Source organism: Streptococcus sp. DAT741 (assembly GCF_009866825.1).
Classification (GTDB): domain Bacteria; phylum Bacillota; class Bacilli; order Lactobacillales; family Streptococcaceae; genus Streptococcus; species Streptococcus ruminantium.
Genome location: NZ_CP019557.1, coordinates 691,036 through 748,706 on the forward strand (window position 1 = coordinate 691,036; position 57,671 = coordinate 748,706).

Sequence of the window (57,671 nt, forward strand, 5' to 3'; positions counted from 1 at the left end):
TGGTTTCTTGTCATTTTTTTGGAGAGAGGATTATGAAACAATTCCAGGTGAAACAACGATTTACCTTTGGAGGTGAAAAGTTTGAGATTCGCGATAATCATGAACGACTTGCTTATCAGGTTGAGGGGAGTTTTCTTGAAATTCCCAAGCGTTTTTTTATAACCGATGCGCAAGGAGATAAAGTTTGCCAGATTACAAAGGCATTTTTGACCTTTTTACCCCGATTTACGATCGAAATGACCAACGGACATTCTTTCCATGTGCGTAAGGAATTGACTTTTTTCAAAGACCGTTATACAGTTGAGAATTTAGGTCTGCTACTAGAGGGGAATATTTGGGATTTACATTTTCGATTGAGAAGTCCGGAAGGTCAGCTGGTAGCTGAAATATCCAAGGAACTTTTCCATCTGACTTCGCACTATAAAGTGATAGTCATGGATGATAATTACGCAGATTTGGTTATTTCCCTGGTCGTGGCCCTAGACTATGTCGAAATGATGGAAAGTACTTCCAGTTAGTGTCCCTTCACTCGTTTAATAAGGTTCTGCCAAAATTATGGTACGCCTAACAACTGTGTAAAAAAGATAAAGTGTTCTAAAGAATACACTTTTTCTTCTCTCCCTTACTACTTTTACCAAATTATGAAAAATTACGAAAGGAAAAGTTCAGCTTCTTTTTGAACTGAACATGAGCTAAATGCTGTGTAGAAAAGATGAGTTACTTAGTGTTCAAAGAACACGTTGTTAGCTCCTTATTTTTACTTTGCATTTAAGGCTTTTAGTATCTGAATTATGAAACAATTATCTTCTGCTCAAATTCGTCAAATGTGGTTGGATTTCTGGAAATCGAAAGGACACTCTGTTGAGCCATCTGCCAACCTTGTGCCTGTCAATGATCCAACTCTTCTTTGGATTAACTCAGGTGTAGCAACCTTGAAAAAATACTTTGATGGTTCTGTCATTCCTGAAAATCCACGGATTACCAATGCACAAAAATCTATCCGTACCAATGATATTGAAAACGTTGGTAAAACAGCACGTCATCACACCATGTTTGAAATGCTAGGAAATTTTTCAATTGGTGACTATTTCCGTAATGAAGCAATTGAGTGGGGATTTGAGCTTCTGACAAGTCCGGAGTGGTTTGCCTTTCCTAAGGATAAACTGTACATGACCTATTATCCAGATGATAAGGATTCATACAACCGTTGGATTGCTCTTGGAGTAGACCCAAGTCATTTGATCCCGCTAGAAGATAACTTCTGGGAAATCGGTGCCGGTCCTTCTGGTCCGGATACAGAAATCTTCTTTGACCGTGGAACAGACTTTGACCCTGAAAATATCGGTATTCGTCTTTTAGAAGAAGACATTGAAAATGACCGCTATATAGAGATTTGGAATATCGTTCTCTCACAATTTAACGCAGATCCAGCTCTTCCGCGTTCAGAGTATCAGGAATTACCAAATAAAAACATTGATACGGGAGCCGGTTTGGAACGCTTAGCGGCTATTTTCCAAGGAGCTAAGACGAATTTTGAGACAGATCTGTTTTTGCCAATCATTCGTGAAGTAGAGAAAATATCTGGTAAGACTTATGATCCAGATGGTGATAACATGAGCTTTAAGGTCATCGCAGACCACATCCGTGCCTTGTCGTTTGCTATTGGGGATGGTGCTCTTCCGGGAAATGAAGGTCGTGGCTATGTTCTTCGTCGTCTGCTTCGCCGCGCTTCAATGCATGGTCAGCGTTTGGGAATCACTGAGCCATTCTTGTACAAGCTGGTCGAAACGGTGGGGCACATCATGGAAAGTTACTATCCAGAAGTGCTTGAAAAACGTGAATTTATTGAAAAAATTGTCAAGAGTGAGGAAGAGTCTTTTGCCCGTACGATTCATACAGGTTCACAATTTGCTGAACAGTTGATGGACAAGTTGGCGACAGAAGGAAAGACAATCATTGATGGTCGTGACATCTTTAAGCTTTATGATACCTATGGATTCCAAGTTGAGTTGACGGAAGAATTGGCTGAGAATCGTGGCATGACCCTTGACATTCCTGGCTTTGAAGCAGCTATGAAGGAGCAACAAGATCGTGCGCGTGCATCAGTTGTCAAGGGCGGCTCAATGGGTATGCAAAATGAAACCCTTGCAGGCATCACAGAAGAGTCTGTCTTTGTTTATGAAGCGGATCAACTAGAGGCTAGTTTATCTGTTCTTGTAGCGGATAATGCTCGCGTGGATAGCTTGTCTAGTGGTGAAGCCTTGTTAGTCTTTGATAAAACTCCTTTCTATGCAGAAATGGGCGGTCAGGTCGCAGACCACGGTGTTATTTTGGATGAAGCTGGTAATATCCTTGCTGAGATTACAGATGTTCAAAAAGCACCGAATGGGCAACCGCTCCATACCGCCCAAATCCTGGCAGAATTAGTTGTAGGAAATCGCTACACAGTGGCTATTGATAAGCAGCGTCGTCACCGTATTATGAAGAACCATACCGCAACCCACTTGCTCCACGCAGCCCTTCATAAGATCATCGGCGAACATGCAACGCAGGCAGGCTCATTGAACGACCAAGAACTCCTACGATTTGACTTTACGCACTTTGAAGCGGTGACACCCGAAGAACTCCGGCGTATTGAAGAAGAAGTTAACGAGCAAATTTGGCAAGCTCTCCCAGTAATCACAGTTGAAACAGATCTTGCAACAGCTAAAGAAATGGGAGCAATGGCACTCTTTGGTGAGAAATACGGTAAGAAGGTTCGCGTTGTTACCATTGGCGATTATTCTGTTGAACTTTGTGGTGGTACTCATGTTGGCAATACCGCTGAAATCGGAATTTTCAAGATTTTGAAAGAAGAAGGAATTGGTTCAGGGACTCGTCGTATCGTAGCTGTAACGAGTCGAGAAGCCTTCTTGACATATCGTGACCAAGAAGATGCCTTAAAAGAAGTAGCAGCAACCATCAAATCTCCTCAAATCAAGGAGGTGCCAAATAAGGTAGCTAGTCTTCAAGAACAATTACGTGAATTGCAAAAGGAAAATGCTAGCCTAAAAGAAAAAGCAGCAGCAGCGGCAGCAGGTGATGTCTTCAAAGCTGTCCAAGAAGTAAATGGTATTCGCTACATTGCTAGCCAAGTCCAAGTTTCTGATGCAGGTGCTCTTCGTACTTTTGCAGACAACTGGAAACAAAGAGATTATTCCGATGTGCTTGTTCTTGTTGCGGCTATTAACGACAAGGTCAATGTTCTTGTGGCAAGTAAAGCGGCATCCATCCATGCAGGGAACCTCATCAAAGTTCTTGCTCCAATCGTAGCAGGTCGTGGTGGTGGTAAGCCAGACATGGCTATGGCAGGCGGTAGCGACACGTCTGCTATCCAAACTCTCTTGAATAGTGTCGCTGAAAATCTATAACATATATAAGCTCTTTCATCTGTTGGATGAAGGAGCTTTTGCTATCATAGGCATTTTTTCGATAATCCGATTCAGAGGACTCCTGCATAGGAATAGAATTGTTCATCTTTGAGAAAATATAATAATTTTTGACTAGAATACCATGCATAATGACTACTATTATTTTCTTTTTGACAAATATACTTGTCAAAAAGAAAAAGAAGTGTTACAATAATACCGTATAAGCAAGTGGAAGACGCTAAGGAGACTCCATTTGAATCAAGGATACAGAAAATAGCTTGATTGTTTGTCGGGCTTAGAAAGGAAGTATCATGGATTATATTTTGAAAAACCGGCTCAAGGAACTGCGGGCTCGTGATGGGCTCAACCAAACAGAATTGGCCAAATCAGCAGAAGTTTCTCGACAGACTATTAGCCTGATTGAGCGGGGAGAATACACACCATCAGTAGTCATTGCGATACGGATTGCACAGATTTTTAACGAACAATTGGAAAATGTTTTTCAATTAGTGGAGGTAGATGGATGAAACAGGGTAAACAGATTTCAACAATGCAAAGGGGACTTCGTATCATTACTTATATGCTGATGGGAGCAGTTGTTGGTGGATTTGTAGGCTACTTTGCCATGCTGTACCATCTCAATGGACTTCCATCTTTTATGAGTTTAAATCATTTGGTACTCTTCACTCGTATGTTTAATTTTATTGCTTTTACTATTGCTATTTATTTGGGAATAAAGGCCAACCAATTGCATACAAGCTATAAACATCTAACGGATGAAGAGGATGATTTAGTTGATGGTCTGTATAGGAAAATGCACCGAAATTTAGAGTATACAACCATCTTATTTAATGTTGCAGCTTCGCTGACTTTGTTAAACTTGGGCTTAGGGACTAGAATAGATTTTTCTAGTTCAGCTCTATTCATGACCTGGTCGCTTATTGATCTGCTACTATTGGTTCTTCTTTTTATTTCTCAGTCATTCCTTTTAAAATTGATTCAGAAAATTCGCCAATACAAGCTATCAGCTCTTGCAACCGTTAAAGAAATGAAGGATTTTGTAAATGCTATAGATGAAGGTGAAAAGCAGGCAAACTATGAAACAAGTTTCCAAGTTGTTTTCTCTCTCAATCAGATTATTTTGCCAAGTCTGTATATTTTCTTATTTGTCCTAAGTTTTATTCTGCACAGACCTCAAATTGTCGGTTATATTATCGTAGCCTTTCTCCATATTTATATCAATGTGATGCAAGTTCAAATGGTTCGGAGATATTTTAAATAATCAAAGTCGGAGTGAAAAGTCTTCAGATGAAGTCAGATAGAAGGTTTTGAAAAAGTTATTGTGTGCATGTCTTTGAAGAATAATTAGCTACAGAGCGGCTTGACTTGCCTATTTCTGTTCATCTTAGTTCAAATTGGCTAAGAGCGCTGCTATTTTCTAAAAAAAAGATAAACTAAAAGAAATATTTTAAAAATATGTGAAGGAGATAATTAGATTATCATGAAAAAAATAACAACTATTATGGAATGGAATGTCGTTAAAAACTGGAAGTATCTTCTGACTGCTGTAGCAGTTCTAGCATTAAATATTCTGACACAACGATTAGTGTTTAGCCTGCCAAATTTTAATGGTCCAAATCTATTCATTGCAGCGGCATTGCTACTTTTTGCAGTAGCTATAGGTCTGTGGAGTGCTAAAATTTTAGGTTTATGGCAGAGTGAGAAGAAGTGGAGTTTGCTTGAAGCGTTTGGCTTTCTCAGTATCGGTTTCGTCGTTTTGTTTGGTGTAAAAATGATTGGTGGTCAGTTGATTGTGATAGAAGAGGGGTATGGAAAGACTCCAGCCAATCAGGAGCTCATTCAAAATAGTGGTTTACCGGTTTTGCTACTCTTTATTTTTACAGTCTTTTTTGCTCCTGTTCTGGAAGAATTACTTTTCCGTGGGATTATCATGGGGAAAGTTTTTGGGAAAGATTCGATTTTAGGTTTACTTTTATCTAGTTATCTATTTGGTCTTATCCATGGTCCTACCAATATTGGTTCCTGGGTTCTCTATGCAGGAATAGGTCTGGTCTTGGGGGTTATTTACCGTCTATCAGGAAAGTATTCTTACGCTCTTATTCTACACTTTGTGAATAATCTTATCGGTATTGGCTTACTCCTTCTCTTGCAAAGTTTGGGAGCCATCTAGGAAGTAGGAGAATGTTACAGTAGATCATCTTATGAAAGAGAGCAATGGGAGGTTGTTATAATTGAATTATGTTAAACATAGTGTTTTAGTATTTCTCTATTTTCTTGCTTATCAATTTGCGGCAAGTTTTCTGATGGTGGGGATTGCATTGAAGAAAGTTCCCAATTTTCCACCTCAGTTGATAGAGAGTATCGTTTTTGGGGGAGCAATCATCGGTGTAATCCTCTCCACTGCCTTTACTATCGTTTTATGGAAGTTCATTTATTTACGTAAAACGATTGATTACAGGGTGGAATCGTCGTGGTTTCATAAACTCTATTGGCCAATCTTGCTTTACATTGCTTTTGTTATGTTCCAGTTCTTAGTGCCTGTTTCGGAAAGCCCGAATCAAAAGTTGGTTGTGGAATTCGTAAGATTCTATCCAGTTATCGCCTTTTTTTCTGTGGTTATATTTGCTCCAATTTTGGAAGAATTGATTTTTCGTGGTGTTTTAGGGACTTATTTCTTCCCTAAAATGTCAAACATGAAATCTGTGGGACTTTATCTGGTGGTGACAGGAGTTATTTTTAGTATAATACATGCTCCAGCGACAATTCCGCAGTTCCTTATTTACTTGACTATGGGGATCAATTTAGGTTGGATCTATCTTATCAAACGTGATATTCGCGACCCGATAGTCCTTCATTTTATAAACAATTTCCTATCATTCCTCCTCATTTTTATGGGAAGATAATAGAATGGAAGGATGAGAGATGCCATCCAAGATGGCCAATCTGATAAATTAGAAAGATTAAATAGCTAAAAAACGAGTGAATAATAGTTAGTTCGTATTTTCTAACTGACGATTATCATTCGTTTTTTGTTGTGTTGCTAATCTTTGATATTCATGTTTAGGCTTGTATTTAATCAGTTATTATTGGCTTTATTTGTCAATATGATAAGCCAGGTATAAGCTGCTTAGATAATGCAGTTAAACTGTTTACTAATCAGCTACAAGGTAAGTTTTTGTGCGAATGCTAGTTTTTTTAAACAGTATTTCTTGTCAGTTCATACTTTACAAAGAACTATAGTAGTGTTTTTTTGTATAGTTCAAATAATATGATAAAAACTATTGACAAAACCGGTTTACTAGATTAAAATGATTTTGTAAACGTTTTACAAGTTTAATGACAAAGGAGTTGAAGGGTATGAATCAAACATTTTCAATGGATCAGTTTTCGCTCAAAGGGAAGATTGCCCTGATAACAGGAGGATCTTATGGTATTGGTTTTGCTATTGCTTTGGCCTATGCTAAGGCAGGAGCGACCATTGTTTTTAATGATATTACTCAGGAGCTGGTAGACAAAGGTTTGTCAGCCTATCGTTCTGAGGGGATTGAAGCACATGGTTATGTTTGCGATGTAACGGATGAAGAAGGCATCCAAGCTATGGTGGCTCAAATCGAAGAAGAAGTTGGAGTCGTTGATATTTTAGTCAATAATGCAGGAATTATTCGCCGTGTGCCGATGATTGAGATGACGGCAGCTCAGTTCCGTCAGGTCATTGATATTGATTTGAATGCTCCTTTCATTGTTTCCAAGGCTGTTATTCCCTCAATGATTAAAAAGGGACATGGTAAGATTATCAATATCTGTTCTATGATGAGCGAGTTAGGACGTGAAACAGTTTCTGCCTATGCAGCAGCCAAGGGCGGTTTGAAGATGCTGACGAAAAATATCGCATCAGAATACGGAGAAGCTAATATTCAGTGTAATGGAATTGGCCCTGGCTATATTGCGACTCCTCAGACAGCTCCTTTACGGGAATTACAAGCAGATGGAACGCGCCATCCGTTTGATCAATTTATCATTGCCAAAACACCTGCAGCTCGTTGGGGAGAACCAGAGGATTTGATGGGACCGGCAGTGTTTTTGGCTAGTGATGCTAGTAATTTTGTCAATGGTCACATTCTTTATGTGGATGGAGGAATCTTGGCCTACATCGGAAAGCAACCGGTGGAATAAATAACAAGTAGTACGAAAAACGAAAGGATTATATATGAAAATTGCACTTATCAATGAAAATAGTCAGGCAGCTAAAAACAGTCTTATCTTTGAAACCTTGAAGGAAGTCACAGACGCAAAAGGTTATCAAGTTTTTAACTATGGTATGTATGGAAAAGAGGGAGAAAGCCAGTTAACCTATGTTCAAAATGGTTTATTAGCTTCTATCCTGCTTGTCAGCAAGGCAGCGGATTTTGTCATTACAGGATGTGGGACAGGTGTTGGTGCCATGCTTGCAGCCAACAGTTTTCCGGGTGTGACATGTGGTTTTGCGGTAGATCCGACAGATGCTTATCTGTTTTCACAAATCAATGGGGGGAATGCCCTATCGTTACCGTTTGCAAAAGGATTTGGCTGGGGAGCTGAGTTAAACCTTAAACTCTTGTTTGAACGGCTTTTTGCTGAGGAAATGGGAGGAGGATATCCGAGAGAACGAGTTGTCCCAGAGCAACGCAATGCCCGCATTTTAAATGAGATGAAGGCAGTTACTTATAAGGATTTGCTGACAGTTCTCAAGGAAATAGACCAAGAATTTCTCAAAGAAACGATTTCTGGAGAGAAGTTTCAAGAGTACTTCTTTGCAAATTGTCAAGATGAAGCGATTGCGGCTTATTTGAAAACAGTACTTGAATAATAAAGGGAAGGTATGGCTATGAAGAAGGTGCTGCTGATTGGTGAACCCTTAATTCGCATAATGCCAACAAACTATCAGGAAATAGCAGATGGTGTGGAGAGCCGAATGTTTTTCGGTGGCTCGGAAATGAATATTGCTTGCAATCTTCAGGGGGTTGGTTATCCGACCAAAGTTTTGACAGCACTGCCGGAGGGACCGTTGGGTGATCGCTTTATGGCTTTCTTGGTTGGGCACGGAATTGATGTGAGTGCGATTCAACGAGTCGGTGAGCGGATTGGGCTTTATTATATGGAGTCTGGTTTTGGTTGTCGACCAAGTCAAGTCTACTATGATCGCAGTCACTCTAGCCTAGCAGCCATGCGTATAGAACAGTTGGATATGGAGCAACTATTTGAGGATGTTGCTCTGATCCACTTTAGTGGTATTACTCTGGCTATAGATCCGACTGTTACCCTTTGGATGAAAACGATACTGGAGGAAGCTAAAAAAAGGAATCTTCCAATTTCCATTGATCTTAACTGGCGATCCAAGATGATTGGAAAAAGGGAAGCAAAAAAACTCTTCTCAGAATTTGCAGTTTATGCGGATTATTGTTTCGGTATTGAGCCCATTATGAAGGATGCAGGTGATTGGGATTTGTTTGATAGGGATCAGGCTGGTCTCTATGACATTGAAGAACGAATGTTGGCACTAAAGGAAGCTTATGATTTTCAAACCATTTTTCATACAGTGCGTCAGATGGATGATATGGGGAGGAATCACTATAGAGCTTACGGTCTGGCAGAGGAGTTTATCTGTTCTGTAGAGCTGAAAACTCAGGTTTTACAACGGGTTGGAAGTGGAGATGCTTTTGTTGCAGGGGCTATTTATCAGCTATTGAAAAAGGCTTCACTCGAAGAGACCGTTAATTTTGCTGTTGCTAGTGGGACCTATAAATGTAGTCTGGAAGGGGATCAAATGGTGCAGTCTGTTGATCGCATCAAGTCCCTACTAGACGGGAAAAATGAAATAATAAGGTAAAGGAGTTAAGATGAGTCGAACACAAACTCTTTCTCAGTTGAGAAAGCAAGGCCTAGTTGTTGTTATTCGAGGTGATGCACGCAAAGAGGGCCTTCAGGCTTCAAAAGCTTGTATTTCAGGTGGAATTTCGGCAGTTGAGGTAGCCTACACTAATCCAGATGCAGGTTTGATTATTTCTGATTTATGCACTGAATACAAGGAAAATCCCGAGGTATTGATTGGTGCTGGGACGGTACTGGATTCTGTAACTGCTCGTCAGGCGATTATGGCTGGGGCGACCTACATTGTATCGCCATCCTTTAACGACGAAGTGGCAAAAATTTGTAACCTCTATGCAGTACCTTATATTCCAGGTTGTATGACTTTGACAGAGATTACCAGAGCCTTAGAAGCAGGCTGTGAGATGATAAAGCTCTTTCCTGGTAGTGTATTTGGACCAAAATATATATCAGCTATTAAAGCTCCCTTGCCTCAAGTTTCTATTATGGTGACTGGTGGAGTGAATGAGAAGACTATTTCTGATTGGTTGGTAGCAGGCGCTGATGCAGTTGGTATAGGTGGTGAGTTTAATCAACTTGCTGCTCAGGGGCATTTTGATCGTATTCAGGATATGGCTAAAATTTATGTGTCCTTAGCTGGCTCTTGTAAAAAATAAGTTTAATCACAGGATGTAAAAAAACGCTTACATTTTTTTTAAAAAACTATTGACAAGTTCAAATCAATAGTATAAAATACAAGGTGTAGGTAAACCGGTAAAGTTAAAAAGGAGGGGTTTTGTGATTCAATTAGTCGTCGTGGCTCATGGAAAGTTTGCGAGTGGTATTCTCACTTCTCTGGAATTGATTGCAGGGCAAGTAGAAAAAATTCAGGCGGTTGACTTCACTGATGGCATGTCTGCTCAGGAAGTGAAAGAGCGTATAAAATCTGTTATATCAAGCGAAGAGAAGGTGTTGGTTCTAACGGATTTACTAGGTGGAACTCCTTTTAAAGTCAGTGTAGAGTTGGTAACAGAACATTTAGAAAAAAGTATTGCGGTCTTGTCAGGCCTAAACTTGGCTATGTTGCTAGAAGCTAATTTTTCTCGTTTGACAGACGATCTTGAGCCATTAGTAAGTAAACTGGTTAATGTTGCCAGAGAGGGAGTGGCAGATTCTATTACCCTTCTGAAACAGGATAATGGGACAGAAGAGGAGTTATTTGAGGATGGTATCTAAAGAAAATAAGATGATAAAAGAAGTATTGATTGAGCCGATTCGGTTGGGAGAGGAGTTCAGAACAACTCCACTGTTAACCAAAGAGGAAGTAGAAGCGGCACTTAATCTCGCCCTTCAGCAGTTAGAGTTGAATCTGGATTACTTTGGGGAAGATTTTCCAACTCCAGCAACTTTCGATAATATTTATCCAAAGATGGATAATACGGAATGGACCAATGGCTTTTGGACGGGTGTTCTCTGGTTAGGATATGAGTATTCTGCGAGCGCAAAAATGAAAGCGCTAGCAACTTCTAATACCGCTTCTTTTTTGAAGCGTGTTACTGAGCGAGTTGAGCTAGATCATCACGACTTAGGTTTTCTCTATTCTCCTTCCTGCGTAGCAGATTATAAGCTGACAGGAAACCCTATGGCACTTGAAGCTTCTATAAAGGCTGCTGATAAATTGATTGAACGTTATCAAGAAAAAGGAGGATTTATTCAAGCTTGGGGGGAACTTGGGAAGGCAGAGGATTATCGGTTAATCATTGATTGCTTGTTGAATTTGCAGTTGCTTTTCTTTGCTTATGAACAAACAGGCAATCGGAAATATTATGATATAGCCGTCAACCATTTCTACGCTTCCGTCAATACGGTCATTCGTGATGATGCTTCGACTTTCCATACTTTCTACTTTGATCCTGCGACTGGAGAGCCAGTCAAAGGGGTAACGCGGCAGGGCTACAATGATGCTTCTTCGTGGGCAAGGGGGCAGGCATGGGGTGTATATGGTATTCCATTGACCTACCGTATGATAAAAGATTCAGCTTGTTTGGATTTATTTAAAGGTGTGACGAATCACTTCCTTAATCGTTTGCCGGAGGATAAGGTTTCCTACTGGGATTTGATTTTTAACGATGGCAGTGGTCAGTCCCGAGATTCTTCTGCGACAGCGGTAGCGGTTTGTGGTATCCATGAAATGTTGAAATACTTGCCGGAAGTAGATTCGGATAAGGAAACTTACAAATATGCAATGCATGCCATGTTGCGCTCATTGATGGACAATTATGCAAATCGAACCTTACAGCCAGGTCGTCCTCTGCTTCTACACGGTGTCTATTCTTGGCATTCTGGTAAAGGAGTGGATGAAGGAAATATTTGGGGAGATTATTATTACTTAGAAGCTTTGCTTCGTTTCTATAAAGATTGGGAATTATATTGGTAGGAGGAACTGATGGCTACACCAAATATTGTAATGGCTCGCGTCGATGAACGATTGGTTCATGGGCAAGGGCAACTATGGATTAAATCTTTGGGTTGCAATACAGTTATTGTTGCAAATGATAAGGTTAGTGAGGATAAGATTCAGCAAACCTTGATGAAAACGGTTGTTCCAGATTCCGTTGCCATGCGCTTCTTTTCCTTGCAAAAGGTTATTGATGTGATTCATAAGGCAAATCCAGCTCAGACGATTTTTTTAATCGTTAAGGATTTACCTGATGCTTTGACCCTGGTGAAAGGTGGTGTTCCGATTACAGAGCTAAACATCGGAAATATCCACAATGCCCCCGGTAAAATGCAGGTCACTCGCTCGATTTTCTTCGGTTCTGAGGACAAAGCTGCGGTGAAAGAATTGAGCGATGTTTACAAGGTTCGTTTCAATACTAAGACTACACCTTCTGGCAATGATGGTGCGACTGAAGTGAATGTATTGGATTATATTTAGGCTAAATTTTGGATTAAATTTTTAAAAAATAAAAAAGGAGAATTATCATGACGATCAGTCTCATTCAAGCTGTTCTCATTGGTTTATGGACAGCATTCTGTTTTAGTGGACTTTTGTTAGGTCTCTATACAAATAGATGTATAGTTCTATCATTTGGTGTCGGAATTATCTTAGGAGATCTTCCAACTGCTCTAGCTATGGGGGCCATCAGTGAATTGGCCTATATGGGCTTTGGTGTTGGTGCTGGCGGTACGGTACCACCTAATCCAATTGGTCCCGGTATCTTTGGAACATTGATGGCGATTACAAGTGCTGGTAAAGTTACACCAGAAGCTGCACTTGCCCTATCAACTCCGATTGCAGTAGGGATCCAGTTCCTACAAACATCTGCTTACACTTTGCATGCAGGAGCACCTGCATCTGCGGTTAAACATCTTCGTGCAGGCGATCTTTCTAAATTTAAACGTGCTGCTAATGGTACGATCATTACTTTTGCTATTCTCGGCTTTGCCCTTGGTTTCCTCGGTGCTTATTCAATGGATACCCTGTTGAAATTGGTTGAAATGATTCCACCAGTATTGTTGAATGGTTTGAGTGTTGCAGGTAAAATGCTTCCAGCTATCGGTTTTGCGATGATTTTATCTGTGATGGCTAAGAAAGAACTCATTCCGTTTGTATTACTTGGTTATGTTTGTGCAGCCTATCTTAAACTCCCAATTATCGGTATTGCGATTGTCGGAAGTATCTTTGCGCTGAGAGAATTCTTTAACAAACCAGAACAAGTGGCAGTAAAACAGGAGGAAGCACACGATGACTGGATCTAAATTAACTAAAAAGGACTATATCAATACTTCTTTACGGGCCTTTTTCCTACAGAATGGCTTTAACTATAGTAACTATCAGGGAATTGGTTATGCCAATGTCATGTATCCGGCCTTTAAAAAGCACTTCGGAGATGACAAGGAAGGCTTGACCAAGGCTTTGGAAGAAAACTGTGAATTTTACAATACCAATCCGCATTTCCTGCCTTTTATTACCAGTCTTCATTTGGTAATGCTGGAAAATAATTTGCCTGAGGAAGAGACACGTGGGATTAAGATGGCTCTCATGGGACCATTAGCGGGTATCGGTGACTCGCTTTCACAATTCGTTTTGGCTCCTCTCCTATCTACCATTGCAGCTTCTTTGGCAGGTCAAGGACTTGTTGTAGGACCAATCCTATTCTTCCTTGGTATGAATATTATCTTGACTTCTATCAAACTTTTGACTGGTTTGTATGGTTATAAATTCGGTACCAGTGTGATTGATAAGCTGAGTGAACAGATGGCAACTATCTCTAAAGTGGCAAATATCATTGGAGTAACGGTTATTTCTGGTTTAGCGGTGACCTTCGTGAAAATCTCTGTACCGATTACATTTGCAGCGGGTGAGGTGAAAGAAGGGGCAGATCAAAAGATTGTGACCATTCAAGGAATGTTGGACAAGATTGCGCCAGCCTTGCTTCCAGCTTTGTTCACTATCTTGGTGTACTACCTCATCAAGAATAAGAAATGGACAACCTACAAGTTGGTTATCTTGACAGTTATTATCGGTATCTTGGGTAGCTGGTTGGGAATACTTGCGTAGGTATCTATGGAACAACAAACGCTTTATTATATCATCATTATTTTAGTAGCTCTATCAACCATACTTCCTATAGTGACTTCTTATGTCAGTCGTAAGCGGCAACAAAAAGAGTTTGAAGAACAGATGGATAAGCGCCAACAGTATTTATCAACTCTGAAGGTTGGGGATGAGATTATCCTCTTATCTGGACTGCATGGTAAAATTATCAAACTAACAGGTAGTTTGGTAGAATTGCAGATTGCAGAAAATGTTCACGTTTACGTTGAGAAAGAGTCAATTATGGGAAAATCTAAAGGACTACTTTTTACCAAGTAGTTCTTCTTTCTTGCATCAAACAGAAAACGCTTGCAAGGAAGGTGCTTGTAATGAATATGTGCGTATGGTATATTCGTGTTTAAGTAAAGTATTTATGTGAAATGTTAGGAAGGTATCCTTTGATCCTCCTACAAAAGGGAAAGGAAGGACCAATGAAATTTTTTAAAGGTCAAACCAAACAATATTATAGTATTCGTAAATATAGAGTGGGTGTTTGCTCAGCTCTGATTGCATTATCCATGCTGGGTACACGGGTTGCAGCTAATCAGTTGCCAGAAACAAAACCAGCAAGTTCTCAACCGAATCAAGTAGTAGAAACAAGTCCAAAGGCAACGGAAACAACAGATACAAGTCCTAAAACGACAGAAGCAGGCGATGCAGTCAAAAATACAGCAAGTCCTGAAGGGAATCCGACGGCTGCGACCAAAGATTCTTCCAGCTCGGTTTCAAAAGTTGATGATGGTCCAAAAGCGGTCAAAGAGGCAGTTGAAGAGACTACGACTAATTTGGTAAAAAATGGGGATTTTACAACCACAACAAAGACTTCAGGGGCCTGGTCAGGACAGGCAGCTAAAGACTGGGAAACTTGGGTGCCGGGTAATGTGAAAAAGGAAAATGGAAAGGTAACCGTTGATAACGGGCGACTCCATATCTCTTCAACCGATACATACCGAGTAGCGGTTCACCAAACTGTGGATGTTGATCCTAGTAAAAAATATCTCTTAGGCTATGATGTGGAAACTAAGGATCTGAAAGGTAGCGGAGTGCGCGTTCGGTTACACGGTTTGACAGCAGAAGGGAAGGATTTGGAGCCGAAAGAATTTATCCATACCCCTTTTAAAAATGGCAGCAAGAAAGAGCGTGTAGAGCAAGTCTTAACCGTCTCACCACAAACTCGCAAACTGAAGGTCGAACTATTTTTTGAAAATAGTATCGGTCAGGCTTGGCTTGACAACGTTTCGTTGGTTGAACATATTGAAAAAGTGCCAGAAACACCGGAACAAAAACCAGAACCTGCTCAGCCAGAATCGGGACAGATTACCCTTGCTAGCAATAAGGTTTACCTGCCTACTCGTCCAGATTTGACTTATAAGATTGCAAATTCAGCGATTGCTACATTAGAAAAAGGCATACTCCGTCCTCTTACAGAAGGTAAGACACAGGTAGAAGTTTATGATAAGGATACGAAAGTATCTAGTTTTGAGTTGATTGTTAAAAAACATCAGGCAACTGTTTTTGATCAGTTGCGGGACAACTGGGAAGATATTTCCCTAGCTAATAAGCGTTATCAGTCTAGCGATGCGCAAATGAAAGCCTTTCTGGGACGTCTAGATACAGGTGTCGATTCCTCTCTTAAAAATTGGGTGGAGCCAACTGAGCGGGCAAAGACAATTTTTAAGGATATTGACTTTAGTAAGTCCAGCCATCTCACAACAGTTTACCGCCGTTTAGAACAGATGGCTCAGGTGATTGAAAACCCTGATTCTAAATACTATCATAACCGTTCTCTCATTGATGTAGTTAAAGCGGGGATGAAGTGGCTATATAGCAATGTATATAATGAACAAAAAGAAATCACCGATAACTGGTGGGACTATGAAATCGGTACTCCTCGTGCCATTGTCAATACCTTGATTTACATGTTCCCTTACTTTAGTCAAGAAGAGATTTTGACCTATACCAAGCCGATTTCAAAATTTGTTCCAGATCCGACCATTATTCGTAAGACAATCAATAAAGCGACCCCAGCAGTCGGTGGTAACCAGACTGACCTTAGTAAGGTAGCTATTTTGGAAGGAGCGCTACGCGAAGATGCTGATCGTGTAAGGGCAGGTGCGCAAGGTTTGACAACTATTATGAAATTTGTGGATAAAGGTGAAGGTTTTTATAAGGATGGCTCCTTTATCGACCATACGAATGTTGCCTATACAGGTGCTTATGGTAATGTTTTGATTGAAGGTTTCTCACAATTGCTACCAGTTATCCAGTCAACAGACTTTGCCCTCAAAGACGAACAAACGAACATTCTTTACGAATGGATTGAAAAAGCCTTTATGCCTATTTTAGTTCGTGGTGAATTGATGGATATGACTCGTGGTCGCTCCATCAGTCGTGCAACTGGTGAATCACATGTTCAGGCTATGGAGATTTTGCGGTCTCTTGTGCGTATTGCAGAGTCTGCTCAGCCGGAACAAAAGGCTAAGTTATTATCTTTTGTCAAAGCGCAGCTAACATCTGATACTTTCTATGATAACTATAAAGGACTTAAATCCTATAAGGATATTGATCTGGTGAATAAACTTTTGGCAGATAATCAGATTGCTGCTGAAGTGGATAAGGACTATATCGCAGCTTTCAATAATATGGACAAATTTGTCTATCGAAATGCTCAAGAAGGCTTCACCTTTGCCTTATCCATGCATTCTTCTAGGACACAGAACTATGAAGATATGAACAATGAAAACCGTAAGGGTTGGTACACCGCAGATGGGATGTCCTATCTTTACAACGGTGATTTGAGTCACTATAGTAATAACTATTGGCCAACTGTTGATCCTTACCGTTTATCAGGTACAACAACGACCAAGGACAAACGAGAAGATGGTAGTGGCGAGGTCACTTTGGCAAGTGATTTTGTTGGGGCAAGCCAGTTGGGCAATCGTTTAGCAACCATTGCTATGGATTTCAACAACTGGAATAAAAGCCTAACAGCTCGTAAAGCTTGGATTGTCTTGGGCAATAAGATTGTTTTTCTGGGGACAGATATTAAACACCAATCAGCTCAAGGGGCAGTGACAACGATTGAAAATCGTAAGTTATTGACTGGGGAAAATTATAAATATTATATAAACGGTCAGCAGGTTGATCTATCTAAGGAAGTAGCAACAAATCAGACTAAATCCTTCTATATGACGAATGGGAAGGATAATCAGTCTATTGGTTATGTCTTCTTGAACCAATTATCAACTCGTGCCAAACTAGATCATCGCACTGGTAAATGGAGTGATATCAATTATAATCAGTCCAAGGAAACGGTGAAAAATTCCTTTGTTACCCTATGGCATGAGCAGCCTCAGACAACCAGCAATTATGCCTATGTACTTGTTCCAAACCAATCTATGGAAAAAGTAAACCAAGCTGCGGCTAGTGTAAAATTACTACACCAAGATAGAGACCTCCAAGTGGTCTATGATCAAGAGCAAGAGGTATGGGGTGTTGTAAAATATACAGATACTGCTTATAAATTGACGGACGGTATCACTTTGACAGACGCTGGTTTGTATACAATCCAGAAAGTGGATGGCAGCTACCGCATTGCTTTCTATAATCCATCTACCCGTACAGTAAAGAATGGCATCCAGTTGACAGGAGAAGGTGCTCGTATAACTGTGGAATCAGAAGCAACTCCAGCTAATCCCTCTATTGTTTGGAAAGTTTCGCCTTCAGAAACTTCTGGAAAAGGGGAGGCGAGAAGAGTAGTCCCAGATAAAGCAGAAAATCATCTACCTAAGACCAATCAAATGAGCCAAAACACCCAGCCACTAAGTGTACGAACAACCATGAAACCACAAGTGGTCGCTAAGGAAAAGCAGGAAAAAACACAGCTGCCTGATACAGGAGACACAACAAGTCTTAACTTTGGTATTTTTGGTTTGGCAACTTTAGGAGTAGCAGCAACTTTCAAACGTTCTAAATCACATTCCTGATTGATGGTAAGTATCGTAGGGGTGGAGAAAGAACTCGACAAATAGAAAAAGTTTCGTCAACAAGTCTATATTTTAGTGGTTGAGCTAAAACAGTCTCTTCCCAGACCATAACTTATGTAAACTGACTCCTGTCAGTCCTAATCTCCTGTTTAAAAAGGTCTAGAAGGCTTTTTAACCTCTCCACCACTTTGAGATGGAGATGGGCCAACAAAGTCCGCAACATTCGTAGGGGTCAGATTTGAAGTAGAAGGCACAAAGTGCTAGTATTTACTTCGCACAATCTTTTCATAGTCCTCTGGACTGTAAAAAATGATTAACCACTGGACTTAGATGTTGAAACGAACTCTGAAAGTGAGGTTGGACTTTTTTCCAACCTCATTTTTTAGAGAGTAAACAAAGAAAGGAGCAACCATGCAAATGGAATCTGAAAAATCAACAGATGACAAATCCGTAGAAGTACTGAGAAACTATGTCTTTCATCAGCGGGCTCAAGCCTATAAACAATTACATCGTTCTTGTCAGAATTTACTAGACGATATTTTTCTCTTTGAGGATAATTGGGATATGGAGCCCTGTCCTATTGGCTACCATCTTTCTCCCCTGGACTGGACAGCCGATTGCCACGGGGATGAGGAATGGACCTTTATGCTCAATCGTCAGGAATATCTGTGGAAGCTAGTCTTTGCCTATCTGGTTGAAAAAGACCCTCGTTACATGAAGCAGGTCAAACGCTTGGTATTCAGTTGGATAGAACAGGTAACAGACTGGCATCCGAAAAGAACCAGTAGCCGAACTCTGGATACTGCTATTCGCTGCCTTAGTTGGTTGAGAATCCTTCCATTTTTAACAAGCTGGCTAGCAGAAGAAGAATACAAACGACTATTGGAGTCCATCCAGCAACAGCTAGCCTATTTGCGTTGCCATTATCGCCCAAAAGATAGACTGAGCAACTGGGGAATTTTTCAAACAGGAGCCATGCTCTTGGCACATGCCTATATTGGAGATAAGGTCAATTTGGAGGAAGAGTACCGCTTCGCCTGTCAGGAAATCGAGATACAGATTCAAACACAGGTATTAGAAGATGGAACTCAATTTGAACAATCCTTTCTGTATCATGTCGAAGTGTATAAACTACTTCTGGAAATCGCCCTTCACCTACCAGCTTATCGTAAAAGTTGGACTCCTGTCTTAAAAAAGATGGCAAACTATGTAGTACAATTAACAGGGCCAGATGGAAAGAGTTTGCCTATAGGAGATAGTGATGTGCACAGGACTACTGACATCTTACAATTGACAGCCATTTTCTTTGGAGACAACTCTTATCTGATAGATGATTCTAAATTAGACCTAAGTATTCTGTTTCTGGTTGGAGAAGCTGGCTTGCGACAGTTTGAAAACTTGACAGTACCATTAAGGACAACAGGAGCTTGCCATTTTCCTGAGTCCGGACACAGTATCATCAAAGAAAAGGATAGTTATCTATTTTTTAAAGCAGGTCCCATGGGAAGTGCTCACAGTCATTCCGATCAAAATAGCTTCTGTTTTTACCACAGGGGACAACCTATTCTGATTGATAGCGGTCGCTTTAGCTACCGAGAATGCGAAGAGCGTTACCTACTCAAAAGTGCTTGGGCTCACAACAGTTGCATTCTTGATGGTAACCCACCAGAGCAGGTGAGTGGCTCTTGGGAATACAAATCCTATCCCCAGTTTATCAGCCATACTAGCAAGAGCGTTGAACACTATCACTGGCTGCAAGGAATATATCAGGCGCAGACTAGAAAAGGAGTTCCTTATTGGCACAAGAGACAACTTCTTATGGTTGGACAAGACTTACTACTGATAGTAGATAGTGTAGATTGCTCAGGACAACACCAATTAACCACCCAGTTTATCTTAGATGAAGCTGTGAAGATTAGCCATCAGCAAGTCAATGACATCCGCTTATACAGTGCAAATGATTTTGAAATACAAGAAACCGTGCGTTCTCACCGCTATAATCAGCTAACAGCTACTAAGAAATTGGTAAAACAAGAATGTTTTAAGAACCGACTAGTTACCTTCACCTTGCTGGCAGAGCAGAATATTCAAATTGAACGAGTGCCGGTTCATCAAACGGATAGTCGCTTGGTAGAAGATGGTCTAGCTTTTACCTGCAAGGGAGAAGCTCTAGACATTCTTATATCGCTTGTAGATCAGGATATTTATAAGGGAGAAAAATTACTCCAAGTTGATGGAATTCCTCTGAGAGGGAAGTGTCTTGTCGTAGATAAGAATACGCAAAAGGTTATTCGACTCAGAAATTAAAAAAGATGTAAAATGCGATTGATTTTAGTCGAAATCCCTGCTAAACTACGGATAGTATGATACAATAAACATAGCATAAGGAGGTATTGGTAAGATGTCAGGGAAGTTTACTATCAAGGATATTGCAGAGCTGGCTCAGACTTCAAAGACAACCATTTCCTTTTATTTGAATGGTAAATATGAGAAAATGTCTAAAGAGACAAGAAAAAAGATAGAAAAAGTGATTCGTGAGACAGACTACCGGCCTAGCATTGTTGCGCGAAGCCTCAATTCAAAAAGTACGAAGTTGATAGGTGTGCTAATCGGTGATATTACGAATACTTTTTCCAATCAAATTGTCAAGGGTATTGAAGAAGAAGCCCACAAGAGCGGTTACCAAGTGATGATTGGAAATAGCAATTATGATCAAGCCAGCGAGGATAAGTACATTGAGAGTATGCTAATGCTTGGTGTAGATGGTTTTATCATCCAACCCACTTCGCATTTTAGAAAGTACTCACGCATTATTGAAGAAAAGAAGAAACAGATGATTTTCTTTGACAGTCAACTCTACGAACACCGCACGAGTTGGATTAAGACTAACAATTACGATGCTGTCTATGATACAATTCAAACATGTGTCGAAAAGGGGTATCAAAAGTTCATCCTTATCACAGCAGATACCAGTCGCCTCAGTACGCGTATTGAGCGTGCGACTGGCTTTATGGATGCCTTATCAGATTGCAAGCAGGATTATGTAACTCTGACAATTGCAGATGAGCATGTTGATGTAGAAGAAATGAAAAACTTTCTTGCCAAAGAGGTTTCCATCCAGGAAAAAACACTGGTATTTGTTCCCAACTGCTGGGCGCTACCTTTGGTGTTCAATATTATGAAAGAACTAAATTTCACCTTCCCACAGATCGGTCTCCTAGGTTTTGATAATACTGAGTGGACAAACTTTTCGTCCCCTACTATCTCTACCATTGTTCAGCCTGCTTTTGAAGAAGGACGCCAAGCGACCAAGATGTTGATTGATCAGATTGAAGGGATCAATCGAGTTGAACGCCAACAGGTCTTGGATTGTACGGTTCATTGGAAAGAATCGACATTTTAGTCGAACAAAAGAGTATCAGCTTGCTCTCTGATAGATTAAAATATTGTTACAAATGAATGTTAGCATCCTTTAGGAGAATTGGAGTAGTCCAATTCTTTTTTTGTTTTGTAAATATTTTTGTTAATCATAATTAACTTTTGTGAAAATCATTGCTAATTTTTATTGAAATTTAGATTAAAAAAGAGTATGATAATGTAGACGGTTGGGAAAGACGAATATTTGCTAGCCATTTATGATAATTCTACTGGAAGGGAGAATAGGAGATGTAAAGAAGAATATCAAGTATTTTATAAATTTTAATTTGGAGGAATAAATGGAACAAGAATTGATAAGACCCAGAAAACAAAAGCTGATTCTAACAACCTCGGCGATGATTTTACTAGCGAGTGTTGCAGCAGCAGAGCAGCAAGTAATGGCTGATACAGTGGGCAATACTACCGATGTGACAGTTGATTATGAAGGTAGTGTGAAAGAAGAAACACCTACTTCAAAAGAGTCAAGGGAAGAATTGGCTCAACCAGTTGAAGAGGAAATAAAAGGAACAGAACAACCTATCAAAGAAGTCCCAGCTACTGCCAATCAAGCTTCTCACACTTCTTCGGGTCAAAAAACAGAAAAAAACAAGTCATCAGACAGTACAGAAAAAGAAAACAAACAAGTACTAGTCACCTTTGAAAAAACACCTGATGAATCAGTCAAAAAAGCTGTCCTTGCCTTAGCAGGAGAACCTTCCAAACACCAATTTGATGAGATTATCAATGGGCTGTCTGTTGGAGTACCTAAGGAAAAATTAGCTGAAATACAAGGCTTGAAAGGTGTTAAACATGTTCAAGAAATAAACGCTCAACATAACATTCATCCGAACCCAAAAGAGCTAAAACACCTCAATGATCAAGCTCGAACCATTCGCGAGCAAAGAAAAGCAGAAAGAGGTACTCATCCCCTAGATGGACGAGGATTGGTTATTGCAACCATTGACTCTGGGATTGATAAAAACCACGAAATCATGCGACTAGATGATGATATAAAAGAGGAAAACCTGAAAATTAAAGAGGTTGCCCCAGGATATAGTCGTAAGATTCCATTCGCCTTTGACTTTATGAGTGGTGACAATGACTTGCTAGATGAGAGATCAGAGCATGGTATGCATATTGCAGGGGTATTGGTCGGAAACAAAGACAACGGTTTTAAAGGGATGGCTCCCAATGCTCAGCTTCTAGCTTATCGTACTTGGAGTTATGCCAATATAGAAGGTTTCCAAGAAGACCATCAATTTTTTGCTTTGGAAGATGCTATCAAAAGAGGTGCAGATGTTGTCAGCTTGAGTATCGGAAGTGATGGTTCTGGACAAAAAGGAGACGCTTGGTACGAAGCCTTTAAGAGAGCTGCCGAAAAAGGAATTATTGTGACAGCAGCGATGGGAAATACAGGATCTGCCAATACGACCAATACCTTTGATAGACGAGTTGACTCGGCTTATCCACAAAAAGATGAATCAGCAACTGTAGCAGTAGCAGCAAACCCTTATGTGCTCGGTGTTGGCTCTTACTATCACACGCACATGCAACTACCTCATCTAAAAGTTGGGGACTTGGATCTTCCTTATGAGGATATTAACTGGCATAACTATACCATATTTGGGAAGAAAGACCATCAAGAATTTAAGGCTCAAGGTGAATTGCATGACCTAGAAGAATCACCAAATGCAGATTTGAAAGATAAAATTGTCCTCGTTCGACGTGACGAGGAAGACTTGTTGAAAAAGCTCACTGGTTTGATGCACAAGAATGCTAAAGGTATTATCCTAATCAATGCACCTAGCCCAACTACTCTAGGAAATTACGAAACCATTCCAGAAATCAGAAGTACCCTTTTGGATGATTATAAGGGACAATTTCAAAAAACTTGGGCAGTCAGTGTGTCTGAAAAAGATGGTGAACGCCTGAAAGAGTACATCAAAAAGCAAGCCAAACAAAAGCAAGAAGATCTTCTCTTCCAAACAAAACCAATCCTGACCAAGGTTTTTGATCATCCAGGTATCTCAGGATTTAGTTCTTGGGGAAGCTCAGGAACCATGGAAATGAAACCAGATGTAGTAGCCCCAGGGGAAAATGTTTACTCAACAGGTAACTGGAATAGTTACTTTAACATGAGTGGTACCTCCATGTCTTCTCCTTACGTAGCTGGAGCTAGTGCCATGTTGCTTCCACATACTAAAGACTTGTTGAAAAACGGTGGAAACTTAACAAAGGGCTTATCCCTACCTGAATTAAATAAAATCTTGCTACAAAACACAGCCGATGTTCTTTTAGATCATACTGTTCCAAAAGGGAAAGACATCTTAGAGTATTCTCCAAGACGTCAAGGAGCAGGAGCTGTCAATGCAGAGAAAGCTCTAAAGACCAAGGTCTTAGTCACCTATGACCATAATAAAGGAGCAGCCTCCCTGAAAGATTTTGAAGACAAGAAAAAAGAATTTTCTCTTGTCATGAAAAACTTGTCTGATGAAGAACAAATCTTTGTTATCACACCAGGACAAGTCCTAGGCAAGACACTCTATTCTCATGAGCGCAAGATGTATGGCAAAACGGAAACAATCCAAACCACCCATACGCGGAAGATTGATGGAGCTAACTTACAAGTTGCCAAAATTATCAGGATTGCGCCAAAAAGCCAAGCAGTTATACCAGTCACTCTAGAAGTCGGTGGCGCACAGAAAAATGAATTTGTCGAAGGCTATATTTACTTCCAATCCTTAAATCCAAATCAGCCAAACCTCAATATCCCTTACACAGGATTCTATGGCAACTGGAATGATGAGAAGATTGTGGACCCACCAGCTTGGGAAAAAGACAGCAAAACAAAAATGACTGGCTTTGTCAAAGGCTATGCGACAGGTCACGAAGTCTTTGACTATGTCCCATGGGGGACAGACTATGAGAAATGGAAAGAAGATCCATCTCAAATCACCTCAGATCCTAACTTGTATGTCTTGCAATCCAAAGGCGGAATCAGCGACAATGCCAAAATGCGCTTGAGATTGATGACCATGCGCCATGCGCAGGAGTTAGTGGTTGAGGTTGTAGATTCTAAGGATGAGTCTGTAGCGAAGACCTTGAAAGTCTTGAAGAGAGGACATTATCCACTCAAATTTTTAAATAGCGCCCATAAGGAAAAACTTCAACACTATATCGAGCCATATAACGATCCTGATATGGATTTGGACTGGGGAGGAACCGTCTTTGATCCGAAGAAAAATGATGAAGTGCCCCTGAAAGAAGGTCAGTACTACATCCGTATCCGGGCTCGTCTGGAAGAACATCGTCCATGGCAGTATACTTACATCCCATTCAAGATTGATAATACCTCACCGACTATCACTGTCAAAGAAAAGACAGATGATAAGGTAGTTCTGGACATTCAAGATCCTAATCTGCACCAAGTTTTACTGAAAAAAGATAGTGAAACCGTCAAAGTTATTGAACGGTCATCAGATGGTTATTACCATGTGGAAAGACGATCTCTTGATGATGAAGTGAAATTGGTAGCTGTCGACTATGGTGACAACAAGACCATCTTTGACTTGGAAAAATTGGAAGTAGTAGAATCCAATGAAAACTTAGGGGGATATTCTTATCGTTCAAGAAGATTCAGCAGACCATTACGCGGCTATGGTTTTGCTACTACGGATGAGGACGATGTCGAGGAGGATGAAGAAGACAATCTTGATGATACAACTTCTGAAGAGGACGACGAATCAGAACAAGATGAAGATTCCAAAGCCGAAGAGACAGACTATGATGATGACGATGATGATGAGGATGATGAACTAGAAGATCTGGATGAAAAAACTTCTTCTGAAGATGAAGAAACTGAGGAAACAGACTATGACGCTGCTGATGATGACGATGATGATTTAGAAGAAAAGGCTAAGAAAGAAGATCCAACCAAGTTTGAAAGCGGAGCCGATTTCCATGATGATGATAATACACTAGGCTACCTAGAAGGAAACCGTGGTGGTAAGATATGGGATGAGGATGAAGAAAAAGGTCAGTATTACCGTACCTACTATCTACACGTTAAAAAAGGTCAGCGTGTTATCATTACCAATACAAACCCGCTTTACAATGTGAAGAAGTATAAGGCAATCACAGCACCGACCTGGTCTGGCACCTATGAGTCTGATCCGAAACAGAGAGAATACTATAAAGAAATTAAAGTACCTGTCTTTGAAGGTTCGAACCAGATTAACGTAACGGTTTACCACGATAATAAGAAAATTTTTGCGCGTGGCTATGCAGTGAAATTAGATAGTCAAATTCCTAAGTTGACTATTGATAATAAAAATATCAAGCTTCCAACTGAAGAGGATGAGACAGGTGTCATTCTTACACCAGATGGCAAGGTTAGACTATCTGGAACGGTGGAAGATGGACAAGAGGGATGGAAACTCTATATCAATGGTGATATGGTAGACAGTACCCTCAAAAAAGGTGAATTTGGTGACTTCTACCATCATAACAAGCGTCAATGGACTTATGAGAGACAGCTCGAAAATGACGATTATGTAACGATTAGAGTAGTTGACTATTTGAAAAATAGTTATACCTATCGCTTTAAGGTAAAGGTTGATGCATCAGCCAAGCATGAAGAGTTGGTACAACCAAATCCAGAAACACCATCCATCAAGAATGTGGACACATTTACGAATGATTTGAATATTGATTCGTTATTTGATGGATTTAAAGGCGAGGGGATTACGACTCCATTGGCTCTTGTGAAGGAACTCAGTCGCTTAGCTCCAGACTATAGTATTCAGTTGTTTAGTTTGGAATTGCTGAAGCCGGATGGTTTCTATGTGGCACGGATACAAGTCCAAAAAGGAAATCAATACCAGCAGCTAGATGTCAAATGGTTCTCAGTCCAACCAGAACAAGATAAACCGAATGACATTATGAAACCTAAGGAAACTCCGGCTCAACCGAAGAAACCGGAGCAGAAGGTAGAAATACCAGAGAAACCACAACTAGATAAGCTGTCAGAAACCGCTCCAAAAGTCTTGAAGCAGGCCCAGCCAGAGCAAGGCGAAAAAGTTTCACTTCGGATGGAGCTCAACCGTGCTCTTCAGATACAAGAAGGAGTTGCTACAAGAGGAGAGGCTTCTTCAAAAGCAAGCACAAAAGCTCTTCCTCAGACTGGTGAGAGCAGCAATCTATTCTTAGTAGGTTTAGGAGTTGTACTTGCAGGCTTTACTGGTCTTTATCGTAAGAAAAAGAAAAAGCAGCTTTAATAGACAGACAAGTCGAAGATAGTTGTGTGCCAATAGCTTAACCCTCCATAAAAGAGTAGATAGACAAGGTCTTAGACCGACGCTCTATCTGCTCTTTTTTTGTACCGTGTTGGAAGACTACAAATCATGGAAGACGGACTATATCTATCACAAATGAAAACCCATACCTCAGCTATTGAGATATGGGTTTCTTAAAGCAAATCTATTGATAGAAGAGATAGCTAGATGGCACATCGCTATCTCTGATTCGTCAGAGGTGCTTTATTTTTTTCTTTTTTTAGTGTGTGCTATTCCCAAGAATCCTAGTAATCCACTTCCCAGTACTGCAAGGATAGATGGTACCTCACCTGTATTTGGCAAGACTTTCTTAGGAGTCCGTGCCTTAGATGGCATAGCTTTCTCTGCTTTCTTAGGAGCAGGAACTGGCTTCTTATCCTTAGGTTGCTCAGGTTTCTTGCCTTCAGGTTGAGTTTGTTTCTCGTCCTTAGGTTTCTCAGCTTTCTTGCCTTCAGGTTGAGTTTGTTTCTCATCCTTAGGTTTCTCAGCTTTCTTGCCCTCAGGTTGAGTTTGTTTCTCATCCTTCTTAGGTTGTTCAGGCTTCTTATCCTCAGGCTGAGTTTGTTTCTCATCCTTCTTAGGTTGTTCAGGTTTCTTGTCCTCAGGCTGAGTTTGTTTCTCATCCTTAGGTGGAGTCGGCTTGTCTTCTTTCTTAGGAGCAGGAGTTTCTTTAGGTGTATCTGACAATTTTGTCAAGACGAGAGTAATTGTCTTAACGGTAGGGTCTAGTTTGTCGTAACCTTCTTTTTTCTCAATCTTGTATGTATCAGATAGATTTTCTGTCAGCTTCTTGATTTCTGCTTCAAGCTCTTGAGGAGTTCCGTAGAACGGACGACTTTGTCGGCTACCGCCATCACCGTTTGTTTCTAATACAATAATGCTCTTATGCTGATTGAAGACCAGTAGGATTCGATTTTCTCTTTCAAATCGGTCAACATAAGGATAACCATTTTGTTTGTATTTCTCTATTGCTTTATCCAAGGTTGCTTTCAGCTCTTCTGGTGTACCTTTGAAGTCCACTTCTTCTGTCTTATCTTTTGTTTGATAGAAGAGTTTGTAGTCTTTCTTCATGCTATCATCTTGCTTAGGTTGAGACGGAGCAGGTTTCTCTGTGTCCTTCTTAGGTTCTGGAGCAGGTGTTTCGTCTTTCTTAGGTACTTCTGGTTCCTTAGGATCTGCAGGTTTCTCTGTATCCTTCTTAGGTTCTGGAGCAGGTTTTTCCTCCTCCTTCTTAGGTTCTGGAGTAGGAGCAGGTGTTTCGTCTTTCTTAGGTACTTCTGGTTCCTTAGGATCTGCAGGTTTCTCTGTATCCTCAGGCTTCTTAGGTGCTTCCTCAGGTTTATCCGTATCCTCTGGTTGTTTTTCTGGTTTCTCAGGAGTCGGCTTGTCTTTATCTTCCGGTTTTTCTGGAGCAGGTTGCTCATCCTTCTTAGGCTCTTCTGGAATAGGAGCAGGAGTAGGTTGCTCTTTTTCTTTCTCTTTTTTAGCTTTTTCTTCAAGTTCTTTAGCTAGTTTTTCGATTTTTTCGAATTTTGGAATTAAATCGTTCTTCACGTACACCCCTAGGTGAGTAGGTCCTTCCAAGGAGGCATAAGAACTATCACCACTAAAACTAAAGGTTTTTTCAATTAATTGTCGCAACTCTGGGTCATCATGTTTTTGGTAGAAAACTTGTGCCTGACGAGCTATTTTTTCAATTGTAGCAAATTGAGTAAAGTCGTATAAGTCACTTAAAAGTTCTTTCTCAGAAGAATACCCTTTGCTTTTAGCTTTTTCTAGTCGAGCTTTTGCAATTCGCTCAAGTCCAGGATCTTTTTCATCTCCATTCCAAAGTCTATATTGTTCCTTAAAAGCAGGAATTTTAGGGTCTAAAGGTTCTAATTTATTAACTTCATCTAAAATCCGTTCTAATTCATCAATCATTTGCTGTCCAGCAGTCTTTGTATCCTCTGCTTGAGGTGCTGCTTTTTCAGGTGCTGCTTCTTTACTTTCTGTTTGAGATTTTGGTGCAGCTTCTGTTGTGGGAGTTGACTCCTTAGGTTTCTCTTCTCCTGTGGTGCTTTCTCCATTCGTATTTGGTGTAGCTTGTGTAGCAGTTTCCCCTCCCGCAGCTGTAGTAGCGGGTGTCTCACTAGCTGTTACACCTGGTGTTGCGGCAGTTCCCCCTGCTGAGTCACTAGTAGTGCCATCTGTTGTGACATTTGCTTGAACGAGTTGTGTCGAAAGTCCAAATAATAATGTGGTTCCAATGAGAATTGACCCGACACCAGCTCGCAATTTACGAATACTGTAATGCCTTTTCTTCTGTGGAGTCATAAAATATCTCTCTTTCTTCATTTTTATATATACTAGTATATCATTCCATAAAAGATGAACCCTTATATTTTATATATTGTTATAAAAATATTATCTTCACGAATTTACTGAAAATTTAATGTCATTTAATTTTGGGAACACTAATTAACTCCAATACCGGGAAAACACGGAGTTTTACTGGATTTTTTCGACGCAATTACCATTAAAAAAAAATACTGATCTGACGCCTTACAAAGTTTTTAATTGCTACACTATCTGATGTATCATGACAGCGAAAATTAGTTTTTGAAACTATCTGAAAATAAAAGAAAGGACTTAGTCCTGTATAAATCAAAACTAAATCCTTGCAACAATTATTTACTCTATTTCTGAGGAGCATAGAGCTACCATTTGTTTTGTGCGCTGAGGTCTCCTACAATCCATACAAATAGGAAAGCTAGCAATGATGAACCAAATGATGCTTGATACCAATAAATATATCCCAAAGAAAAGCGGTAATTTGCGAGCATCTGGGCATGTAGTCGGAAATTCTATAGTTTATAACCCACCTTACGCAAGAGCGCAATATTACGGGCCAAAGCGGAAAGGTTTTGTTTCTGAAAAGCAAAGACGATTTTTCTTTGCTAACAGGGAGAAATTACTAGCAGCTAGAAGAAAGTACACAACGCCGGGAACTGGTACACATTGGTATGAAAAATCCTTTAAAAATGCAAATAATATTAGAAATTGGAAAAGAGTATTTATAAAAGCAATTCATATAGATGCTACTTGATAAATTTTAATACTGTTTGATATAATGATTTAAGCACAAGGAGTAGTATATAGGGATTACGCCTTGATGGAGGAAATTCCGGTGCGAATCCGTGTCATTGTGCTAGCATCTAGGAAACTAGGTGCTTTTTATTATTGTGAGAATTGACAAACACCTTAAAATGTGTTACAATGTAACACAAAGAAACGAGGTAAATATCATGAGTACAGTAACTATCAGATTAAATCAAGAAGAAGAAATATTTTTCAAAAGCTATGCTCAATTAACAGGGCAAAGTCTTTCAAGTCTTTTCAAGAAAGCTCTTGAGCGTGATATTGAAGATGAGTATGATTTGAAAATTTATAAACAAGCCTATGCTGAATACAAAGCAGACCCAGAGACAATTAGCCATGCTGATTTTAAGAAAGAGCTGGGCTTGTAAATGTATCATGTAGAGTATTCAAAAAAGGCTCAAAAGCAGATCAGAAAGCTGGATAAATCTATCCAAAGGCTACTTTTTGCTTGGGTAGATAAGCATTTAGACGGTACAGACACCCCACGAACTAACGGCAAGGGATTGACAGGAAACCACGCCAATGAATGGCGTTATCGTATCGGTGATTATAGACTGATATGCGAAATTCAAGAGGATAAGATGGTTATTCTAGCTCTTGAGTTTGGGCATAGGAAAGATATTTACTGATTACTGGAGAAATATAAGAGCTGAGTTATTCAGCAAAGAAGAAATTTTAGCGAGTGATGCTCGTGTTGCCAAAATGAGCCAGCGTAGTGAAAGCGTGTATAATCTCAAGTTAGATGATGAAGTAATTGATAAAGTGACAGGTCAAAATGCTATCATTGTTTATATTTCTAATGAATTAGCAGATGATTGTTACTTAATCGAGCCGCTAAACCATTCTTACTTACCAGATTGGTGTGAGATAAATCAGTTAATTCGATATAAAAAGAGCTTGGGACAAAAAGATTTTCAATTTTGAAAATCTCAATTATCAAGTCCTTTAGATCTATAATTGAACAAAAAAAGCGAACAAACCAAGATTCTGATTGTCAGAAAACTGGTTTTGTTCGCTTTTTATATATGAAATTGGACTATTGTCCCAACCTCTTCCTTGCCTGCTGAACTCATAAAATTTAATACCTTTTTTACTACCCCTTTAGTATAATGTACTTGTTTGTACTTTACATTTTAGAATGAAAAAGGTAAAAAGTGGGTTAATAACTTAGTGTATTTTATTAAACTGTTTGCTATTATGATAATCCATACAAATAGTCGTCGTCCTGCATAGCTTCAACTTCACCGAGCAAGTATCCATTTCCCACCTGTGAGAAGAAGTCGTGGTTTGATGTACCAGTTGAGATACCGTTCATGATAATCGGGTTGACATCATCTGCTGAGTCTGGAAAAAGCGGATCTTGTCCCAGGTTCATCAGCGCCTTGTTGGCATTGTAGCGGAGGAAGGTCAAGACTTCTTCTGTCCACCCAACAGCATCATAAAGAGAGCGCGTGTAGCCTTCCTCGTTTTCATAGAGCTGGTAGAGGAGGTCATACATCCAGTCGCGGAGTTTCTCTTGCTCCTCCTCTGGCAATTCATTGAAACCGACCTGAAACTTGTAACCGATATAGGTACCGTGGACAGACTCGTCACGGATAATCAGTTTGATAATTTCAGCAACGTTAGCGAGTTTATTATTTCCAAGATAGTAAAGCGGAGTAAAGAAACCAGAGTAGAAGAGGAAGGTTTCCAAAAACACACTGGCGATCTTCTTTTCAAGTGGTGTCCCAGTCTCATAGATTTCGTTGATTATCTTCGCCTTGCGTTGCAGGTATTCATTGCTGTTTGTCCACTCGAAGATGTCCTCAATCTCTGATTTGGTATTCAAGGTTGAAAAGATAGAAGAGTAGGACTTGGCATGGACAGACTCCATGAATTGGATATTGTTGTAAACAGCCTCCTCATGAGGGGTCCGAATGTCATTGCGCAATGCCTGCACCCCTGTTTCAGATTGCAGGGTATCCAAAAGAGTCAAGCCACCGAAGACCTTACCAACCAGGTCTTTTTCTTCGGCAGTCAATTTACGCCAGTCATCCAAGTCGTTTGACAGGGGGATACGGGTATCGAGCCAAAATTGCTCGGTCAACTTTTCCCAAGTAGACTTATCGATAACGTCTTCAATGGCGTTCCAGTTTATGGCTTTGTAGTAGGTTTCCATATTGTTTTCTTTCGTTTTATCACTAATTATTTTTGCGTTTATTTACCAAGCATCAGAACTGTCATGATACAATTCCGAAGCAGCCTATCTGTCGTTCGTTTTCCTTGATGTTAGTTGTTGAATAAAGCTTTCTTTTTTCAATCCAAACGGATAAACATTTTCCAAACGTTACAATGTCGAATAATCTTTATTCAAAACATCAGATAACACACGACTCACATTGGTTTGCGCCGACTTCTTCGCCATCATCCGTGAAAGTACGGATGTAGTAGATTGATTTGATACCTTTGTTAAAGGCATAGTTACGAAGAATAGACAGGTCACGTGTGGTTTGCTTATTCTCTTTTTTCCATTCGTAAAGGGCTTTTGGTAGCTCGCTACGGAGGAAAAGTGTGAGTGATAAGCCCTGATCCACATGCTCGGTTGCAGCAGCATAAACATCAATGACCTTACGCATATCCATGTCATAGGCTGATTTGTAGAATGGAATCGTTGCAGTAGAAAGTCCAGCAGCAGGATAGTAAATCTTACCGATTTTCTTTTCTTGGCGTTCTTCAATACGTTGGGTAATCGGATGGATAGAAGCTGAAACATCATTGATATAGCTGATAGAACCATTCGGCGCAACAGCTAGACGATTCTGGTGATAAAGTCCATCAGCTTTTACCTTCTCACGCAGTTCAGCCCAATCTTGTCCGCTTGGAATAAAGATTCCTTCAAATAACTCTTTCACACGATTTGATTGTGGCTGGTAGTCACCAGTTACATACTTGTCAAAGTAAGTACCATCTGCATAGGCTGATTTTTCAAAATTTTGGAAAGTAGTCCTGCGCTCACGCGCAATATTGTTTGACTCTACCAAGGTCCAGTAGTTGAGGAGCATAAAGTAGATATTGGTAAATTCCACCGCTGTTTGTGATCCATAATCAATCAGATGTTGAGCCAGATAGCTGTGGAGTCCCATAGCACCGAGACCGATAGAGTGGGCCTGACTATTTCCAGCTTCAATGGATGGCACAGCAGAGATATGTGAATGGTCTGTTACATAGGTCAAAGCACGTGTCATGGTGCGGACAGAACGACCAAAGTCAGGTGACTTCATGAGGTTGACGATGTTGGTTGAGCCGAGATTGCATGAAACATCTGTCCCCATAGTCAAGTACTCCTGAGAATCGTTGAGAACACTAGGAGTTTGTACTTGAAGGATCTCTGAACAGAGGTTAGACATGATAATCTTACCATCAACAGGATTGCTACGGTTGGCTGTATCAATGTTAATCACATAAGGATAGCCAGATTCCTGTTGTAGTTTTGAAATCTCTGTCTCCAAGTCGCGCGCCTTGATTTTTGTTTTACGGATACGAGGATTAGCGACCAACTCATCGTATTTTTCTGTTATATCAATGTAATTGTATGGGATACCGTATTCTAGTTCGATAGAATATGGGCTGAAGAGATACATATCTTCGTTCTTACGAGCCAGTTCGTAAAATTTGTCAGGAACAGTAATACCAAGTGAGAGAGTCTTCACACGAACCTTCTCATCAGCATTTTCCTTTTTGGTAGAAAGGAAGGCGATGATGTCTGGATGGAAAACATCTAGGTAGACAACTCCTGCCCCCTGGCGCTGACCGAGTTGGTTAGAATAGGAGAAGCTATCTTCAAAGAGTTTCATAACTGGAACAACACCAGAGGCAGCTCCCTCGTAGCCCTTGATTGGTGCACCGGCTTCACGCAAGTTGCTGAGAGAAATCCCCACACCACCACCGATACGGGATAATTGCAGAGCTGAGTTGATAGAACGACCAATCGAGTTCATATCGTCTGTTACTTGGATGAGGAAGCAAGATACCAACTCACCACGACGGGCACGCCCAGCGTTTAAGAAAGAAGGAGTCGCAGGCTGATAACGCAAGTGAATCATCTCATTTGCCAAATTCAGTGCCAATTCCTCATCGCCTTCTGCAAAATACAAGGCATTGAAAAGCACACGATCTTCCATGCTTTCCAAGTAGTAGGCACCGTCGTTGGTCTTGAGGGCATACTGGTTGTAGAATTTGTATGCCGCCATGAACGATTTGAAGCGGAAGTCTTGATCTTTCAAAAATTGATCAATTTTTATGATAAATTCAGGACTGTACTGCTCCAAAAATTCTTTTTCAAGGTAGTTTTCTTCCAGTAGATAAGCAATTTTATCTAAAATGGAATCAAACTGTTTGGTATTTGGAAGGACATTCTCCTTAAAGAAAGCTTTGACAGCTTCTTGGTCTTTATGGAGGGGAATTTGCCCATTTACAGGGCGGTTAATTTCATTATTTAGACGGAAGTAGGAAACATCGCCTAACTCTTTCAAACTCATAGTTGCAATCTCTTTCTATTTATATAGGAAGGTAAAATAGTATTAAACCAAAGCTTTTAATTTTCCTGGTTGGAAGCCTGAGAAGACACCGTTTTCAGTTTCGATTACTGGTGCCGCTGAGAAACCGAGTTCTTTAACATGCTCGATAAACTCAGGTTGCTCATCTAGATTGATTTCTTTGTATTCTACATTGTGCTGGTCCAAGAATTTCTTAGTCATTTTGCATTGTACACAGTTGTTTTTTGAATAGATTGTTACCACTCAAGTTCTCCTTTGTCCATGAAGGATTATCAAAAATCCTAATTTTGTTACCAGACTAGCATACAAAATTTTGAGATGAAAGTCAAGAAGGAAGTTTAGGCAAAATCACAAAATATAGTATATTTTTATTTTGTAAAATACCATATATAGTGCTTATCCGTTCTTGATAATAGGTCTATCATTCGTGCTGTTGACCAGAAAGCTATCCTTGTCTCGTATTGTATTATGCTGAATAGTTGAAACATAAATACAACAAAGTACGATATGCTTGATAGCGACACAAAAATATTTTTTTCTTACTGAAAAGTAAAATATGACAATACTAGCTATTGTATGAAAAATAAGATGAGAAATAGTTTTAAGTTTTTCATGGTCACCTCTCTCGCAGTATTCGGATACTAAATTAAATAGCAAAGAAACAAGTCTATTTCTATAAAAATATTTATGGTATAATAAAAAGGTTAATACTATCTTTACTTGATCTTCGCTTTCTCTCAATCCTTCTGTCTGGGATTGAGTTTATTTAATAGTAGAAAGAATGAAACAAGGTCGTTTTTTTATACTAGAATATGAAAGAAAAGTAAAAAAATATTGAAAATGATTTCAAGAAGTGGTATAATGTCCTCTGTAAGGGTTATCACGAGTAACTCACAATTTTGTAAAAACAAAGGAGAATCCAAATATGGCTTCAAAAGACTTCCACATTGTGGCAGAAACAGGTATTCATGCACGTCCAGCAACATTGCTTGTGCAAACAGCTAGCAAATTTGCTTCAGACATCACTTTGAACTACAAAGAAAAGTCTGTTAACCTTAAATCTATCATGGGTGTTATGAGTCTTGGTGTTGGTCAAGGCGCTGACGTAACAATCTCTGCTGAAGGTGCCGATGCTGACGATGCAATCGCAGCTATCACTGAAACAATGGAAAAAGAAGGATTGGCATAAAAAGATGACAGAAATGCTTAAAGGAATTGCAGCATCAGATGGTGTTGCCGTTGCTAAGGCATATCTACTCGTTCAGCCAGATTTGTCTTTCGAAACTGTTACAGTTGAAGATACAAATGCAGAGGAAGCTCGTTTGGATGCTGCTCTAGAAGCATCACAGAACGAGCTTTCTGTTATTCGTGAGAACGCAGTAGCTAGCCTAGGTGAAGAGGCCGCAGCCGTATTTGATGCACATTTGATGGTTCTTTCTGACCCAGAAATGATCGGTCAGATAAAAGAGACAATCCGTGCTAAGAAAACCAATGCTGAGACAGGTTTGAAAGAAGTCACAGATATGTTTATCGCTATCTTTGAAGGTATGGAAGACAACCCATACATGCAAGAGCGTGCAGCAGATATTCGTGACGTAGCTAAGCGTGTGTTGGCGCATTTGCTTGGTGTTCGTTTGCCAAACCCAGCAGCTATTGATGAAGAGTCTATCGTCATTGCTCATGACTTGACCCCTTCAGATACAGCACAGTTGAACAAACAGTTTGTAAAAGCCTTTGTGACAAATATCGGCGGACGTACAAGCCATTCAGCTATTATGGCTCGTACACTTGAAATTGCGGCTGTTTTAGGGACAAATAACATTACGGAAATTGTCAAAGATGGCGATGTATTGGCTGTTAACGGTATCACCGGTGATGTTGTTATCAACCCATCTGAAGAAGTGATTGCAGAATTTAAGGCTGCTGGCGAAGCTTATGCAAAACAAAAAGCTGAGTGGGCTCTCCTCAAAGATGCTCAAACAGTTACTGCTGATGGCAAGCACTTTGAATTGGCAGCCAATATCGGTACACCAAAAGACGTTGAGGGTGTTAATGATAACGGTGCAGAAGCTGTCGGTCTTTATCGGACAGAGTTCTTGTACATGGATTCTCAAGACTTCCCGACTGAAGATGAGCAATACGAAGCGTATAAAGCAGTACTTGAAGGTATGAATGGCAAACCAGTTGTGGTTCGTACAATGGATATTGGTGGTGATAAGGAGCTTCCTTACTTTGATCTCCCGCATGAGATGAACCCATTCCTTGGTTTCCGTGCCCTTCGTATCTCTATCTCTGAGACTGGTAACCAAATGTTCCGTACACAGTTGCGCGCTCTTCTTCGTTCATCTGTACACGGAAAATTACGGATCATGTTCCCAATGGTTGCTCTGTTGACAGAGTTCCGTGCGGCGAAAGCTATCCTTGAAGAAGAAAAAGCAAACTTGTTGGCAGCAGGCATTGCAGTTGCAGATGATATTGAAGTGGGTATTATGATTGAAATCCCAGCAGCAGCGATGATTGCGGACCAATTTGCAAAAGAAGTAGACTTCTTCTCTATTGGTACAAACGATCTTATCCAATACACAATGGCGGCAGATCGTATGAACGAGCAGGTTTCATACCTTTACCAACCATACAACCCATCTATCCTACGTTTGATTAACAATGTGATCAAGGCTGCACATGCAGAAGGCAAGTGGGCTGGTATGTGTGGTGAGATGGCAGGCGACCAACAAGCTGTTCCACTTCTTGTTGGTATGGGCTTGGATGAGTTCTCTATGAGTGCGACCTCTGTTCTTCGTACACGTAGCCTCATGAAGAAATTGGACACTGCCAAGATGGAAGAATACGCTCAGCGTGCATTGACAGAGTGTGCAACAGCTGAAGAAGTTCTTGCCCTTCAAAAAGAGTATGTAGACTTTGACTAATTAAATTGTAGCACTTCCGATTTTGGAAGTGCTTTTGCATACTATTTTATTATAGCAATCATAAAAACACCTGTCAGAAAATATTACTCTGACAAGTGTTTTTTATGTTTAGTTTTTCTGATAAAACTTGTTGTGTTGATAAATAGGATCAAAAGTAAGGTTGATACCTAGTTTGCGAAGGACGCTTTTATCTTCGTCGGATAGGATAACTGTCGAATGAGCTTCGCTACCGTTCAAATGTCCCAATTCTTTCATGGCTGTTGCAGCAAGTGAGCTATCTTGGGCGGTAATAGCAAGGGCATTGAGGATTTCGCTGGCATTGAGACGAGTATTGTGTTTATCTAGGTGGTTGGTTTTTAGCTCTTGGATTGGACGGATATAGTTTGGCTCAATCAATAAAACAGCATCATCGATTTGAGCAATCTGCTTGATGGCGTTCAAGAGAACGCTGGCAGTCGGTTTGAGTAGGTCGGATGTTTTACCTGTCACAATCTCTCCACTTGGTAACTCAATAGCAAGAGCAGGGGCATTGGTTTCTTCAGCTTTTTGGCGTGCTGCAAGGGTGACTTTACGGTCTGCTGGGGTTACACCGACCTCGTTCATCAGCAATTCAATCTTTTTGACAGCTTGCTCGCTGACACGTTCCGCCTTAAAATCGACCAAGGTTTGATAGTAGCGACGAATAATCTCTTGTTTAGAGGCTTCAATGGCAGCCTCTTCGTTGATGATTGAATAGCCGACCATATTGACTCCCATATCAGTCGGTGAAGCGTATGGTGATTTCGTTAAGATACGCTCAAAGGTACGGTTGAGTACAGGAAATACTTCAATGTCTCGATTGTAGTTGACTGCTGTTTTTCCATAAGTCTGCAAATGGAATGGGTCAATCATATTCAAATCGTCAAGATCGGCAGTAGCAGCCTCGTAGGCCAGGTTCACTGGATGATGAAGAGGTAAATTCCAGACAGGGAAGGTTTCAAACTTGGCATAACCAGATGTGATGCCATGAAGTTGATCGTGATATAGTTGAGAAATACAGGTTGCCAATTTGCCAGAACCAGGACCTGGAGCTGTCACAACAACGAGATTGCGACTTGTTTCGATATAGTCATTTTTTCCCATACCTTCCGGCGAGATAATGTAGTCAATATCAGAGGGATAACCTTTTATTGGATAATGTAGATAGGATTTGATGCCATACTTTTCAAGCTGCTTGCGGAAAGCATCAGCAGCGGGTTGGTTACGGTATTGGGTAATGACAACAGAACCGACATAGATGTCAATATCGTTGAAGGTGTCAATCAGACGGAAGACTTCTTGGTCATAAGAAATTCCCAAATCACCGCGCGCTTTTGAATGTTCAATATTGCTGGCATTGATTGCGATGACAATTTCTACTTGATCTTTTAATTCCTGAAGGAGTTTGATTTTATTATCAGGTTCATAGCCTGGTAGGACGCGGGCGGCGTGGAAATCCTCTAGCATTTTTCCACCAAATTCCATGTAGAGTTTACCCTCAAATTGGGCGATACGCTCTAAAATATGGTCACGTTGTAAGTTCAAATATTTATTTGAATCAAATGCAATCTGTTTCATTGTGTTGCATCCTCTCTATGTATGTTTAGTTATATGGGTAATATTTTGCTCAGAAAAAACAAAAACGCCCCCTAGCTAATAGGGAGCTATGTCCGACCTCTTAAAAGAGGTGCCCGAACAATACTATATCAGAGTTAGACGAGCTTGTCAAGCGTTCCAATCTTTTTCACAGAATAGGGAATCTATAACTATTTTCAGAAACCCTATTTAAAAATTGATACATTTGTGTGAAAACTAGGCTAGGGTAGGAAGAGGAGAAGGAAATGTGGTATAATATTGAGATGGAATGCAAGTAAGACCTTCCATGGTAAATATGACTTGAACTTGAGAGAAAGGAGCATATTATGAACGATTTACATACAAAATTACTGGAAGATTTTGGAATCAATTTTTCGGATTTGACCTTGTTAGAAACAGCTTTTACCCATACCTCTTATGCCAATGAGCATCGTCTTCTAAAAATTTCACATAATGAGCGCTTGGAATTTTTAGGAGACGCTGTTCTCCAGTTGATGATTTCCAAGTACCTCTATCAGAAATATCCTGATCGTCCTGAAGGTGAGATGTCCAAATTGCGTTCGACATTTGTTAGAGAAGAGTCCTTGGCTGGCTTTGCTCGTGCTTGTGGCTTTGATGCCTTCATTCGTCTGGGAAAAGGTGAGGAAAAGTCTGGTGGTCGCAATCGGGATACGATTCTCGGTGATGCTTTCGAGGCATTTTTGGGAGCTTTGCTATTAGACAAGGGAGAAAAGGCTGTTGAACAGTTTCTTTATCAGGTCATGATTCCTCGTCTGGAAAAGGGGAATTTTGAGCGAGTGACAGACTATAAGACAGCCTTGCAAGAAATTCTTCAGGTCAATGGTGAAATTGCAATATCCTATCAGGTTATATCAGAGTCTGGGCCTGCACACGATAAAATTTTTGAGGTGGAGGTGTCGGCGGATCAGCGTGTGATAGGACGTGGAAGTGGTCGGTCGAAAAAATTAGCGGAACAAGCTGCCGCCCAAAATGCTGTGGAGACTAGAGGATAGATATGTATCTTAAATCGATTGAAATGCAGGGCTTCAAGTCCTTTGCGGATAAGACAAAGGTTGTTTTTGATCGTGGGGTGACTGCTGTGGTCGGTCCCAATGGGTCTGGCAAGTCCAATATTACAGAGAGTCTGCGTTGGGCTTTGGGGGAGTCTTCTGCCAAGAGTTTACGTGGTGGCAAGATGCCAGATGTTATCTTTGCCGGGACAGAGAATCGGAAACCACTCAATTATGCTTCTGTAGTGGTGACTTTGGACAATAGTACAGGGTTTATTGCTCATAAGAACAAAGAAATAAGAGTTGAACGCCACATTTATCGGTCAGGTGATAGTGAGTACCTGATTGATGGTCAGAAGGTGAGACTGCGGGATATTCATGATCTTTTTATGGATACCGGCTTAGGTCGAGACTCCTTTTCTATCATTTCTCAGGGGCGTGTTGAGGCCATCTTCAATTCCAAACCGGAGGAACGCAGGGCTATTTTTGAAGAAGCTGCGGGTGTTTTAAAGTACAAAAACCGTAAGAAAGAGACAGAAAGTAAGCTGGCTCAGGCTCAGGGAAACTTAGATCGTTTGGACGACATCATCTATGAATTGGACAATCAGGTCAAACCCTTGGAAAAGCAAGCCCAAACAGCTAAAAAGTTCTTGGAGTTGGATGGTCAACGCAAGGAACTCTATTTAGATGTCTTGGTCGCTCAGTTAAAATTGGGCAAGGAGACATTAACTGCCAAGGAAGCAGAATTAGAGGCAGTCAAGGTAGATTTGGCTACTTATTATGAACAGCGGGCTGAGTTGGAACAGGACAATCAATCCTTAAAGGACAGGCGCCACCGTCTATCAGAACAGATGGAGCGAGAACAAGCTGTCTTGCTTGATTTGACGAAGTTGATCAGCGATTTGGAACGAAAAATAGATGTCTATAAGCTGGAATCCAGTCAAAACGAGTCTAGTCGTCAAGAGGCTCAGGAACGCTTAGAAATGATGCAGGTTAAACGAGATGACTTGGAAGAGCAAGTTATCCAAAAACAGGAAACACTTGCTCAACTAGAGGCTACTCTGGCTGCCTTGCAGGTGGATATTGCTGCGGTGGATAAAGAGATTTCTTACTTTTCAGAAGATCCAGAACAGGTTCTAGACCATTTGCGAGAGCAGTATGTGACGTTGATGCAGGAAGAGGCTGAAGCGTCGAACCGTTTGACAAAAATTCAGCAAGATATTGCCAATCAAATCAGCTTGTCTGAGAGTAAATCAGAAGAGTTGGCGCGACTACAGACTGAAAAAGAGACTGCCCAGAAAGAATTGACAGAGAGTCAAGCTAGTGTGGAGCAGGCTGAAGCCAGTCTGCGTAGCTTGTTGGATGCTTATCAGGCTGGAAAAGAACAGTTTGAGCAGGCTGAGAAAGCCTATCAACAAGAGCAAGGGCTTATGTTTGATTTGCTAGATCAGCTCAAGGGGAAACAGGCTCGGCAGTCAAGCTTGGAAGCTATTTTAAAAAATCATTCCAATTTTTATGCTGGAGTCAAGGCTGTTTTGCAAGCTGCCCCAAGTTTGGGTGGTATTGTTGGTGCGGTTAGTGAACAACTGACTTTTGATACGCGTTATCGGACTGCTTTGGAAATTGCTTTGGGTGGTGCCAGTCAGCATGTGATTGTTCAGGATGAAGCGACCGCTAAACGGGCTATTGCTTTCTTGAAGGAGAAACGCCAAGGGCGAGCGACCTTCTTACCACTGACGACTATCAAGCCACGACAGTTGGCGGCTCAACAGTTGGCAACACTTGAAAGTTCGGTTGGTTTTATGGGAATAGCCAGTGATTTGGTGACTTACCAAGCTGGCTTAGATAGTATTTTCCAAAACCTGCTAGGGACGATTGCAATTTTTGACACGATTGATCATGCAAATCAGGCTGCGCGTGCAACTAGGTTCCAAGTGCGAATGGTGACGATGGATGGGACTGAAATTCGTCCCGGTGGTTCCTTTGCTGGTGGTAGCAACCGTGGGAATAGCACGACCTTTATCAAGCCAGAATTAGAAGCGCTTTTGGGAGAAATAGCAGAGCTTTCTAGCCAGTTGCAAGAACAAGAGAGTTTGGTAGCGACTAAGAAAGTGACCGTAGAGCAAGCTAGAGAGAGTCTGGATACTATCAAAGAAGAGGGAGAGCAAGCTCGTCTTGCTCAGCAGAGTGCAATCATTCGTCAGGAACAAGTGGAGAATCGTTTAGCTCAGTTAACAGCTCAGTACGATTTACAAATGGGACAAATTAGTCCCACAATCCTCACAGAACTGGAAGGCCAAGCTGCCGAGGAAGCGACCCTTGTTCAATCTTTGCATGACAAAAAGGCTGAGCTAAATCAGCAAATCAGCCAAGTTCGAGATAATCGTGATAGCATCCAAGAGAGTTTACAGAACTTACAAGCTCAAAAAGGACGCTTGACACTTGAACGGACTGAGGTAGCCAGTCAGCTTCGCTTTGAGCAGGCAGATCTCCAACGCTTGAAGGTAGAAAAAGAAGCGGCTAATGAGGAAATATCCATCCTACAAGATAGAATTGACCAGAAATTAGAAGCTCTTGAGGACACCAGCATAGAAGTTCTGGAAGAACAATTACTGGCAGCTACCGACAAGCAAACTCAGACCAACCAAATTCTTATTCGCTTAAAATTTGAACTAGAGGATATTGATGGACAGTTCGAAGATTTGGAGGGGAGATTGCATCAGGCTCGGTCTCAAAATGATGACTTGATTCGCAAGCAGGCCAAGTTGGAATCGGACTGTGAGCAAGCAGGGGATAAATTAAGAAACTTGCTTGCGAATCTAACCGAGCATTTTAAGCTCAGTTTTGAAGCAGCCTGCCAGAAAGCCAAGGAAGTAGAAAATCTTCCTGCGGCCGAGCAAGCACTGAAAGATTTTGAAAGAGCTATTCGTACTCTTGGTCCGATCAATTTGGATGCAATCGAACAGTATGATGAAGTAAGCAACCGCTTGAACTTTCTCAATGAACAGCGAGCAGATATTTTATCAGCCCGCGATTTGCTCCTTGATACCATTCATGAGATGGATGATGAGGTGAAAGAACGCTTTAAAGTAACCTTTGAAGCTATTCGCGAAAGCTTCAAGCAGACGTTCAGACAGATGTTTGGTGGCGGTTCTGCGGACTTGATATTAACAGAAAGCGATATGCTGACAGCGGGTGTGGAGATTTCTGTTCAGCCTCCGGGAAAGAAAATCCAATCGCTCAATCTGATGTCTGGTGGTGAAAAAGCCCTGTCGGCTCTTGCTCTGCTATTTTCTATTATCCGTGTCAAGACCATTCCCTTTGTTATTCTTGATGAGGTGGAGGCTGCTTTGGATGAGGCGAATGTTAAGCGTTTTGGAGATTATCTCAATCGTTTTGATAAGGAGAGTCAGTTCATCGTGGTGACTCACCGTAAGGGGACAATGGCAGCAGCGGATGCCATGTATGGAGTGACAATGCAGGAGTCAGGTGTTTCTAAGATTGTCTCAGTTAAACTGAAAGATGTGGAAAAATTATGATTAAAAAGCTTTATGCTAGTGATATGGATGGTACTTTTTTACGCGAAGACCACAGCTTTGATAAAGAGCGTTTTCGTCGATTGCTTGATCATTTTAAAGAAAAAGGGTATCTGTTTGTAGCCGCTAGTGGACGGTCACTGCTAAGCCTTAAGATGGTCTTTGAGGATTTTGTGGATGAGATTGCTTTTGTGGCAGAAAATGGTTCAATCGTGGAATATCAAGGTCAGGTAATTTTTATGGATGAGTCTATTCCATCGGAAGTTTACCTTCCCTTGATTGCGGGGATAGATGCAGGCCCTTACGGAAGCAGTCGCTCCATGGTTTTATCGGGTCTCGAAAATTTTTATTTATTAAAAAATGCAGAGCCACGTTTCTTGGAAGCAATGACGAGCTATTATGCCCATTTTCATCTGGTTGATTCGTTCAAAGAGGTTGAAGAGGATATTATCAAAATCAATGCTAGATTTTCTCCTGAGGAAATGGATGCTGCAAGGCAGTGGCTGAATGATACATTTGAAGGTGTGACAGCCATGACAACAGGATTTGATAATATTGATATTATCCTATCTGGTTCCAATAAGGCAGTCGGTCTCCAACACTTATGCAAGCATTTTGGGCTTAGTGGGCAGGAGGTTGTGGTCTTTGGTGATAACCAAAATGATTTAGATATGTTGGCATTTGCAGGTTATGCTATTGCGACAGAAAATGCTAGAGCCGATGTCAAGGCTCTGGCAGATCAGATTATCGGACACTGTAATGACGAAGCGGTATTGGCCTATTTAGAGGAGGAAGTAAATGGCAATTAAATTGATTGCATTGGATTTAGACGGAACACTTCTGACATCGGATAAACGAATTTCGGAAGCTAACAAAGAAGCTATCGCCAGAGCACGCCAACAGGGAGTTTACGTTGTACTGACGACAGGACGTCCCTTGCAAGCGATAGGCACTTTTCTGGAAGAGTTGGACTTGCTCGGTGAAAATCAGTATTCTATCACTTTCAATGGTGGTTTAGTGCAAGAAAATACAGGTCGTATCCTAGATAAGACTGGTTTTAGCATTGAGGATGTGCGTGCCATCCGACAGGTGACAAATGACTTAGACTTGCCACTGGATGTTCTTTATGGTGGAGATGTTTACTCTTTACCGTCAGCACACGCTTCTCTCTATTTGACCTGCAATCCGCTGCTCAATAAGATTTTGATTACGGATGAGACTATGCCAGAGGACTTTGTTTACAACAAGGCCGTATCGGCAGTTGCCGCAGATTTTTTGGATGAACAGATTCCAAAAATCCCTGTAGAACTCTATGAGCGTTTTGAGATTTTTAAGTCACGGGATATTTTGCTTGAATGGAGTCCAAAAGGAGTCCATAAGGCAAATGGTCTAGCAAAATTGATAGGCCATCTAGGTATCAAACAGTCAGAAGTAATGGCCTGTGGCGATGAGGGAAATGATCTTTCCATGATTGAATGGGCTGGTCTTGGTGTAGCGATGGCTAATGCAACAGATGAAATCAAGTCGGCTGCCAGAGTCGTTTTGCCAAAGAGCAATGATGAAGATGGGATTGCTTGGGCCATTAAAAAATATGTACTGAATGGGGACTAATATGGGATTATTTGATCGATTATTTGGACAGAAAGCGCAAAAGAAAAGTCAGGCAGAAGCAGTTGATGAGCTTGAAAAGAATCAGGCAGAAGAAGAGATGGGACAAAGTGAACCAGTTGAGCCTGAACAAGTAACAGAAGCTATTGAACAGCCTATGGTGCCTGAATGGACAGTTGAGCAGGAGGAACAAAGACAGCGAACACTGGATATGATGAGCCAGTATTATGCTGCTAAGGAAGCTGCTGCCTCTCATGTCAAAGAAGCTAGGGAAGAAGGAGATGGCTCTGCTATCCAAACCAAACCAAAGACCGAGACTGTTCAGCAATTAGTACAAACAGTTCAAGAAAGCGAACAAGATAAGTACCAACGAACTTTGAAAAAGACCCGTACAGGTTTTGGGGCTCGCCTCAATGCTTTCTTTGCTAATTTTCGTTCGGTTGACGAAGAATTTTTTGAAGAACTAGAAGAGATGTTGATTTTGTCAGACGTAGGTGTACAAGTCGCTTCTACACTGACAGAGGAGCTCCGCTATGAAGCCAAATTACAAAAGGCTAAGAAAGCTGAAGAGCTCCGTCACGTGATTATCGAAAAACTCGTTGATATTTATGAAAAAGATGGACAGTTTAGCGAACAGATCAATTTTCAAGATGGCTTGACTGTTATGCTCTTTGTGGGTGTCAATGGTGTTGGTAAAACAACCTCTGTCGGTAAGTTGGCCTACAAGTATAAACAAGCTGGTAAAAATGTTATGTTGGTTGCAGCAGATACTTTCCGTGCAGGGGCAGTTGCTCAGTTGGTGGAATGGGGACGTCGTGTTGATGTGCCAGTAGTGACGGGTCCGGAGAAATCAGATCCTGCCAGTGTTGTTTTTGACGGAGTCGAACGTGCGGTGGCAGAAGGTGTAGATATTCTCATGATTGATACGGCAGGTCGCTTGCAAAATAAGGATCATCTCATGGCAGAGTTGGAAAAAATTGGTCGCATTATCAAGCGAACTTTGCCAGATGCACCTCATGAAACTTTGCTTGCCTTAGATGCTTCAACAGGGCAAAATGCTCTCAGTCAGGCCAAGGAATTTTCAAAAATTACACCGTTGACAGGTCTGGTTTTGACGAAACTGGATGGTACAGCAAAAGGTGGAGTGGTTCTTGCCATTCGACAAGAATTAGATGTGCCTGTCAAGTTGATCGGTTTTGGTGAGAAGATTGATGACATCGGTGAATTTAAGTCAGAAGAGTTCATGCGTGGACTGCTGGAAGGTCTATTATAAAATAAAAGAAGTAGATAGGAAATGCCTTATCTACTTCTTTTGTTATCTTATGCTAGAAATTTATTTTGCCAGTCCAGGAAGTGGCAAAATAAGTGCACATCTTATTGATTCTGGCTAGCATTAACAATCTTTGATTTATTTTAAAAGCCCACGTTCACGGTACCAGACATCTGGTGTCCAGATCCATTCGCAACCGTAACTTTTGAGTAAATCAAAGGCAGCTTGTGGTCCCATAGTTCCTGCTGGATAGGTGTGGAGTGGTACTTGATGATTTGTCCATAGTTCAACGATACGATCAATCAAACTCCAGCTAGCTTTTACTTCCTCCCAATGGCTAAAGTTCGTTGAATCACCATTGAGAACATCAAAGAAGAGTTTCTCGTATGCCTCAGGCGAGTTTCCTAGAGCTGTTGCATTATGACGAAAATTGAGTTTGGCGGGTGTCAAGGCAAAATGGGAGCCGACTTCTTTACCATTGATGGACAACATGAAGCCCTCCGTTGGTTGGATATAGATTGTTAAGATATTTGCCTCGGATGGTTGTCCAAAGATATCTTCTGCGTGCTTAAAGGTGATAGTGATGCGTGTTCCTTTTTCTGTCAAGCGTTTTCCAGTACGGAAGAAGAATGGAACATCACGAAAGCGGTCTGTATCAACAAAGAAGGCACCGCTAGCAAAGGTTTCGGTTTGAGAACCTTCAGCAATATTTGGCTCATCAAGATAGCCAATATAGTCTTTGCCATCAATAGAGCCTGCTGTATATTGACCACGGATAAAGTTTCGCTTGAGTTCCTCGTCAGATTGGTGACGGAGGTGTTGGAAAACCTTTATTTTTTCAGCGCGAACATCCTCTTCTTTGAAACTAGCTGGTTTATCCATAGCAAGAAGGGAGAGAACTTGTAGAACATGGTTTTGAACCATATCTTTTAGAGCACCTGAATGGTCGTAGTAACCACCTCGATCCTCCACTCCGATTGCCTCTGCGAAGGTGATCTGGATATTGTCAATATAGTTGCGGTTCCAAATATGCTCGAAAATAATATTAGCAAAACGTACTGCAAAGATATTTTGAACCATTTCCTTCCCTAAATAATGGTCAATACGGTAGATTTGATCTTCCTTAAAAGTAGTTGCCAATTCCTTATTCAAATTTTCGGCAGTTGCTAAGCTAGTTCCGAAAGGTTTCTCGATAATCAGACGCTCAAACCCCTGTCCATCAACAATTTGTTCGGATTGAAGATGTTTGGCAATGGTACCGAAAAATTCAGGAGCCATGGAGAGGAAGAAAATCTTGTTGTGCCGTGTATCGTATTTTTCACACAAATCATCCTGCAATTTGCGAAGAGCTAGATAATGCTCTGTATCATTGACATCGTGACTTTGATAGTAAAAATGACTAGCAAATTCATGGGCTTGACGTGGTGTATCCGGCAAATCACCTAAGGATTCAATGACGATTTGTTCAAAAAATTCTTTCGTCCAAGGTCTACGTGCTGTACCGATAACTGCAAAATGTTCCTTGATATGTCCAGCCTTATAGAGGCGGAATAGGGATGGGTATAGTTTGCGTTTGGCAAGGTCGCCACTAGCACCAAAAATTGTAAATACTACATGTGATGACATAATTTCATTCCTATCTGTTCAGTATGAACATCATTATAGCATAAATTGTCAGAAAATTTGCTTTTTAGGTATAGGGGATCAGAAAATTCGATAAACATAAGGAGATTTGGGGCGTTCAATTTGTACAATAGAGTTCAGATTCAGAGTTGGTAGACTCTGCTTCAAGGAGGTGTGGTAAGTTATTTTGATGACACCGCTGGCCTTGACCCAAGTGTTGTCGGGAAAATTAGTATCCAATCCAGTAGATAACAATCCATAGACTCCCGAATCGGCAATACAATGGATGATGCCAAAGCGAAAAATAAATTGCTGGTTGGCATTGTTAGGATCATTGTAGACAAAGCCAACAAGTTCGATACTTTTTCCAGTAAACTCCTTAGGATAGTTATAAATAGCTTCCATGACCTCCATATAGTTTTGACTCGTAACAGTAATCTTCTCCTCTGCTAGGTAGCGGTTAGCTGTATCCCGCATCTTGTTTTGGTAATCTGATTTGGTGAAGTAGATAGAGGTGTCTGGCTTGAGATATTGAACCGTTGTTCCCTCTTGTTTTTGTACGGCTGTATCATTTTGAGCGGCTAAGGGAAAATGATAGCCTTTGGCAGCGACGATGGTTGCATCTAGGCTAACCGTTGGAAATAACCAAGCGATTGCCAGAGGAATGATTAGCAGTACGATGCTGGTAAGTCGAGCGGATTTTTTTGTTAAATGGCTGTGCGTTTCAATCTCTTTCATCCAGACAATGAGTTGGACGATGGCAAGAATAAAGGACAAGACCATGGATAAGTAAGCTAAGTAAGTATAGTGCAGATTGATATACTGATCTAGTTTCCCTGATATATAGAGATACATAGTCATTTCAAAATAACCTGCGAGAATTAAAAAACGAATCATGCCAAACCTCCAATTAGCAAGCTATATCCTAAGATGACAAAAACAATCACAACGATGAATCCCAGAATAAATTTCCCTTTAAAATAATGTTTCATCATCATCAGATTTTTGACATCTATCATCGGACCGATAACCAAAAAAGCCATGACGGGGGCAAAGCCGAAGCTAGAGAGTAAGGAAGAACCGATAAAAGCATCTGCTTCAGAACAAAGAGAAAGAAGAAAAGCTAGCACCATCATCAGTAAAATGGCCGTTACAGGATGATGACCGATAGAAGTTAAAACTGCCGTAGGAACATAGACTTGCACTAGGCTAGCAAAAAGGCACCCCAATACTAGGTAGCGGCCTGTATCGAAAAATTCATCAATGGAGTGAATCAAAGCATAAGCTATTTTTTGCCAACCAGTTTTGTCTGAAAAATCATGTTGGTGACAACTAGTGGGGTTACCCTTTACGATTGGCTCTTTGATGAAAAATCCTAGGCTTATCCCTAAAACCAAGGCCACCAAAATCGACCCAATCGCTCGATAGAAAGCAAAGGTGATGGAATTACCAAAAGCTGTAAAGGTGGCGAATAGGACAATGGGGTTGATGACAGGAGCAGTTACCAAAAAAGGTACAGCGGTATAGCTCGGTACCTTTTTTTCCAATAATCGATTGACGATGGGAACAATTCCACACTCACAAGATGGAAAAATGAAGCCGATAAAGGTCCCAAAAAGAATGGCTAATACCTTATTTTGGGGTAAGAATTTATGAATTTTATCAGGGGTCACAAAAACTTCGATAAAGCCAGAAATAATAGCTCCAATCAGGACAAAAGGAAGGGCCTCAATGATAATTGATAAAAAAATAGCTCCAGCCTGTAAGACGGAAGTGGGGAGTTGATCAAATCCAAACATATTTATTTTCCATCAGCTTTCTGTTCAGCTACCTTGGGCTTAGTATCTGGAAATTCGACTTCTTCTAGTTTCTCAAAAGAAGCAAACTCTTCCAGCATCTTTTCTAAATCATTTTGTTTTTTATATGTTATAGCCATAGGATACCTCCAAATGTTTTTGCTAAGGCACTCGGTCGCTCAAGAGCAATAAGTTGATTCCTCTTTTTACTCAGAACGATTTTGATTTTCATGATTATTATTATACCTTTTTTTTGAAAATTTATCTAAAGTAATCCATTGCAATCCTGCTTCAAATTGAAGATTAAAATTAGCTGAGCTGTTTGAAATCATGATATAATATTTGTATGGAAACAAGAATATCAGAATTGGTGAGCATGCTGAATCGGTATGCTAAGGAATACTACCAACTAGACAACCCTAGTGTATCGGATGCAGAATACGATAGACTCTATCGTGAGTTGGTTGAGTTAGAAAATGCCCATCCAGAACTTATTTTGCCGGATAGTCCTACCCACCGAGTTGGTGGGAAGATACTGGATGGATTTGAGAAATACAGTCATGTTTATCCCTTATTTAGTTTGCAGGATGCTTTTTCACGTGCTGAATTGGATGCCTTTGATCAGCGGGTTCGCAAGGAATTCCCGCAGGCTAGCTATATCTGTGAACTTAAGATTGATGGTCTTTCAATTTCTTTGACCTATGAAGCTGGAAATTTTGTGGTTGGTGCAACACGAGGTGATGGAAGTATTGGAGAAAACATTACTGAAAACCTCAAAAGAGTGGCAGATATTCCCTTGACTCTGACAGAAGCGGTGGATATAACGGTACGTGGTGAATGCTACATGCCCAAGTCTTCATTTGCCCGTGTCAACAAACAGCGTCAGGAAGCAGGGGAAGCTGAGTTTGCCAATCCACGCAATGCTGCTGCAGGAACCCTCCGTCAGCTAGATACGGGAGTGGTAGCTAGACGTGGGTTGGCTACCTTTCTCTATCAAGAGGCTGGTCCCTCTGATGCGCCTAGTCAGTCTGATGTACTTCATAAATTAGATCGTTTAGGCTTTGTAATCAATCAGGATTATCAGTTGGCAGATTCCATAGATGAAGTGTGGGACTTTATCGAAAAAATGGCGGAGCAACGAGATGATTTGCCTTATGAAATTGATGGTGTTGTGATTAAGGTCAATGACCTAGCTATCCAAGAGGAATTAGGATTTACAGTCAAAGCACCGCGTTGGGCCATTGCTTACAAGTTTCCGGCTGAAGAAAAAGAAGCAGAGCTTCTATCTGTTGATTGGACAGTGGGGCGGACAGGAGTCGTTACGCCAACGGCCAATCTCAGTCCAGTCCAATTAGCAGGAACAACGGTCAGTCGGGCGACTCTCCACAATGTGGATTATATTGCAGAAAAAGATATTCGTATTGGCGATACAGTCTTAGTCTACAAGGCAGGAGATATTATTCCAGCGGTCCTAAAGGTAGTGGATAGGGAGCGTACCAATCAAGAACCAATGCCGATTCCAAGTGAATGTCCAAGCTGCTCAGGTAGACTGCAACACTACGAGGATGAGGTGGCGCTCCGTTGTATTAATCCACTTTGTCCAAGTCAGTTAATGAGTAAGTTGGAGCATTTTGCTAGCCGCGATGCGATGAACATTTCTGGCTTGGGAACTTCTATTGTAGAGAAACTTTTCCAAGCAGGTTTGGTTCATGACGTAGCAGATATTTACAAGCTGACGGTGGAAGATTTGTTGACTTTGGATGGCTTTAAAGAAAAATCAGCCGAAAAACTTTATCAATCCATTCAGGCTTCTAAACATAATTCTGCCGAACGTCTCTTGTTTGGTTTGGGAATCCGCCATGTTGGGAATAAGGCGAGTAAGATTTTACTAGCATCATTCAACAGTATAGAAAAAATAGCAAATGCTGATTTAGAATCTATTTCCAGCTTGGAAGGATTGGGACAAGTCATTGCTCAATCGCTCGTAACCTACTTTACTAGTCAAGGAGCACAACAACTACTGAGTGAACTGAAAGAAGCAGAGGTAAATTTATCCTACTTGGGGCAGTCGGTAGCCGAAAATGCAGTCCTGTCAGGTATGACAGTGGTATTGACTGGAAAATTAGAACGGATGAAGCGCAGTGTAGCGAAGGAAAAACTAGAAGCCCTAGGTGCCAATGTGGCAGGATCTGTTTCTAAGAAGACAAACCTTGTAGTTGCAGGAGCAGATGCAGGGAGTAAATTAGCTAAGGCTCAAGAGCTAGGGATTGAAATCAAGGATGAAGCCTGGTTGGAAAGTCTGTAAGGTGAGACGATGAAAAGAAGAAAATGTGCGAGATTGATCTATAATCCGACCTCTGGTCAGGAGATAATGAAGAAAAATATAGCAGGGGTACTGGAGGTACTAGAGGGATATGGCTATGAGACATCAGCTTTCCAGACCACAGTTGAGAAAGACTCTGCCAAAAATGAAGCTAGGCGTGCAGCCCTTGCGGGTTTTGATCTAATTATCGCAGCTGGAGGAGATGGAACCATCAATGAAGTTGTCAACGGTATTGCTCCTCTGGACAAGCGTCCTAAGATGGCTATCATTCCAGCGGGGACGACCAATGATTATGCGCGTGCTTTAAAAATACCTAGAGGAAATCCTGTAGAAGCTGCGAAGGTTATAGGCAAGAAACAGACTATTTTGATGGATATTGGTCTGGCGAAAAATCAAAAAGATGGCTTTCATCAAGAACATTACTTTATCAATATTGCTGCGGCAGGAACGCTGACAGAATTAACCTATAGTGTTCCAAGCCAGCTCAAAACCATGTTTGGCTACCTAGCTTATGTCGTTAAAGGAGCCGAACTATTGCCACAAGTCCAGTTTACACCTGTTCGTGTAGAACATGATGGAGGAGTATTTGAAGGTTCCATCTCAATGATTTTTGTTGCCCTAACCAATTCGATTGGGGGCTTTGAACAAATCGTACCAGATGCCAAACTAGATGATGGTAATTTTACACTTTTGATGGTGAAAACTGGAAATCTGTTTGAGATTTTACGCCTGATTGGTCAGGTCTTAGATGGCGGAAAGCATACGGACAGCGATTTGGTGGAGTATATCAAAACACGAAGTTTATCAATTGAAAATCTTGCTCCAGACAATCGTCTCTTGTTAAACTTAGATGGCGAATTTGGCGGAGAGGCCCCTGTTCGTTTGTATAATCTCTCTAATCATATAGAATTTTTTGCAGATACAGATCTCGTTTCAGATGATGCTATCACTCTTGATACGGAGCAACTCAATCGCGAGGATATGGCAAAACGTTTCATTGAGGAGACCAGCCGTATGGACGAAACTATAGACTATTAAATAGGAAGAAAAGATGGGAATATCTTTTCTTTTTCTTTTGTAAAAACGAATTAAACGCTTTCAATATCGGTATTTTCTTGACAAACAGATGTTTTAGGAGTATCCTTACATGGTATTAAATTTTAAAAGGAGAATTCGTTATGAGTTTAGGCGCATTGGCCCTTGGTCTGGCCTGTCTTGGTGTAAGTATCGGTGAAGGACTGTTGGTGGCTTCATATCTCAGTTCGACTGCACGTCAACCAGAAATGCAAAGTAAGTTGATGGCTGGTGTATTTTTGGGTGTTGCCTTTATTGAGGGAACTTTCTTCGTAACTTTGGCGATGACATTTGTTTTGAGATAGTAGAAAATAGAGAAATAGAAAAGGGGGGAACCTCCATTGGAAGAACAATTAAGTCCAACCCTTACCCTTGGTCCCGTAACCTTTGACCTGACCATGGTATTGGTTTCTGTCATTACCATTTCCATTATTTTCTTACTTGTTTTTTTGGCTAGTCGTCGGATGGAACTCAAGCCGAAAGGAAAACAGAATGTTTTGGAGTATGTTTACGAGTTGACCATCAATTTTACCAAAGGCAATCTTGGAGATGAGGAAGCTAAGCGTTATTCCTTGTTCTTTTTTACAGTATTTACTTTTCTTTTAGTTGCCAATAATTTGGGGTTGATAACGAAGTTGGAAACAACAGAGGGACACAATTTATGGACTTCTCCGACAGCGAATATGGCTTATGACTTTGGTCTTGCTGGAATCGCTATTCTTTTTTGTCATATTGAGGGAATTCGCCGCCGTGGCTTTAAGAGCTATCTAAAATCTTTTGTGACTCCGTGGGCTATGGCACCAATGAACATCCTAGAAGAAGTGACTAATCTCGTTTCACTCGCACTTCGTTTGTACGGTAATATCTATGCCGGTGAAGTACTTGTTTCTCTTCTTTTACGATTATCACAACAAAGTGCACTTGCGTATCCAATTGCCTTTGCTCTAAACGTTGTTTGGACAGGTTTTTCTGTATTCATTTCATGCTTACAGGGGTATGTATTTATTATGTTGGTATCTATGTACTTAAATAAAAAAATCAGTAGCGAGAGTGAATAGGAAAGGGAAAGACAATTATGGCAACATTTATTACAATGCAATCTAGTACCGTTCTTGGAAACTTTATCTTGGTAACCGCCTCATTTGTGGTACTTATCGTTCTTATTCGTGTATTTGCATGGAATAAGATTACTGGGATTTTTGAAGAACGCGCAAACAAGATTGCAAACGATATAGACGCTGCAGAAGAAAAGTTGGCAGTAGCAGCCAACCTTGTTCAACAGCGTGAGGATGAATTGATACAAGGTCGTATTGAGGGTCAAAAGATTATTCAGGATGCAGTTGAGCGTGCTAAGCTAGAGAAAAAACGTATTCTTGAGCAGGCTGACATCGAAATTCAAGGTTTAAAACAAAAGGCAGAATTAGAAATCGAGGCTGATAAGCGTGAAGCACAAGAAAACTTACGTGTTCAAGTAGCTGAGTTGGCTGTCGATTTGGCAGGAAAGATCATATTTGAAGATTTGGACCAGCAAGCACATAGCAACTTGATTGACCGGTATTTGGACAAACTAGGAGACAAGTAGATGAACGCTAGAGAAAATGCCATTGTGCAAAAGTATGCTCTATCATTTGTTGAAAAAGTCAGTGATCATGAGGAGATTTGGGAGATGTATGACCAGATTTCTGACCTGATTTCGATTATCCATGATAGCAAGCTAAATCGTCTCTTACTGTCTGGGACAGTATCTAGGGAGGAAAAGGCTAAGTTTGTAAGAACGGTGCGTCAATCTAGGTTCTGGCAAATCAATGACCTGCTTGAAGATGTTATTCAAGGTGGTCATGCACACTTGCTGCTTGAAACGCTCGAACGTGTCCAATTACAAATTAGCAAATTTAAAAACGAATTTGAAGCCCGAGTGGTTTCAGTCTATCCTTTGACGGAAGAACAAAAAGAGCGCCTTCGTCACTTGGTAGAACAGCGATTTGCCTTGCGTGTAAGGAGTATCATTGAGGAGCTAGACCAGAGTCTTCTTGGCGGCTTCATCGTGACAGTCAATCACAAGGTAATTGATGCAAGCGTTCGGACACAGTTGAAGGACGTTAGGAAAAAACTTTAGAAAATAGAAAGTGGTGTTCTTTTGATTAATGCACAAGAAATTAGCGCTTTACTAAAACAACAAATTGAGGACTTTCAGCCTGACTTTGACTATACAGAGACTGGTGTTGTAACCTACATTGGTGACGGTATTGCCCGTGCGCAAGGTCTTGATAATGCTATGAGTGGAGAGCTTTTGGTATTTGAAAATGGCACCATAGGTATGGCTCAAAACTTGGAGACCAATGATGTCGGTATCATCATTCTTGGTCAATTCACAGATATTCGTGAGGGGTCAGTTGTTCGTCGTACTGGTAAGATTATGGAAGTTCCTGTTGGTTCAGCCTTAATCGGTCGTGTCATCAATCCACTTGGTCAACCGGTAGATGGACTTGGGGAAATTCGCACGACTAAGACGCGTCCCATTGAATACCCAGCTCCGGGTGTTATGCAGCGGAAATCAGTGAATGAGCCTTTGCAAACAGGCTTGAAAGCCATTGATGCTTTGGTTCCGATTGGTCGTGGACAAAGGGAATTGATTATCGGCGATCGTCAGACTGGTAAAACTTCTGTGGCTATTGATGCGATTCTCAACCAAAAAGGCCAAGATATGATTTGTATCTACGTGGCTATTGGTCAGAAGGAGTCCACAGTTCGTACACAGGTAGAAACTCTTCGTCAATATGGTGCCTTGGATTACACAATCGTTGTAACAGCATCAGCCTCTCAACCTTCGCCCTTGCTTTTCTTAGCACCGTACGCTGGGGTTGCTATGGCAGAAGAGTTCATGTATGAAGGCAAACATGTTTTGATTGTTTATGATGACCTGTCAAAACAGGCGGTAGCCTACCGTGAGTTATCTCTCTTGCTTCGTCGTCCTCCGGGTCGCGAAGCCTATCCAGGGGATGTTTTCTATCTGCATAGTCGTTTGCTTGAACGTTCTGCTAAGGTATCTGATGAATTGGGTGGTGGCTCCATCACAGCTCTGCCCTTTATCGAAACACAAGCCGGTGATATTTCAGCTTATATCGCAACAAACGTTATCTCGATTACTGATGGGCAAATTTTCTTGAAGGATGATTTGTTTAACTCGGGTATCCGTCCGGCTATTGATGCTGGTTCTTCTGTATCGCGTGTAGGTGGTTCGGCTCAGATTAAGGCTATGAAGAAGGTTGCAGGAACCTTGCGTATTGACTTGGCGTCTTATCGTGAGTTGGAAGCATTTACCCAATTTGGATCTGACTTGGATGCGGCTACGCAAGCCAAGCTAAATCGTGGTCGTCGAACGGTAGAAGTGCTCAAACAGCCCTTGCATCAGCCGCTTCCAGTTGAAAAACAAGTTTTGATTTTGTATGCTTTGACAAACGGCTATCTGGACTCAGTACCGATTGATGATATTCTAGCTTTTGAAGAAGAGTTGTATGCTTATTTTGATTTGCACTACGATAATCTTTTGGACATCATTCGTACAACTAAGGATCTTCCAGATACAGATGAGTTGAATGCTGCTATTCAGGCTTTCAAAGACCAGTCTGTCTTTAAGTAAAGGAGTGAGTTATGGCAGGTTCTCTCAATGAAATTAAATCAAAAATTGCATCAACTAAGAAAACCAGTCAAATCACCGGTGCCATGCAGATGGTTTCGGCATCTAAGTTGGCCAAATCGGAGCAACTAGCGAAGTCTTTTCAGATATATGCCAGCAAGGTACGTCAAATCACGACAGATCTCTTGCGTGGAGAATTGATGGCTTCAGATACTAGCAATCCAATGCTGATTCGTCGTCCTGTCCAAAAGTCTGGCTATATTGTGATTACATCTGATAGTGGTCTAAAGGGTTCTTATAACTCAAGTATTTTGAAGGCAGTCATGGGCATGATTGAACAAGATCATAGTTCAAAGGATGAGTATGAGATTATTGCCATTGGTAGTATGGGGGCAGATTTTTTCCGTGCTCGTGGTATCAATCCTGTCTTTGAATTGCGAGGTTTGGCAGACAATCCAAGTTTTGAAGAAGTTCAGAAGATTATATCTAAATCTGTTGAAATGTATAAAAATGAACTTTTTGATGAACTCTATGTCTGCTACAACCATCATGTCAATAGTTTGACTAGTCAGGTACGTGTACAACAGATGCTTCCAGTAGAGGATTTGGACCATAATGAAGCAGACGGCTATACAGCAACGTTTGAGTTGGAGCCAAGCCGTGAAGTGATTTTGGAACAACTGCTGACACAGTATGCCGAGTCTACCATTTATGGAGCTATTTTGGATGCTAAGACAGCTGAAAATGCGGCTGGAATGACAGCCATGCAGACAGCAACGGATAATGCTAAGAATGTCATTACAGATTTGACGATTCAATACAATAGGGCTCGTCAGGCAGCTATCACTCAGGAAATTACTGAGATTGTGGCAGGTGCCTCAGCCCTTGAGTAATTTTAAGTCTTTGAATATCAAATCCCTACTCTGTTAAGAGACTTGATGGGTGAAAGGCTCTACTGATGAAAAT

The 57,671-nt window shown here is 40.9% G+C and carries 48 protein-coding genes; 39 read left to right on the forward strand and 9 right to left on the reverse strand.

Annotated features, from left to right (window positions below):
- Nucleotides 1-32 precede the first annotated feature (32 nt).
- From BZG42_RS03380 to BZG42_RS03475, 20 genes are all read left to right on the forward strand, one after another.
- The gene (locus BZG42_RS03380; protein WP_024531729.1) at nucleotides 33-518 is read left to right on the forward strand and encodes an LURP-one-related/scramblase family protein; all 486 of its coding nucleotides are present in this window, start codon (nucleotides 33-35) and stop codon (nucleotides 516-518) included.
- Nucleotides 519-791: 273 nt separating this feature from the next.
- The gene (gene alaS / locus BZG42_RS03385) at nucleotides 792-3,410 is read left to right on the forward strand and encodes an alanine--tRNA ligase (RefSeq protein WP_155964505.1); all 2,619 of its coding nucleotides are present in this window, start codon (nucleotides 792-794) and stop codon (nucleotides 3,408-3,410) included.
- 311 nt (nucleotides 3,411-3,721) lie between these two features.
- Nucleotides 3,722-3,937, forward strand: a complete 216-nt coding sequence (locus BZG42_RS03390) for a helix-turn-helix transcriptional regulator (protein ID WP_024531727.1) — start codon at nucleotides 3,722-3,724, stop codon at nucleotides 3,935-3,937.
- Nucleotides 3,934-4,692, forward strand: coding sequence for a DUF3169 family protein (locus tag BZG42_RS03395; RefSeq protein ID WP_155974563.1), 759 nt, complete (start codon nucleotides 3,934-3,936; stop codon nucleotides 4,690-4,692). Before BZG42_RS03390 ends, BZG42_RS03395 begins: the two co-directional genes overlap by 4 nt.
- A gap of 219 nt (nucleotides 4,693-4,911) precedes the next feature.
- Nucleotides 4,912-5,601 (forward strand): CPBP family intramembrane glutamic endopeptidase, encoded by a 690-nt coding sequence (locus BZG42_RS03400; RefSeq protein ID WP_155962635.1) that lies wholly within the window; start codon nucleotides 4,912-4,914, stop codon nucleotides 5,599-5,601.
- 61 nt (nucleotides 5,602-5,662) lie between these two features.
- Nucleotides 5,663-6,334: a CPBP family intramembrane glutamic endopeptidase gene (locus BZG42_RS03405; protein ID WP_227985559.1), complete on the forward strand. Its 672-nt coding sequence runs from the start codon at nucleotides 5,663-5,665 to the stop codon at nucleotides 6,332-6,334.
- 454 nt (nucleotides 6,335-6,788) lie between these two features.
- Entirely contained in the window at nucleotides 6,789-7,604 is an 816-nt protein-coding gene (locus BZG42_RS03410; RefSeq protein WP_024531723.1) for a gluconate 5-dehydrogenase, read from the forward strand.
- Nucleotides 7,605-7,638: 34 nt separating this feature from the next.
- Entirely contained in the window at nucleotides 7,639-8,277 is a 639-nt protein-coding gene (locus BZG42_RS03415; RefSeq protein WP_155965828.1) for an RpiB/LacA/LacB family sugar-phosphate isomerase, read from the forward strand.
- 18 nt (nucleotides 8,278-8,295) lie between these two features.
- Entirely contained in the window at nucleotides 8,296-9,297 is a 1,002-nt protein-coding gene (locus BZG42_RS03420; RefSeq protein ID WP_155995494.1) for a sugar kinase, read from the forward strand.
- A gap of 10 nt (nucleotides 9,298-9,307) precedes the next feature.
- Nucleotides 9,308-9,952, forward strand: coding sequence for a bifunctional 4-hydroxy-2-oxoglutarate aldolase/2-dehydro-3-deoxy-phosphogluconate aldolase (locus tag BZG42_RS03425; protein ID WP_155962636.1), 645 nt, complete (start codon nucleotides 9,308-9,310; stop codon nucleotides 9,950-9,952).
- A gap of 124 nt (nucleotides 9,953-10,076) precedes the next feature.
- Nucleotides 10,077-10,511: a PTS sugar transporter subunit IIA gene (locus tag BZG42_RS03430; protein WP_439709962.1), complete on the forward strand. Its 435-nt coding sequence runs from the start codon at nucleotides 10,077-10,079 to the stop codon at nucleotides 10,509-10,511.
- A 10-nt stretch (nucleotides 10,512-10,521) separates the two neighbouring features.
- Complete coding sequence (locus BZG42_RS03435; protein WP_155995492.1) at nucleotides 10,522-11,712, forward strand: glycoside hydrolase family 88 protein; 1,191 nt, start codon at nucleotides 10,522-10,524, stop codon at nucleotides 11,710-11,712.
- Between the two features lie 9 nt (nucleotides 11,713-11,721).
- The gene (locus BZG42_RS03440) at nucleotides 11,722-12,213 is read left to right on the forward strand and encodes a PTS sugar transporter subunit IIB (RefSeq protein ID WP_024531717.1); all 492 of its coding nucleotides are present in this window, start codon (nucleotides 11,722-11,724) and stop codon (nucleotides 12,211-12,213) included.
- 47 nt (nucleotides 12,214-12,260) lie between these two features.
- Nucleotides 12,261-13,037, forward strand: coding sequence for a PTS mannose/fructose/sorbose/N-acetylgalactosamine transporter subunit IIC (locus tag BZG42_RS03445; protein WP_024531716.1), 777 nt, complete (start codon nucleotides 12,261-12,263; stop codon nucleotides 13,035-13,037).
- Nucleotides 13,024-13,839, forward strand: coding sequence for a PTS system mannose/fructose/sorbose family transporter subunit IID (locus tag BZG42_RS03450; RefSeq protein WP_024531715.1), 816 nt, complete (start codon nucleotides 13,024-13,026; stop codon nucleotides 13,837-13,839). The genes BZG42_RS03445 and BZG42_RS03450 overlap by 14 nt, the downstream gene beginning before the upstream one ends.
- A 6-nt stretch (nucleotides 13,840-13,845) precedes the next feature.
- The gene (locus BZG42_RS03455; protein ID WP_024531714.1) at nucleotides 13,846-14,154 is read left to right on the forward strand and encodes a preprotein translocase subunit YajC; all 309 of its coding nucleotides are present in this window, start codon (nucleotides 13,846-13,848) and stop codon (nucleotides 14,152-14,154) included.
- 152 nt (nucleotides 14,155-14,306) lie between these two features.
- Complete coding sequence (gene hylA / locus BZG42_RS03460) at nucleotides 14,307-17,861, forward strand: hyaluronate lyase (RefSeq protein ID WP_155995478.1); 3,555 nt, start codon at nucleotides 14,307-14,309, stop codon at nucleotides 17,859-17,861.
- Between the two features lie 411 nt (nucleotides 17,862-18,272).
- Nucleotides 18,273-20,168, forward strand: coding sequence for an alginate lyase family protein (locus BZG42_RS03465; RefSeq protein ID WP_155995476.1), 1,896 nt, complete (start codon nucleotides 18,273-18,275; stop codon nucleotides 20,166-20,168).
- Nucleotides 20,169-20,262: 94 nt separating this feature from the next.
- Nucleotides 20,263-21,264 (forward strand): LacI family DNA-binding transcriptional regulator, encoded by a 1,002-nt coding sequence (locus tag BZG42_RS03470; protein ID WP_120171503.1) that lies wholly within the window; start codon nucleotides 20,263-20,265, stop codon nucleotides 21,262-21,264.
- Between the two features lie 313 nt (nucleotides 21,265-21,577).
- Nucleotides 21,578-26,554 (forward strand): S8 family serine peptidase, encoded by a 4,977-nt coding sequence (locus tag BZG42_RS03475; RefSeq protein WP_155995474.1) that lies wholly within the window; start codon nucleotides 21,578-21,580, stop codon nucleotides 26,552-26,554.
- 261 nt (nucleotides 26,555-26,815) lie between these two features.
- Here the strand turns inward: BZG42_RS03475 and BZG42_RS09945 are convergent, their stop codons facing one another.
- Nucleotides 26,816-28,927 carry a GAG-binding domain-containing protein gene (locus BZG42_RS09945; RefSeq protein WP_201443301.1) on the reverse strand — a complete coding sequence of 704 codons (2,112 nt, stop codon included), beginning with the start codon at nucleotides 28,925-28,927 and terminating at the stop codon, nucleotides 26,816-26,818.
- A 442-nt stretch (nucleotides 28,928-29,369) separates the two neighbouring features.
- Between BZG42_RS09945 and BZG42_RS03490 the strand changes: the two genes are divergently transcribed.
- From BZG42_RS03490 to BZG42_RS03505, 4 genes are all read left to right on the forward strand, one after another.
- The gene (locus BZG42_RS03490; protein ID WP_024532382.1) at nucleotides 29,370-29,699 is read left to right on the forward strand and encodes a minor capsid protein; all 330 of its coding nucleotides are present in this window, start codon (nucleotides 29,370-29,372) and stop codon (nucleotides 29,697-29,699) included.
- A 199-nt stretch (nucleotides 29,700-29,898) separates the two neighbouring features.
- A complete protein-coding gene (gene relB, locus BZG42_RS03495; RefSeq protein ID WP_155970830.1) occupies nucleotides 29,899-30,120 on the forward strand; it encodes a type II toxin-antitoxin system RelB family antitoxin in 222 nt (73 codons plus the stop codon).
- On the forward strand, nucleotides 30,121-30,381 hold the full coding sequence (locus BZG42_RS03500) for a type II toxin-antitoxin system RelE family toxin (protein ID WP_155962643.1): 261 nt from the start codon (nucleotides 30,121-30,123) through the stop codon (nucleotides 30,379-30,381). It begins immediately after the preceding gene.
- Nucleotides 30,350-30,676 carry a hypothetical protein gene (locus tag BZG42_RS03505; protein WP_155995651.1) on the forward strand — a complete coding sequence of 109 codons (327 nt, stop codon included), beginning with the start codon at nucleotides 30,350-30,352 and terminating at the stop codon, nucleotides 30,674-30,676. Before BZG42_RS03500 ends, BZG42_RS03505 begins: the two co-directional genes overlap by 32 nt.
- A gap of 271 nt (nucleotides 30,677-30,947) precedes the next feature.
- Here BZG42_RS03505 and nrdF read toward each other — a convergent pair whose 3' ends face one another.
- From nrdF to nrdH, 3 genes are all read right to left on the reverse strand, one after another.
- Entirely contained in the window at nucleotides 30,948-31,910 is a 963-nt protein-coding gene (gene nrdF, locus BZG42_RS03510; RefSeq protein ID WP_155970832.1) for a class 1b ribonucleoside-diphosphate reductase subunit beta, read from the reverse strand.
- Between the two features lie 199 nt (nucleotides 31,911-32,109).
- On the reverse strand, nucleotides 32,110-34,269 hold the full coding sequence (gene nrdE / locus BZG42_RS03515) for a class 1b ribonucleoside-diphosphate reductase subunit alpha (protein WP_120171507.1): 2,160 nt from the start codon (nucleotides 34,267-34,269) through the stop codon (nucleotides 32,110-32,112).
- A gap of 42 nt (nucleotides 34,270-34,311) precedes the next feature.
- Nucleotides 34,312-34,530, reverse strand: a complete 219-nt coding sequence (nrdH, locus tag BZG42_RS03520) for a glutaredoxin-like protein NrdH (protein WP_024532387.1) — start codon at nucleotides 34,528-34,530, stop codon at nucleotides 34,312-34,314.
- Between the two features lie 682 nt (nucleotides 34,531-35,212).
- Here nrdH and BZG42_RS03525 point away from each other — a divergent pair.
- Entirely contained in the window at nucleotides 35,213-35,476 is a 264-nt protein-coding gene (locus tag BZG42_RS03525; protein ID WP_002936050.1) for a phosphocarrier protein HPr, read from the forward strand.
- A gap of 4 nt (nucleotides 35,477-35,480) precedes the next feature.
- On the forward strand, nucleotides 35,481-37,214 hold the full coding sequence (gene ptsP, locus BZG42_RS03530) for a phosphoenolpyruvate--protein phosphotransferase (RefSeq protein WP_120171508.1): 1,734 nt from the start codon (nucleotides 35,481-35,483) through the stop codon (nucleotides 37,212-37,214).
- A gap of 108 nt (nucleotides 37,215-37,322) precedes the next feature.
- Here the strand turns inward: ptsP and BZG42_RS03535 are convergent, their stop codons facing one another.
- Nucleotides 37,323-38,810 carry a DUF1846 domain-containing protein gene (locus BZG42_RS03535; protein ID WP_120171509.1) on the reverse strand — a complete coding sequence of 496 codons (1,488 nt, stop codon included), beginning with the start codon at nucleotides 38,808-38,810 and terminating at the stop codon, nucleotides 37,323-37,325.
- Nucleotides 38,811-39,154: 344 nt separating this feature from the next.
- Between BZG42_RS03535 and rnc the strand changes: the two genes are divergently transcribed.
- The 5 genes from rnc to ftsY are packed head-to-tail and all read left to right on the forward strand — an operon-like array spanning nucleotide 39,155 to nucleotide 46,255.
- Nucleotides 39,155-39,841, forward strand: a complete 687-nt coding sequence (rnc, locus tag BZG42_RS03540) for a ribonuclease III (RefSeq protein ID WP_155964517.1) — start codon at nucleotides 39,155-39,157, stop codon at nucleotides 39,839-39,841.
- Nucleotides 39,842-39,843: 2 nt separating this feature from the next.
- Nucleotides 39,844-43,377, forward strand: coding sequence for a chromosome segregation protein SMC (gene smc, locus BZG42_RS03545; protein ID WP_155964518.1), 3,534 nt, complete (start codon nucleotides 39,844-39,846; stop codon nucleotides 43,375-43,377).
- Nucleotides 43,374-44,183, forward strand: coding sequence for a Cof-type HAD-IIB family hydrolase (locus tag BZG42_RS03550; protein ID WP_155964519.1), 810 nt, complete (start codon nucleotides 43,374-43,376; stop codon nucleotides 44,181-44,183). The genes smc and BZG42_RS03550 overlap by 4 nt, the downstream gene beginning before the upstream one ends.
- The gene (locus tag BZG42_RS03555; RefSeq protein ID WP_155964520.1) at nucleotides 44,173-44,985 is read left to right on the forward strand and encodes a Cof-type HAD-IIB family hydrolase; all 813 of its coding nucleotides are present in this window, start codon (nucleotides 44,173-44,175) and stop codon (nucleotides 44,983-44,985) included. The genes BZG42_RS03550 and BZG42_RS03555 overlap by 11 nt, the downstream gene beginning before the upstream one ends.
- Nucleotide 44,986: 1 nt before the next feature.
- Nucleotides 44,987-46,255 carry a signal recognition particle-docking protein FtsY gene (gene ftsY, locus BZG42_RS03560; protein ID WP_155964521.1) on the forward strand — a complete coding sequence of 423 codons (1,269 nt, stop codon included), beginning with the start codon at nucleotides 44,987-44,989 and terminating at the stop codon, nucleotides 46,253-46,255.
- Nucleotides 46,256-46,390: 135 nt separating this feature from the next.
- Here ftsY and zwf read toward each other — a convergent pair whose 3' ends face one another.
- The 4 genes from zwf to BZG42_RS10195 form a co-directional block, all read right to left on the reverse strand.
- Nucleotides 46,391-47,878 (reverse strand): glucose-6-phosphate dehydrogenase, encoded by a 1,488-nt coding sequence (gene zwf, locus BZG42_RS03565; RefSeq protein ID WP_155964522.1) that lies wholly within the window; start codon nucleotides 47,876-47,878, stop codon nucleotides 46,391-46,393.
- 78 nt (nucleotides 47,879-47,956) lie between these two features.
- Nucleotides 47,957-48,772, reverse strand: a complete 816-nt coding sequence (locus BZG42_RS03570) for a TIGR03943 family putative permease subunit (RefSeq protein WP_024532396.1) — start codon at nucleotides 48,770-48,772, stop codon at nucleotides 47,957-47,959.
- Nucleotides 48,769-49,674: a permease gene (locus BZG42_RS03575; protein WP_120171521.1), complete on the reverse strand. Its 906-nt coding sequence runs from the start codon at nucleotides 49,672-49,674 to the stop codon at nucleotides 48,769-48,771. The genes BZG42_RS03570 and BZG42_RS03575 overlap by 4 nt, the downstream gene beginning before the upstream one ends.
- A gap of 2 nt (nucleotides 49,675-49,676) precedes the next feature.
- Complete coding sequence (locus BZG42_RS10195) at nucleotides 49,677-49,811, reverse strand: SPJ_0845 family protein (RefSeq protein ID WP_257875377.1); 135 nt, start codon at nucleotides 49,809-49,811, stop codon at nucleotides 49,677-49,679.
- 206 nt (nucleotides 49,812-50,017) lie between these two features.
- On the opposite strand from BZG42_RS10195, the gene ligA reads away from it, so the two are divergent.
- From ligA to BZG42_RS03615, 8 genes are all read left to right on the forward strand, one after another.
- Complete coding sequence (gene ligA, locus BZG42_RS03580) at nucleotides 50,018-51,976, forward strand: NAD-dependent DNA ligase LigA (RefSeq protein ID WP_155964523.1); 1,959 nt, start codon at nucleotides 50,018-50,020, stop codon at nucleotides 51,974-51,976.
- Between the two features lie 9 nt (nucleotides 51,977-51,985).
- On the forward strand, nucleotides 51,986-53,032 hold the full coding sequence (locus BZG42_RS03585) for a diacylglycerol kinase family lipid kinase (RefSeq protein ID WP_120171523.1): 1,047 nt from the start codon (nucleotides 51,986-51,988) through the stop codon (nucleotides 53,030-53,032).
- Between the two features lie 140 nt (nucleotides 53,033-53,172).
- Nucleotides 53,173-53,373 carry a F0F1 ATP synthase subunit C gene (locus BZG42_RS03590; RefSeq protein WP_024532400.1) on the forward strand — a complete coding sequence of 67 codons (201 nt, stop codon included), beginning with the start codon at nucleotides 53,173-53,175 and terminating at the stop codon, nucleotides 53,371-53,373.
- A gap of 36 nt (nucleotides 53,374-53,409) precedes the next feature.
- Nucleotides 53,410-54,126 carry a F0F1 ATP synthase subunit A gene (gene atpB, locus BZG42_RS03595; protein WP_024532401.1) on the forward strand — a complete coding sequence of 239 codons (717 nt, stop codon included), beginning with the start codon at nucleotides 53,410-53,412 and terminating at the stop codon, nucleotides 54,124-54,126.
- A 17-nt stretch (nucleotides 54,127-54,143) separates the two neighbouring features.
- A complete protein-coding gene (gene atpF, locus BZG42_RS03600; protein ID WP_155964524.1) occupies nucleotides 54,144-54,650 on the forward strand; it encodes a F0F1 ATP synthase subunit B in 507 nt (168 codons plus the stop codon).
- A complete protein-coding gene (locus BZG42_RS03605) occupies nucleotides 54,651-55,184 on the forward strand; it encodes a F0F1 ATP synthase subunit delta (RefSeq protein ID WP_024532403.1) in 534 nt (177 codons plus the stop codon).
- 3 nt (nucleotides 55,185-55,187) lie between these two features.
- Nucleotides 55,188-56,708, forward strand: coding sequence for a F0F1 ATP synthase subunit alpha (gene atpA, locus BZG42_RS03610; protein ID WP_165437165.1), 1,521 nt, complete (start codon nucleotides 55,188-55,190; stop codon nucleotides 56,706-56,708).
- A gap of 11 nt (nucleotides 56,709-56,719) precedes the next feature.
- A complete protein-coding gene (locus tag BZG42_RS03615; protein WP_024532405.1) occupies nucleotides 56,720-57,598 on the forward strand; it encodes a F0F1 ATP synthase subunit gamma in 879 nt (292 codons plus the stop codon).
- Nucleotides 57,599-57,671: the final 73 nt, after the last annotated feature.

Bases quoted from the DNA above. Each gene is read 5' to 3' on its own strand.
- BZG42_RS03380 (WP_024531729.1), top strand. From the start codon at position 33: ATGAAACAATTCCAGGTGAAACAACGATTTACCTTTGGAGGTGAAAAG.
- alaS (WP_155964505.1), top strand. From the start codon at position 792: ATGAAACAATTATCTTCTGCTCAAATTCGTCAAATGTGGTTGGATTTC.
- BZG42_RS03390 (WP_024531727.1), top strand. From the start codon at position 3,722: ATGGATTATATTTTGAAAAACCGGCTCAAGGAACTGCGGGCTCGTGAT.
- BZG42_RS03395 (WP_155974563.1), top strand. From the start codon at position 3,934: ATGAAACAGGGTAAACAGATTTCAACAATGCAAAGGGGACTTCGTATC.
- BZG42_RS03400 (WP_155962635.1), top strand. From the start codon at position 4,912: ATGAAAAAAATAACAACTATTATGGAATGGAATGTCGTTAAAAACTGG.
- BZG42_RS03410 (WP_024531723.1), top strand. From the start codon at position 6,789: ATGAATCAAACATTTTCAATGGATCAGTTTTCGCTCAAAGGGAAGATT.
- BZG42_RS03415 (WP_155965828.1), top strand. From the start codon at position 7,639: ATGAAAATTGCACTTATCAATGAAAATAGTCAGGCAGCTAAAAACAGT.
- BZG42_RS03420 (WP_155995494.1), top strand. From the start codon at position 8,296: ATGAAGAAGGTGCTGCTGATTGGTGAACCCTTAATTCGCATAATGCCA.
- BZG42_RS03425 (WP_155962636.1), top strand. From the start codon at position 9,308: ATGAGTCGAACACAAACTCTTTCTCAGTTGAGAAAGCAAGGCCTAGTT.
- BZG42_RS03435 (WP_155995492.1), top strand. From the start codon at position 10,522: ATGATAAAAGAAGTATTGATTGAGCCGATTCGGTTGGGAGAGGAGTTC.
- BZG42_RS03440 (WP_024531717.1), top strand. From the start codon at position 11,722: ATGGCTACACCAAATATTGTAATGGCTCGCGTCGATGAACGATTGGTT.
- BZG42_RS03445 (WP_024531716.1), top strand. From the start codon at position 12,261: ATGACGATCAGTCTCATTCAAGCTGTTCTCATTGGTTTATGGACAGCA.
- BZG42_RS03450 (WP_024531715.1), top strand. From the start codon at position 13,024: ATGACTGGATCTAAATTAACTAAAAAGGACTATATCAATACTTCTTTA.
- BZG42_RS03455 (WP_024531714.1), top strand. From the start codon at position 13,846: ATGGAACAACAAACGCTTTATTATATCATCATTATTTTAGTAGCTCTA.
- hylA (WP_155995478.1), top strand. From the start codon at position 14,307: ATGAAATTTTTTAAAGGTCAAACCAAACAATATTATAGTATTCGTAAA.
- BZG42_RS03465 (WP_155995476.1), top strand. From the start codon at position 18,273: ATGCAAATGGAATCTGAAAAATCAACAGATGACAAATCCGTAGAAGTA.
- BZG42_RS03470 (WP_120171503.1), top strand. From the start codon at position 20,263: ATGTCAGGGAAGTTTACTATCAAGGATATTGCAGAGCTGGCTCAGACT.
- BZG42_RS03475 (WP_155995474.1), top strand. From the start codon at position 21,578: ATGGAACAAGAATTGATAAGACCCAGAAAACAAAAGCTGATTCTAACA.
- BZG42_RS09945 (WP_201443301.1), bottom strand. From the start codon at position 28,927: ATGACTCCACAGAAGAAAAGGCATTACAGTATTCGTAAATTGCGAGCT.
- BZG42_RS03490 (WP_024532382.1), top strand. From the start codon at position 29,370: ATGATGAACCAAATGATGCTTGATACCAATAAATATATCCCAAAGAAA.
- relB (WP_155970830.1), top strand. From the start codon at position 29,899: ATGAGTACAGTAACTATCAGATTAAATCAAGAAGAAGAAATATTTTTC.
- BZG42_RS03500 (WP_155962643.1), top strand. From the start codon at position 30,121: ATGTATCATGTAGAGTATTCAAAAAAGGCTCAAAAGCAGATCAGAAAG.
- nrdF (WP_155970832.1), bottom strand. From the start codon at position 31,910: ATGGAAACCTACTACAAAGCCATAAACTGGAACGCCATTGAAGACGTT.
- nrdE (WP_120171507.1), bottom strand. From the start codon at position 34,269: ATGAGTTTGAAAGAGTTAGGCGATGTTTCCTACTTCCGTCTAAATAAT.
- BZG42_RS03525 (WP_002936050.1), top strand. From the start codon at position 35,213: ATGGCTTCAAAAGACTTCCACATTGTGGCAGAAACAGGTATTCATGCA.
- ptsP (WP_120171508.1), top strand. From the start codon at position 35,481: ATGACAGAAATGCTTAAAGGAATTGCAGCATCAGATGGTGTTGCCGTT.
- BZG42_RS03535 (WP_120171509.1), bottom strand. From the start codon at position 38,810: ATGAAACAGATTGCATTTGATTCAAATAAATATTTGAACTTACAACGT.
- rnc (WP_155964517.1), top strand. From the start codon at position 39,155: ATGAACGATTTACATACAAAATTACTGGAAGATTTTGGAATCAATTTT.
- smc (WP_155964518.1), top strand. From the start codon at position 39,844: ATGTATCTTAAATCGATTGAAATGCAGGGCTTCAAGTCCTTTGCGGAT.
- BZG42_RS03550 (WP_155964519.1), top strand. From the start codon at position 43,374: ATGATTAAAAAGCTTTATGCTAGTGATATGGATGGTACTTTTTTACGC.
- BZG42_RS03555 (WP_155964520.1), top strand. From the start codon at position 44,173: ATGGCAATTAAATTGATTGCATTGGATTTAGACGGAACACTTCTGACA.
- ftsY (WP_155964521.1), top strand. From the start codon at position 44,987: ATGGGATTATTTGATCGATTATTTGGACAGAAAGCGCAAAAGAAAAGT.
- zwf (WP_155964522.1), bottom strand. From the start codon at position 47,878: ATGTCATCACATGTAGTATTTACAATTTTTGGTGCTAGTGGCGACCTT.
- BZG42_RS03570 (WP_024532396.1), bottom strand. From the start codon at position 48,772: ATGATTCGTTTTTTAATTCTCGCAGGTTATTTTGAAATGACTATGTAT.
- BZG42_RS03575 (WP_120171521.1), bottom strand. From the start codon at position 49,674: ATGTTTGGATTTGATCAACTCCCCACTTCCGTCTTACAGGCTGGAGCT.
- BZG42_RS10195 (WP_257875377.1), bottom strand. From the start codon at position 49,811: ATGGCTATAACATATAAAAAACAAAATGATTTAGAAAAGATGCTGGAA.
- ligA (WP_155964523.1), top strand. From the start codon at position 50,018: ATGGAAACAAGAATATCAGAATTGGTGAGCATGCTGAATCGGTATGCT.
- BZG42_RS03585 (WP_120171523.1), top strand. From the start codon at position 51,986: ATGAAAAGAAGAAAATGTGCGAGATTGATCTATAATCCGACCTCTGGT.
- BZG42_RS03590 (WP_024532400.1), top strand. From the start codon at position 53,173: ATGAGTTTAGGCGCATTGGCCCTTGGTCTGGCCTGTCTTGGTGTAAGT.
- atpF (WP_155964524.1), top strand. From the start codon at position 54,144: ATGGCAACATTTATTACAATGCAATCTAGTACCGTTCTTGGAAACTTT.
- BZG42_RS03605 (WP_024532403.1), top strand. From the start codon at position 54,651: ATGAACGCTAGAGAAAATGCCATTGTGCAAAAGTATGCTCTATCATTT.
- BZG42_RS03615 (WP_024532405.1), top strand. From the start codon at position 56,720: ATGGCAGGTTCTCTCAATGAAATTAAATCAAAAATTGCATCAACTAAG.